At 69.7% G+C, this 55822-nt stretch carries 55 protein-coding genes, 2 tRNA genes and 1 riboswitch (1 of these 58 cut by a window edge); of the genes, 29 read left to right on the forward strand and 28 right to left on the reverse strand.

Going from position 1 to position 55822, the window contains the following annotated elements; translation table 11 throughout:
• Window positions 1–436: 436 nt before the first annotated feature.
• The 6 genes from AB0C16_RS05815 to AB0C16_RS05840 form a co-directional block, all read right to left on the reverse strand.
• Window positions 437–3010 carry a valine--tRNA ligase gene (locus AB0C16_RS05815; protein WP_357679298.1) on the reverse strand — a complete coding sequence of 858 codons (2574 nt, stop codon included), beginning with the start codon at window positions 3008–3010 and terminating at the stop codon, window positions 437–439.
• 70 nt (window positions 3011–3080) lie between these two features.
• Window positions 3081–4364, reverse strand: a complete 1284-nt coding sequence (gene clpX / locus AB0C16_RS05820; protein WP_357679300.1) for an ATP-dependent Clp protease ATP-binding subunit ClpX — start codon at window positions 4362–4364, stop codon at window positions 3081–3083.
• Window positions 4365–4537: 173 nt separating this feature from the next.
• A complete protein-coding gene (locus tag AB0C16_RS05825; RefSeq protein ID WP_357679302.1) occupies window positions 4538–5161 on the reverse strand; it encodes an ATP-dependent Clp protease proteolytic subunit in 624 nt (207 codons plus the stop codon).
• A gap of 11 nt (window positions 5162–5172) precedes the next feature.
• Complete coding sequence (locus AB0C16_RS05830; protein WP_189127655.1) at window positions 5173–5805, reverse strand: ATP-dependent Clp protease proteolytic subunit; 633 nt, start codon at window positions 5803–5805, stop codon at window positions 5173–5175.
• 279 nt (window positions 5806–6084) lie between these two features.
• Entirely contained in the window at window positions 6085–7455 is a 1371-nt protein-coding gene (tig, locus tag AB0C16_RS05835; RefSeq protein ID WP_357679305.1) for a trigger factor, read from the reverse strand.
• Window positions 7456–7624: 169 nt separating this feature from the next.
• Complete coding sequence (locus tag AB0C16_RS05840; RefSeq protein WP_357679307.1) at window positions 7625–8491, reverse strand: helix-turn-helix transcriptional regulator; 867 nt, start codon at window positions 8489–8491, stop codon at window positions 7625–7627.
• A 301-nt stretch (window positions 8492–8792) separates the two neighbouring features.
• Here AB0C16_RS05840 and AB0C16_RS05845 point away from each other — a divergent pair, with 301 nt between their 5' ends.
• Window positions 8793–9200 carry an ATP-binding protein gene (locus AB0C16_RS05845; RefSeq protein WP_357679894.1) on the forward strand — a complete coding sequence of 136 codons (408 nt, stop codon included), beginning with the start codon at window positions 8793–8795 and terminating at the stop codon, window positions 9198–9200.
• Between the two features lie 468 nt (window positions 9201–9668).
• On the opposite strand, the gene AB0C16_RS05850 is transcribed toward AB0C16_RS05845, so the two are convergent.
• The 3 genes from AB0C16_RS05850 to AB0C16_RS05860 all read right to left on the reverse strand — a co-directional run bounded on the left by AB0C16_RS05850 (window position 9669) and on the right by AB0C16_RS05860 (window position 11082).
• On the reverse strand, window positions 9669–10229 hold the full coding sequence (locus AB0C16_RS05850) for a hypothetical protein (protein WP_357679309.1): 561 nt from the start codon (window positions 10227–10229) through the stop codon (window positions 9669–9671).
• Window positions 10230–10375: 146 nt separating this feature from the next.
• A complete protein-coding gene (locus tag AB0C16_RS05855; RefSeq protein ID WP_357679311.1) occupies window positions 10376–10519 on the reverse strand; it encodes a hypothetical protein in 144 nt (47 codons plus the stop codon).
• A gap of 407 nt (window positions 10520–10926) precedes the next feature.
• Window positions 10927–11082, reverse strand: a complete 156-nt coding sequence (locus AB0C16_RS05860) for a hypothetical protein (RefSeq protein WP_357679312.1) — start codon at window positions 11080–11082, stop codon at window positions 10927–10929.
• A gap of 156 nt (window positions 11083–11238) precedes the next feature.
• On the opposite strand from AB0C16_RS05860, the gene AB0C16_RS05865 reads away from it, so the two are divergent.
• Window positions 11239–11910 (forward strand): hypothetical protein, encoded by a 672-nt coding sequence (locus AB0C16_RS05865; RefSeq protein ID WP_357679314.1) that lies wholly within the window; start codon window positions 11239–11241, stop codon window positions 11908–11910.
• Between the two features lie 75 nt (window positions 11911–11985).
• On the opposite strand, the gene AB0C16_RS05870 is transcribed toward AB0C16_RS05865, so the two are convergent.
• A tRNA-Pro gene (locus AB0C16_RS05870) sits at window positions 11986–12062 on the reverse strand.
• 88 nt (window positions 12063–12150) lie between these two features.
• Here AB0C16_RS05870 and AB0C16_RS05875 point away from each other — a divergent pair.
• The 8 genes from AB0C16_RS05875 to AB0C16_RS05910 all read left to right on the forward strand — a co-directional run bounded on the left by AB0C16_RS05875 (window position 12151) and on the right by AB0C16_RS05910 (window position 19896).
• Window positions 12151–12221 (forward strand) — tRNA-Gly (locus AB0C16_RS05875).
• 147 nt (window positions 12222–12368) lie between these two features.
• Window positions 12369–13709, forward strand: coding sequence for a HAMP domain-containing sensor histidine kinase (locus AB0C16_RS05880; protein ID WP_357679316.1), 1341 nt, complete (start codon window positions 12369–12371; stop codon window positions 13707–13709).
• A gap of 26 nt (window positions 13710–13735) precedes the next feature.
• Window positions 13736–14365 carry a uridine kinase gene (locus tag AB0C16_RS05885; RefSeq protein WP_357679318.1) on the forward strand — a complete coding sequence of 210 codons (630 nt, stop codon included), beginning with the start codon at window positions 13736–13738 and terminating at the stop codon, window positions 14363–14365.
• Window positions 14366–14394: 29 nt separating this feature from the next.
• Complete coding sequence (locus AB0C16_RS05890) at window positions 14395–15270, forward strand: LLM class flavin-dependent oxidoreductase (RefSeq protein ID WP_357679320.1); 876 nt, start codon at window positions 14395–14397, stop codon at window positions 15268–15270.
• An 18-nt stretch (window positions 15271–15288) separates the two neighbouring features.
• Window positions 15289–16599, forward strand: coding sequence for a TrpB-like pyridoxal phosphate-dependent enzyme (locus AB0C16_RS05895; protein ID WP_357679322.1), 1311 nt, complete (start codon window positions 15289–15291; stop codon window positions 16597–16599).
• 275 nt (window positions 16600–16874) lie between these two features.
• The gene (locus tag AB0C16_RS05900) at window positions 16875–17654 is read left to right on the forward strand and encodes a DeoR/GlpR family DNA-binding transcription regulator (protein ID WP_357679324.1); all 780 of its coding nucleotides are present in this window, start codon (window positions 16875–16877) and stop codon (window positions 17652–17654) included.
• On the forward strand, window positions 17651–18733 hold the full coding sequence (galT, locus tag AB0C16_RS05905) for a galactose-1-phosphate uridylyltransferase (RefSeq protein WP_357679326.1): 1083 nt from the start codon (window positions 17651–17653) through the stop codon (window positions 18731–18733). The genes AB0C16_RS05900 and galT overlap by 4 nt, the downstream gene beginning before the upstream one ends.
• Before the next feature lie 67 nt (window positions 18734–18800).
• A riboswitch (cyclic di-AMP (ydaO/yuaA leader) is annotated at window positions 18801–18938 on the forward strand.
• 4 nt (window positions 18939–18942) lie between these two features.
• A complete protein-coding gene (locus AB0C16_RS05910; RefSeq protein ID WP_357679328.1) occupies window positions 18943–19896 on the forward strand; it encodes a hypothetical protein in 954 nt (317 codons plus the stop codon).
• Between the two features lie 99 nt (window positions 19897–19995).
• Here the strand turns inward: AB0C16_RS05910 and AB0C16_RS05915 are convergent, their stop codons facing one another.
• Both AB0C16_RS05915 and AB0C16_RS05920 read right to left on the reverse strand, forming a co-directional pair.
• A complete protein-coding gene (locus AB0C16_RS05915; RefSeq protein WP_357679330.1) occupies window positions 19996–21132 on the reverse strand; it encodes an ATP-binding protein in 1137 nt (378 codons plus the stop codon).
• A gap of 1 nt (window position 21133) precedes the next feature.
• On the reverse strand, window positions 21134–21787 hold the full coding sequence (locus AB0C16_RS05920; RefSeq protein WP_357679332.1) for a response regulator transcription factor: 654 nt from the start codon (window positions 21785–21787) through the stop codon (window positions 21134–21136).
• Between the two features lie 191 nt (window positions 21788–21978).
• On the opposite strand from AB0C16_RS05920, the gene AB0C16_RS05925 reads away from it, so the two are divergent.
• Together AB0C16_RS05925 and AB0C16_RS05930 are read left to right on the forward strand one after the other, a co-directional pair.
• A complete protein-coding gene (locus AB0C16_RS05925; protein WP_357679333.1) occupies window positions 21979–22725 on the forward strand; it encodes an ABC transporter ATP-binding protein in 747 nt (248 codons plus the stop codon).
• A gap of 5 nt (window positions 22726–22730) precedes the next feature.
• A complete protein-coding gene (locus AB0C16_RS05930; protein ID WP_357679335.1) occupies window positions 22731–24566 on the forward strand; it encodes an FtsX-like permease family protein in 1836 nt (611 codons plus the stop codon).
• Between the two features lie 133 nt (window positions 24567–24699).
• On the opposite strand, the gene AB0C16_RS05935 is transcribed toward AB0C16_RS05930, so the two are convergent.
• Both AB0C16_RS05935 and AB0C16_RS05940 read right to left on the reverse strand, forming a co-directional pair.
• Window positions 24700–25398 carry a response regulator transcription factor gene (locus AB0C16_RS05935; RefSeq protein WP_357679337.1) on the reverse strand — a complete coding sequence of 233 codons (699 nt, stop codon included), beginning with the start codon at window positions 25396–25398 and terminating at the stop codon, window positions 24700–24702.
• 38 nt (window positions 25399–25436) lie between these two features.
• Window positions 25437–26636: a sensor histidine kinase gene (locus AB0C16_RS05940; protein ID WP_357679339.1), complete on the reverse strand. Its 1200-nt coding sequence runs from the start codon at window positions 26634–26636 to the stop codon at window positions 25437–25439.
• Window positions 26637–26781: 145 nt separating this feature from the next.
• Between AB0C16_RS05940 and AB0C16_RS05945 the strand changes: the two genes are divergently transcribed.
• The gene (locus AB0C16_RS05945) at window positions 26782–27669 is read left to right on the forward strand and encodes a hypothetical protein (protein ID WP_357679341.1); all 888 of its coding nucleotides are present in this window, start codon (window positions 26782–26784) and stop codon (window positions 27667–27669) included.
• A gap of 16 nt (window positions 27670–27685) precedes the next feature.
• Here the strand turns inward: AB0C16_RS05945 and AB0C16_RS05950 are convergent, their stop codons facing one another.
• Both AB0C16_RS05950 and AB0C16_RS05955 read right to left on the reverse strand, forming a co-directional pair.
• Entirely contained in the window at window positions 27686–28045 is a 360-nt protein-coding gene (locus AB0C16_RS05950) for an MmcQ/YjbR family DNA-binding protein (protein ID WP_357679342.1), read from the reverse strand.
• Between the two features lie 22 nt (window positions 28046–28067).
• A complete protein-coding gene (locus tag AB0C16_RS05955) occupies window positions 28068–29372 on the reverse strand; it encodes a site-2 protease family protein (RefSeq protein WP_357679344.1) in 1305 nt (434 codons plus the stop codon).
• Between the two features lie 155 nt (window positions 29373–29527).
• On the opposite strand from AB0C16_RS05955, the gene AB0C16_RS05960 reads away from it, so the two are divergent.
• Window positions 29528–30133, forward strand: coding sequence for a response regulator transcription factor (locus AB0C16_RS05960; protein WP_357679346.1), 606 nt, complete (start codon window positions 29528–29530; stop codon window positions 30131–30133).
• A gap of 256 nt (window positions 30134–30389) precedes the next feature.
• Here the strand turns inward: AB0C16_RS05960 and AB0C16_RS05965 are convergent, their stop codons facing one another.
• Window positions 30390–31505 (reverse strand): PP2C family protein-serine/threonine phosphatase, encoded by a 1116-nt coding sequence (locus tag AB0C16_RS05965; RefSeq protein WP_357679348.1) that lies wholly within the window; start codon window positions 31503–31505, stop codon window positions 30390–30392.
• 117 nt (window positions 31506–31622) lie between these two features.
• Between AB0C16_RS05965 and AB0C16_RS05970 the strand changes: the two genes are divergently transcribed.
• Complete coding sequence (locus AB0C16_RS05970; protein WP_357679350.1) at window positions 31623–32852, forward strand: GNAT family N-acetyltransferase; 1230 nt, start codon at window positions 31623–31625, stop codon at window positions 32850–32852.
• A gap of 15 nt (window positions 32853–32867) precedes the next feature.
• The gene (locus AB0C16_RS05975; protein WP_357679352.1) at window positions 32868–33017 is read left to right on the forward strand and encodes a hypothetical protein; all 150 of its coding nucleotides are present in this window, start codon (window positions 32868–32870) and stop codon (window positions 33015–33017) included.
• Here AB0C16_RS05975 and AB0C16_RS05980 read toward each other — a convergent pair.
• Window positions 33014–33481, reverse strand: a complete 468-nt coding sequence (locus AB0C16_RS05980) for a ribose-5-phosphate isomerase (RefSeq protein ID WP_357679354.1) — start codon at window positions 33479–33481, stop codon at window positions 33014–33016. The genes AB0C16_RS05975 and AB0C16_RS05980 overlap by 4 nt on opposite strands.
• A 104-nt stretch (window positions 33482–33585) precedes the next feature.
• Here AB0C16_RS05980 and def point away from each other — a divergent pair, with 104 nt between their 5' ends.
• Together def and AB0C16_RS05990 are read left to right on the forward strand one after the other, a co-directional pair.
• Complete coding sequence (def, locus tag AB0C16_RS05985) at window positions 33586–34071, forward strand: peptide deformylase (protein WP_357679356.1); 486 nt, start codon at window positions 33586–33588, stop codon at window positions 34069–34071.
• A gap of 9 nt (window positions 34072–34080) precedes the next feature.
• Window positions 34081–34809: an SDR family oxidoreductase gene (locus AB0C16_RS05990; RefSeq protein WP_357679358.1), complete on the forward strand. Its 729-nt coding sequence runs from the start codon at window positions 34081–34083 to the stop codon at window positions 34807–34809.
• Window positions 34810–34877: 68 nt separating this feature from the next.
• On the opposite strand, the gene AB0C16_RS05995 is transcribed toward AB0C16_RS05990, so the two are convergent.
• Window positions 34878–36281, reverse strand: a complete 1404-nt coding sequence (locus AB0C16_RS05995; RefSeq protein ID WP_357679360.1) for an aldehyde dehydrogenase family protein — start codon at window positions 36279–36281, stop codon at window positions 34878–34880.
• Window positions 36282–36419: 138 nt separating this feature from the next.
• On the reverse strand, window positions 36420–36920 hold the full coding sequence (locus AB0C16_RS06000; protein ID WP_357679362.1) for a disulfide bond formation protein DsbA: 501 nt from the start codon (window positions 36918–36920) through the stop codon (window positions 36420–36422).
• Window positions 36921–37130: 210 nt separating this feature from the next.
• Between AB0C16_RS06000 and pepN the strand changes: the two genes are divergently transcribed.
• The 3 genes from pepN to AB0C16_RS06015 all read left to right on the forward strand — a co-directional run bounded on the left by pepN (window position 37131) and on the right by AB0C16_RS06015 (window position 42229).
• Window positions 37131–39692 (forward strand): aminopeptidase N, encoded by a 2562-nt coding sequence (pepN, locus tag AB0C16_RS06005; protein WP_357679364.1) that lies wholly within the window; start codon window positions 37131–37133, stop codon window positions 39690–39692.
• A 143-nt stretch (window positions 39693–39835) separates the two neighbouring features.
• Window positions 39836–41236 carry a protein kinase gene (locus AB0C16_RS06010; RefSeq protein WP_357679366.1) on the forward strand — a complete coding sequence of 467 codons (1401 nt, stop codon included), beginning with the start codon at window positions 39836–39838 and terminating at the stop codon, window positions 41234–41236.
• 45 nt (window positions 41237–41281) lie between these two features.
• Complete coding sequence (locus AB0C16_RS06015) at window positions 41282–42229, forward strand: hypothetical protein (RefSeq protein WP_357679368.1); 948 nt, start codon at window positions 41282–41284, stop codon at window positions 42227–42229.
• Between the two features lie 172 nt (window positions 42230–42401).
• Here the strand turns inward: AB0C16_RS06015 and AB0C16_RS06020 are convergent, their stop codons facing one another.
• Genes AB0C16_RS06020 through AB0C16_RS06030 form a run of 3 tightly spaced genes read right to left on the reverse strand, consistent with a single transcriptional unit; the run spans window position 42402 to window position 44523 of the window.
• Window positions 42402–42764, reverse strand: coding sequence for a DUF5130 family protein (locus AB0C16_RS06020; protein ID WP_357679370.1), 363 nt, complete (start codon window positions 42762–42764; stop codon window positions 42402–42404).
• A gap of 6 nt (window positions 42765–42770) precedes the next feature.
• The gene (locus tag AB0C16_RS06025; RefSeq protein WP_357679372.1) at window positions 42771–43061 is read right to left on the reverse strand and encodes a hypothetical protein; all 291 of its coding nucleotides are present in this window, start codon (window positions 43059–43061) and stop codon (window positions 42771–42773) included.
• Window positions 43062–43116: 55 nt separating this feature from the next.
• On the reverse strand, window positions 43117–44523 hold the full coding sequence (locus AB0C16_RS06030) for an amidase (RefSeq protein WP_357679375.1): 1407 nt from the start codon (window positions 44521–44523) through the stop codon (window positions 43117–43119).
• A gap of 140 nt (window positions 44524–44663) precedes the next feature.
• Between AB0C16_RS06030 and AB0C16_RS06035 the strand changes: the two genes are divergently transcribed.
• Window positions 44664–45488, forward strand: a complete 825-nt coding sequence (locus tag AB0C16_RS06035; RefSeq protein ID WP_357679377.1) for a nuclease-related domain-containing protein — start codon at window positions 44664–44666, stop codon at window positions 45486–45488.
• Here AB0C16_RS06035 and AB0C16_RS06040 read toward each other — a convergent pair.
• Entirely contained in the window at window positions 45485–46180 is a 696-nt protein-coding gene (locus AB0C16_RS06040) for a TetR/AcrR family transcriptional regulator (protein WP_357679380.1), read from the reverse strand. The two genes, AB0C16_RS06035 and AB0C16_RS06040, sit on opposite strands and share 4 nt — an antisense overlap.
• A 90-nt stretch (window positions 46181–46270) precedes the next feature.
• Here AB0C16_RS06040 and AB0C16_RS06045 point away from each other — a divergent pair, with 90 nt between their 5' ends.
• The 3 genes from AB0C16_RS06045 (at window position 46271) to AB0C16_RS06055 (ending at window position 49600) form a co-directional block, all read left to right on the forward strand.
• Window positions 46271–47050, forward strand: coding sequence for a thioesterase family protein (locus tag AB0C16_RS06045; protein WP_357679382.1), 780 nt, complete (start codon window positions 46271–46273; stop codon window positions 47048–47050).
• A gap of 92 nt (window positions 47051–47142) precedes the next feature.
• Window positions 47143–48981 (forward strand): dihydroxy-acid dehydratase, encoded by a 1839-nt coding sequence (gene ilvD / locus AB0C16_RS06050; protein WP_357679384.1) that lies wholly within the window; start codon window positions 47143–47145, stop codon window positions 48979–48981.
• Window positions 48982–49090: 109 nt separating this feature from the next.
• Window positions 49091–49600: a WYL domain-containing protein gene (locus tag AB0C16_RS06055; RefSeq protein WP_357679386.1), complete on the forward strand. Its 510-nt coding sequence runs from the start codon at window positions 49091–49093 to the stop codon at window positions 49598–49600.
• 91 nt (window positions 49601–49691) lie between these two features.
• Here AB0C16_RS06055 and AB0C16_RS06060 read toward each other — a convergent pair whose 3' ends face one another.
• The 3 genes from AB0C16_RS06060 to AB0C16_RS06070 all read right to left on the reverse strand — a co-directional run bounded on the left by AB0C16_RS06060 (window position 49692) and on the right by AB0C16_RS06070 (window position 50647).
• Window positions 49692–49904 (reverse strand): zinc ribbon domain-containing protein, encoded by a 213-nt coding sequence (locus AB0C16_RS06060; protein ID WP_357679387.1) that lies wholly within the window; start codon window positions 49902–49904, stop codon window positions 49692–49694.
• A 14-nt stretch (window positions 49905–49918) separates the two neighbouring features.
• On the reverse strand, window positions 49919–50062 hold the full coding sequence (locus AB0C16_RS06065; protein ID WP_357679389.1) for a hypothetical protein: 144 nt from the start codon (window positions 50060–50062) through the stop codon (window positions 49919–49921).
• Window positions 50063–50140: 78 nt separating this feature from the next.
• Window positions 50141–50647 (reverse strand): HNH endonuclease, encoded by a 507-nt coding sequence (locus tag AB0C16_RS06070; protein WP_357679896.1) that lies wholly within the window; start codon window positions 50645–50647, stop codon window positions 50141–50143.
• Between the two features lie 283 nt (window positions 50648–50930).
• On the opposite strand from AB0C16_RS06070, the gene AB0C16_RS06075 reads away from it, so the two are divergent.
• From AB0C16_RS06075 to AB0C16_RS06085, 3 genes are read left to right on the forward strand one after another with little or no spacing between them, the layout of a single operon-like run.
• Window positions 50931–52985, forward strand: coding sequence for a prolyl oligopeptidase family serine peptidase (locus tag AB0C16_RS06075; protein ID WP_357679391.1), 2055 nt, complete (start codon window positions 50931–50933; stop codon window positions 52983–52985).
• A gap of 8 nt (window positions 52986–52993) precedes the next feature.
• Window positions 52994–53785, forward strand: a complete 792-nt coding sequence (locus AB0C16_RS06080; RefSeq protein ID WP_357679394.1) for a helix-turn-helix transcriptional regulator — start codon at window positions 52994–52996, stop codon at window positions 53783–53785.
• Window positions 53786–53789: 4 nt separating this feature from the next.
• Entirely contained in the window at window positions 53790–54140 is a 351-nt protein-coding gene (locus AB0C16_RS06085) for a VOC family protein (protein ID WP_357679396.1), read from the forward strand.
• Between the two features lie 17 nt (window positions 54141–54157).
• Here AB0C16_RS06085 and purU read toward each other — a convergent pair whose 3' ends face one another.
• The gene (gene purU / locus AB0C16_RS06090; protein WP_357679399.1) at window positions 54158–55009 is read right to left on the reverse strand and encodes a formyltetrahydrofolate deformylase; all 852 of its coding nucleotides are present in this window, start codon (window positions 55007–55009) and stop codon (window positions 54158–54160) included.
• A gap of 121 nt (window positions 55010–55130) precedes the next feature.
• Between purU and AB0C16_RS06095 the strand changes: the two genes are divergently transcribed.
• Window positions 55131–55822 carry the 5' portion of an inorganic phosphate transporter gene (locus AB0C16_RS06095; RefSeq protein WP_357679401.1) on the forward strand. The gene runs 289 nt beyond the window's last position, so 692 of the gene's 981 nt are visible here — the first part of the coding sequence; its start codon is at window positions 55131–55133; its stop codon lies off the right edge, out of view.

Below are 55822 nucleotides of genomic sequence, written 5' to 3' on the forward strand. Positions count from 1 at the left end.
AACTCTCCAAACAATGCCTGGAAAACAATCCTGGCCAACATCCACTCATGAATGTCAACCAAAGGAATCCGTCACCAAAATGACGGGGTTGTGCATCATGCACTGGCTTTTAACACACTGTTGAGTTCTCAAGAAACGGACGCGTACTCCTAAACTTCAGGAGGCCATACTTCCGTGTGTCCACACTAGCAGATCTGGACGATTCTTGTCAAACCGCCCGATCCGGCAGCTTCCGGACCATCCTCGCTTCGAGGCAACCCTACGAACTTACCCGAACATTTGGCTCATGTCCAACAGATGCTGGTGCATGCCCCACGCCCGGGATTGATCAGAGGGAAGTCAGGGCCAACTGCCCTGCCTTGAAAACTTTACCAGCCTCGACGGAGTCCAAGGTCCAACTTCGGTAACGAATGAGTCTTCCCCTCGTGCGGATAGCTCAAACGCCCAAGGCGGCCAGTTGGGCCTCGAGCCTCGCGATGTCGGCGGTTGCCGCCTCCGCACGCCCTCTGACCTTGGCCACCACGTCGTCGGGCGCCTTGGACATGAACTGCTCGTTGCCCAGCTTGGCCGCCGACTGCGCGGCCTCCTTGCGGGCGGCCGCCAGGTCCTTCTCCAGCCGCTTGCGCTCCGCAACGACGTCGATGGCGCCCACGGTGTCGATCTCCACGGTCACACCGCCCACGCTGAACCGCGCCGTGGCGGTGAACGCCTCGGTCGGCTCCGTCAGGCGCAGCAGCGCGCGAACGGCGCCCTCCTGGGCCGCGAGCGGTGAGCCGGCGAGTCCGAGCCGGGCGGCCACCTTCTGGCCGGGCTTCAGCCCCTGATCGGAGCGGAACCTGCGCACCTCGGTCACGAGCTCCTGGAGCGCATCGATCTCGGCCTCGGCGGCGGGGTCGGCGTAGCGGGGATCGGGTGCCGGCCACGGGGCCACCACGATGGAGTCGCCACCCGTGACCGCTCGCCACAGCTCCTCGGTGACGAAAGGCACCAGCGGGTGCATGAGACGCAGCAGCGCGTCGAGCACGTGCCCGAGAACGAGCCGGGTGTGCTCCAGCCCATCGGCGAGCTGGATCTTGGCCAGTTCGAGATACCAGTCGCAGACCTCGTCCCACGCGAAGTGGTAGAGCAGGTCGGAAGCCTTCGCGAACTCGAACTCCTCGAAGGCGGCGTCAGTGGAGGAGATCACGCTCTGCAGCCGCGACAGGATCCACCGGTCGGCCGCCGTCAGGTCGAGCCCGTCGAGGGGGCCGACCGCCGCGCCGTTCATCAGCGCGAACCTGGTGGCGTTCCAGATCTTGTTGCAGAAGTTGCGCGACCCCGCCGCCCACTCCTCGCTGACCGCGACGTCGGCGCCGGGATTGGCGCCACGGAGCAGCGTGAAACGGGTGGCGTCGGCGCCGAAGCGCTCGATCCAGTCGAGCGGGTCGACCACGTTGCCGAACGACTTGGACATCTTCTTGCCGTACTGGTCGCGGACCATGCCGTGCAGGGCGACCACGCGGAACGGCGGCTCGCCGTCCATGGCGTACAGACCGAACATCATCATCCGGGCGACCCAGAAGAAGAGGATGTCGTAGCCCGTGACCAGGACGGAGGTCGGGTAGAAACGCGCCAGCTCGGGCGTCTCGTCGGGCCAGCCCAGAGTCGAGAACGGCCACAGACCCGAGGAGAACCAGGTGTCGAGCACGTCAGGGTCCTGCACGTAGCCGGCCGGAGGCGTCTCGTCGGGGGCCACGCAGACGACCTCGCCGTCGGGGCCGTACCAGACCGGAATCCGGTGCCCCCACCACAGCTGGCGCGAGATGCACCAGTCGTGCATGTCGTCGACCCAGTCGAAGTAGCGCTTGGCCAGCTCGGGCGGGTGGATGCGGGTGCGGCCGTCGCGCACGGCGTCGCCCGCGGCCTTGGCCAGGGGCGAGACGTTGACGAACCACTGCAGCGACAGCCGCGGCTCGACCACGGTCTTGCAGCGGGAGCAGTGGCCGACCGAGTGGAGGTAAGGGCGCTTCTCCGCGACGATCCGGCCTTCGGCGCGCAGCGCCGCGACGACCGCCGGCCTCGCCTCGAACCGGTCGAGCCCTTGGAAGGGGCCGTGCGCGGTGATGACGCCGCGCTCGTCCATGACCGTGATCGACGGCAGCGAGTGGCGCCGCCCGATCTCGAAGTCGTTGGGGTCGTGAGCCGGAGTCACCTTGACCGCGCCGGTGCCGAACGCGGGATCGACGTGCTCATCGGCGACCACCGGGATCATGCGCCCGGTCAGCGGCAGCTCGACGAGGGTGCCGATCAGGTGCGCGTAGCGCTCGTCGGAGGGGTGGACGGCCACGGCGGTGTCACCGAGCATCGTCTCGGCCCGGGTGGTGGCCACCACGATCTCGTCGGAGTAGCGGATCGAGACCAGCTCGCCCTCGTCCTCGCTGTGCTCCACCTCGATGTCGGACAACGCGGTCAGGCAGCGCGGGCACCAGTTGATGATGCGCTCGGCACGGTAGACCAGCCCGTCGTCGAAGAGCTTCTTGAAGATCGTGTGGACGGCCCGCGAAAGGCCCTCGTCCATGGTGAAGCGCTCGCGCTCCCAGTCGACGCTGTCGCCGAGCTTGCGCATCTGGCCGAGGATCCGGCCACCGGACTCCTCCTTCCACTCCCAGACCCTCTCCACGAACGCCTCACGGCCGAGGTCGTGGCGGGACAGGCCCTGGCGGGCCAGCTCGCGCTCCACGACGTTCTGGGTGGCGATGCCGGCGTGGTCCATGCCGGGCAGCCAGAGCGTCTCGTGGCCCCGCATGCGGGCGCGGCGGCTCAGGGCGTCTTGGATCGAGTGGTCGAGCGCGTGGCCGATGTGGAGCACGCCCGTCACGTTGGGCGGCGGCAGGACGATGCTGAACGGCTCGCGCGAGCTGCCCGGGTCGGCGTGGAAGTAGCCGGCGGACACCCAGCGGTCGTAGCTCCGGGTCTCGACGTCGGCCGGGGTGTATTGGGTGGGCAGCTCTGGCGTTGTCACAGTGACCAATTCTAGGGAAGGGCGAAAGCGAAACGCCCCATGGTGGGAGTCCATGGGGCGCCTGCGTCGCGGCGAGGGATCAGGCGGACTTCTCACGTGGCGTGCGCTGCTGCTTCGCAGCCAGCTGGTCACGTGGCACGAGCGTGGGGATCGCGTGTTCGAGCACGGACTCGCGGGTGATGACCACGCGGGCCACGTCCTTGCGGGAGGGCACCTCGTACATGACCGACTGGAGCACCTCCTCCAGGATGGCGCGCAGCCCGCGGGCGCCGGTGCCGCGCAGGATTGCCTGGTCGGCGATGGCTTCGAGCGCGCCGTCGGTGAACTCCAGCTCCACGCCGTCGAGCTCCAGGAGCTTGCGGTACTGCTTCACCAGCGCGTTGCGGGGCTCGGTGAGGATCTGGATGAGGGCCTCGCGGTCGAGGTTGTGCACCGAGGTGATGACCGGCAGGCGGCCGACGAACTCGGGGATCATGCCGAACTTCAGCAGGTCCTCGGGCATCACGTCGCCGAAGATGTCGGCCGTGTCGACCTCGTCCTTCGACCGGATGATGGCGTTGAAGCCGATGCCCTTCTTGCCGATGCGCGACTCGATGATCTTCTCGAGGCCGGCGAAGGCGCCGCCGCAGATGAACAGCACGTTGGTGGTGTCGATCTGGATGAACTCCTGGTGGGGATGCTTGCGGCCGCCCTGCGGGGGCACGCTCGCGGTGGTGCCCTCCAGGATCTTCAGCAGCGCCTGCTGCACGCCCTCGCCGGAGACGTCACGCGTGATCGACGGGTTTTCGCTCTTGCGGGCGATCTTGTCGACCTCGTCGATGTAGATGATGCCGGTCTCGGCCTTCTTGACGTCGTAGTCGGCGGCCTGGATCAGCTTGAGCAGGATGTTCTCGACGTCCTCGCCGACGTATCCCGCCTCGGTCAGCGCGGTCGCGTCGGCGATGGCGAAGGGCACGTTGAGCATCTTCGCCAGCGTCTGCGCGAGCAGCGTCTTGCCCGAGCCCGTGGGGCCGAGCAGCAGAATGTTGCTCTTGGACAGCTCGAGGCCGTCGTCTCTGCCCCGGTCGCCGGACTGCACCCGCTTGTAGTGGTTGTAGACCGCCACCGAGAGCGCCTTCTTCGCCTTGTCCTGACCGATGACGTAGGCGTCGAGGAACTCGTAGATCTCTCTCGGCTTAGGCAGGTTGTCCCACTTGAGCTCGGAGGACTCGGAGAGCTCCTCCTCGATGATCTCGTTGCAGAGATCGATGCACTCATCGCAGATGTAGACGCCTGGACCGGCAATGAGCTTCTTGACTTGCTTCTGGCTCTTTCCGCAGAACGAGCACTTCAGCAGGTCTCCCCCGTCGCCGATGCGTGCCACCCCAGATACTCCTTTGCGTGGGACCGCCCTGCTCCGCGATCCGTATCCTCCGGACCCGGTCCGAACCGCTCAGGTTTCGACGTTACCGTCTTCTGGGCCCTCAGTGAGCCCCCTGGCGGCGAGTCGCACCGGAACGTGCCCAATTAGGCAGCGCTCCGGTGCGTCACATCTCGTCAGGAAGCAACCGCCTGAGCTCGCTTCTTCCGCGACGGGATGATGTCGTCGATCAGACCATACGCCTTTGCCTCGTCCGCGTTGAGAATTTTGTCGCGTTCGATGTCCTTCCGGACTTCCGCGGCGCTCTTTCCCGAGTGCTTCGCCACGATCTCCTCGAGGAGGGAGCGCATGCGGAGTATCTCGCGGGCCTGGATCTCGATGTCGCTTCCCTGGCCGCCCCCCTCGGTGGAGGGCTGGTGGATCAGCATCCGGGCGTTGGGAAGCGCGAACCGCTTGCCCGGGGTGCCACCTGCCAGCAGCACGGCCGCGGCGGAGGCTGCCTGGCCCAGGCAGACGGTCTGGATCTCCGGCCGGACGAACTGCATCGTGTCGTAGATCGCCGTCATGGCGGTGAAGGATCCACCCGGCGAGTTGATGTAGATGCTGATGTCACGGTCGGGATCGAGCGACTCCAGCGTCAGCAGCTGGGCCATCACGTCGTTGGCCGACGCGTCGTCGATCTGCACTCCGAGGAAGATGATGCGGTCCTCGAAGAGCTTGTTGTACGGGTTCATCTCCTTCACGCCATATGACGTGCGCTCGACGAAGGAGGGGAGAACGTAACGGCTCTGGATGTTCACTTCAACTCCCCCTAAGAGACAGGACCCTGCGAGGGCACCTGCCGCGCGCTGCGCACGACGTGGTCGATGAAGCCGTAGTCCTTGGCCTCGTCGGCCGTGAACCAGCGGTCGCGGTCGGAATCTGCCTCGATCTGATCGAGAGGCTGGCCGGTGTGGTAAGCGATGCGCTCGGCCAGCGTCTTCTTCACGTAAAGCATCTGCTCCGCCTGGATGGCGATGTCGGCGGCGGTGCCACCGATGCCTCCGGACGGCTGGTGCATCATGACCCGCGCGTGCGGCAGCCCGTAGCGCTTGCCCCGGGTACCGGCGGTGAGCAGGAACTGCCCCATCGAGGCCGCCATGCCCATCACAACCGTGGAGACGTCATTCGGCACGTACTCCATCATGTCGTAAATAGCCATGCCCGCACTCACCGAACCCCCCGGCGAGTTGATGTAGAGCGTGATGTCGCGCTCGGGATCGTCGGCCGCGAGCAGCAGCAGCTCCGCGCAGATGCGGTTGGCGATCTCGTCGTTCACCTCCTGACCGAGCACGATGATGCGCTCGCGCAGCAGGCGCTGGTAAAGCTGGTCCTCAAGCCGGAAGGACGAGCCGTTCTCACGGCCTCGCGACTCAGGCTGATAGAAGGTCGGCGGGCTGGTCACAGCGTCACCTTCCGATGCGTCGTAATCGATTGGCTTTGCTTGTGACCTTAACGCGCGGCGCCCCCAGCTCATGCCCGGTCCATGGACTGTTCGCTGACGGCGCAGGTGTCGGTAAGGCTTCGGATGGAACCCCCGGAGGCCCTGGAACGTCGCGCTCGCGGCCGAGTCCGCGCAGCGTGCCTGGGCGGGTGCCGTCGCGGGCTCGGCGACCGCTCCGGACATGCCTGAGGCCTCCGAACCGGCGGGTTCGAAGGCCTCGGGATGACGCCTGGGACGTGACTACGCCTCGGACTTGTCCTCGGCCGGCTCCTCGGTGACCTCTTCGCCGTTGATCTCGGCGTAGATGGCTTTGAGGTCGACGTCGTTGCCCTCGGTGTCGACGACCTTGGCGGCGTCACCGACGACGGACTTGGCCTTGTCACGAACGATCTCGACCATGGCCAGCGTGAGCTGGTCGTTGTCGGCCAGGTGCTGGGCCAGCTGGTTGGGCTGGACGCCCATCTCCATGGCGCGGCGGACGACGAAGTTGGTCAGCTCCTGCTCGGAGACGCCCAGCTCCTCGGACTTGACGATCTTGTCAAGCACGAAGCCGACCTTGATGGCCTTGACGGAGCCGGACTCGAAGTCGGCGAACCGCTCCTCCTCCGTCGTCTGGTAGAGACGGAAGAAAGCGTCACGGCTCAGACCGCTCTCGGCGACCTGGTGGTCGAGGTTGTGCTTGCGGGCGTCGATCTCGGCCTTGAGCGCGCTCTCGGGGATCGGGATGTCGACCTTCTCGAGCAGCGTGTCGAGGGCCTTCTCGCGGGCCTGGACGACCTGGTCGATCAGCTTGTTGCGGCGGGACTGCTCGCGGATGCTCTCCTTGAGCTCGTCGAGCGTGTCGAACTCGCTCGCCATCTGCGCGAACTCGTCGTCGAGCTCGGGCAGGACCTTCTCCTTGACCGTCTTGACGGTGATGATCACGTCGGCTTCCTCGCCGGCGTTCTCACCACCGACGAGCTCGGTCCTGAAGCTCTTCTCCTCGCCCGCGGACATGCCCTCGAGGGCGTCGTCGAGGCCCTGGAGCACCGAGCCGGCGCCGACCTCGTAGGAGACCTCGCTGGCCTGCTGCTCCTCGATGTTCTTGCCGTCGATCTCGGCCCGCAGGTCCATGACCACGAAGTCGCCGGCGGAGGCCGCGCGCTCGACGCCGGTCAGCGTGGCGAAGCGCTGGCGCAGCGCGTCGAGCTGAGCGTCGACGTCGGCGTCGGAGACCTCGGCGGAGTCGACGGTGATCTCGACGCCCTGGTAGTCGGGGACATCGAAGTTGGGCCGGATGTCGACTTCGGCGGTGAACTCGATCTGCTCACCGTCGTCGATCTTCGTGACCTCGATGTCGGGCTGGCTGACCGGGAACACGTCGACCTCGTCGACGGCCTGGCCGTAGAGCTTGGGCACCGCGTCGTTGAGGGTCTCCTCCAGCACCACCGCCCGGCCGAACCGCTGCTCGATGATGCGGGCCGGGACCTTGCCAGGACGGAACCCGGGGACGCGCACCTGCTGCGCGACCTTCTTGTATGCCGCATCCATGCTCGGGCGCAGTTCGTCGAACGGCACCTCGACAGTGAGCTTCACCCGGGTCGGGCTGAGCTCCTCGACAGCGGTCTTCACGGGGTGGTCTCCTTGATCAAGCTTCGAGTGATCGCGGGCGCGTCCATTCGGTACGGCTCACGCGCCGCGCCCACATGAGCGGCACTGGGGCATGCTCCGCGTTGGCGGGATCCGAAGCGCCGTCCGCCAGTCTAGGGTAGACGCCTACCCGACAGCGACGCGACGAGCGTCAGAACTCTCCGGCGATCATCCGCAGCAACTCGACCGTTTCGTCCGGCGTGGTGCTGACGGCGCAGAGCCGCTCCATCACCTCAGTGTACTTGTCGACGTCCTCGCGCTTGTCGAGGTAGAGGGCGCTGGCGAGCTGCTCGACGTAGACCACGTCGGGCAGGTCGTGGTCGGGGAAGCGCAGGATGCTGAACGCGCCGCCCTCGGCGCTGTGGCCACCGAAACTGAACGGCATGATCTGGATCGTGATGGCCGGCTGGCGCATCAGCTCCAGGAGGTGCTCGATCTGGGCCCGCATCACCTCGGTGCCGCCGATCGGACGGCGCAGCGCGGCCTCGTCGATGACCGCCCAGAAGATCGGCCCGTCGGGCCTGTCGAACACGCGCTGGCGTTCCAGCCGGAGGTCGACCCTGCGGGCGATCTCCTCGGCGCCGATGCCCGCCGCTCCCGCCGTGACGACCGCCCTGGCGTACTCCTTGGTCTGCAGCAGGCCGGGGACGAACTGGACTTCGTACGTCCTGATCCGCGCCGCGGCCTCCTCGAGACCCACGTAGGCCTGGAACCACGTCGGCAGGACGTCGTTGAACCTGTGCCACCACCCCGGCTCGTTGGCCGTGGCGACCAGATCGAGCACCGCCGAGCGCGCCTGCTTGTCGACGACCCCGTAGAGCGTCAACAGGTCTGCCACGTCGCGCTCCTTGAACCCGACACGGCCGAGCTCCATGCGACTGATCTTGGATTCGGACCCCCTGATCAGGTGGCCCGCCTCTTCGCGACTTACGCCCTTACCCTCTCTCAGCTTGCGCAGCTGAGAGCCCAGCAGGATACGCAGCGCCGTAGGGCCGGAACCCGGCGGGTTCTGCGTCACTCTGCCTCCTATCAAGGTCCGCACACACACTGACACCTCTTCGGCGCGTATGACAAGGTCTCAACCTGGTGTCCGATTCGGTTATCTACCCCACTGAACGCGCATGCTTCTGCACATTGCACCTGCACGTGCATTTGGGTCTTGCAGCGACCCGGAACCGTGATCCATGATGGTCTAGTGCATATTGGCCAAACATGCACGGATTCGATAGCTATCGGGAGGTATCGGCGGGATGGTGGAGGACCCCTTGGCCACTGCCGACTGCCTGCAGATAACCCGTGAAGTGGGCTTCGAAACCCTGCTGACGGCGCGGAAGCCGTACACAGCCTCGTGCCCGTTACCCTTCCAGGCCGATTCCGTGAAGACCGCCCGGGATGTGACCCGCTCGACACTGCGCGACTGGGGCCTGCCCGAGCTGGGCGACGACGCCGCGCTGGTCGTGTCGGAGCTGGTGACCAACGCCGTCAGGTACGCGATGTACGCGCGCGGCCGTCGCGAGATCCAGCTGCTGCTGATGCGGGTGAGCCCGCACGTCCTGCTCGCCGTGGCCGACCCGAGCGACGAGGTGCCGCGGCCGAAGGAGCCCGACTTCGTCTCCGAAAACGGGCGTGGCCTTTACATCGTCGAAACCTACAGCCAGTGCTGGGGCTGGGACGCGCTCGATCGCGGCGGCAAGGCCGTGTGGGCGCTCTTTCACACGGACTCCTGAGCCGGCCGCCGTTCCTCGATCATCCGATGCCAACCGGTCAGAGCCGGGCTTGATACCCCGGGAAGGGTCGGCGAAGCGAGGCGGCTCGTCACCGCGATTCCCTGCCTGCGTCCGGACGCCCGAAGCCGCCTACGCCAAGGCCGAGGCGGCCCTCCGATAGGCGCGCTCACTCTGAACCACTCGGCCAGGACCTGTTCCATGGGAGAAGGCGGGCCGCGGAGAGGGACAGCCGTGCATCTGGTCACACAGAAGGCCACTCGCGTTTTCCGGTGAGTGGCCTTAGTGCTGATCGGGCAAGTCGGGGCGACAGGATTCTGCGACTTCTTGCTCCCAAGTCAGATCGAACGCCCATTCCTACGGGAGTGTGGCCAGGTCACGGGGCTCGAGACGTCTACTGACGTTCGAGATCATCCACTGCGATTGTCAAGCAGAACGACAAGCAGGCGGGGAGCCGCTACCAGCTCGAAGTCAGCCCTTGATCTTGATACAGGTATGTTCGCGCGCCAGCCACTGCTCATCCATGGGCGCGCCCATGATGGCCTCCGCCGTCATCAGAGACGCCGTGCCGTAATTGGTCTGCCACGCCTCCAGCCCACCAGAGGTGGTGCTCATCCACCCTTCCACCGTCTCCTGATCGGGTGTGGCGTCGTACTCCCACGCGATGCCGTCGAAGGTCACCACGACGTGCCCCTTCTCCATGTAGGTGATCATCGCTGGGCCGAAGTCACTCCAGCCGACGTCCAGGCACACGCCTGCCTGGGAGAGGCGGACTCGCTCGGCGTCGTCCACGCAAGGCAGCCCCGGTTCCATGAGGACGACCCCATGGCCGAGCGCACCGGCGAAGAGGAACGGAATTCCTAGATGGAGATGATCGGACGCGGCCAGGTCGGTCTCGTCGAACGTGGCGGCCGTCACCAGGTTCCGGCCTCCGCCATAGACCGCGAGGACGTCGTCCAGGGTGGCGCCCGTACACCAGGTGATCCAGGTGGTGTTCTCTAAGGCGTCGGCCACCCGTTCGTAGTCAGTCACGGCGTGATCCTGCCGTTCACTACCAAGGCCATCAAGAGCTGGACGCTTCGCTGAGGGACACCTGGGACAGGCATCAATTCGTCCTGTCCCTCGCGAGTGCTTGCGTTCGTACTGGCCGCATTCGTCGCAGATGTGAGTTCCGCCACTCAGGTTCCGCTGCGCCCGATCAGAGCCGTCTGGCACGACAGGGCCAAGGCGAGCGCGGCGCCGTCCCGCTGGCGGACCGTCCTGACCACGCCGAGCAGCGCCATCTCCTGGGAGGCCGGCCCGCGCCACGCGGGCTCACTCACGCCACCGCGTGCGAGCCCCTTCCCAGGGGGAGACCAGGCCATCGCCCGATGACTGGAACGCAACCCCGGTGCCCGCACGGTCGTCATCGACGTCTTCGCCAAGATCCGGGGCACCACTCCGCCCGGCCTATCCGCCTACGACGCCGACTACACCGCCATGGGCCGGGGCCAATATTCCCGGACACTCAAGATGAGGATGAACGCGACGTCCAAGGCGAGGATGTGGCGAAATGAGAAGATCCCGGCAGCGTGAGGCTGACGAGGTCTTGGTGTGCGGGTTGGCGGTTTGAAATGCGTCTTGTCGCTTGGGCTCCTCGTTCAGAGGGTTTCTTCAAAGCCATGGACTCTGAATTACGATCGCGGACTTGCAGGCAGGGACTCCTCCGTAATCGCGGCTGGTCGGGGGTTTACCCGTCCTGCGGGGATTCCGGCCAATACGGGGCCGCCTGCTGGGCGGCAGCGATGGCCGCGCCATCGAGTTCGACGATGCTCAGCTCGATACCGCCGACGGGCCACTCCATGGCGAATTCGAAGCTGTCTCGGGGGGCGAGGGCCAAAGCCATAGCCCAATGCGGGCGGCCGCTTCGCCGCGTGCGGCACTGTCCACGTGGGGACGGGGTCAACTGATTGCAGTTGACTCACCCCAAGCTCCTCCAGCGATGTCTACGCTTGGTTGTCACCACGGCGTGGCGGCGATGCTGCGGTCGAGGAGGGCACCGATGGCGGACAGTACAGCAGACGGCGGCAACGGTGGAGAGCTCCCACCCATCAGGTTCGAAGCCTCCGGCCAGGTGTTTCAGGTCGGTGGAGATCAACACGTCTATTACGGTTCGGAGCCGCGGCCTTCGGCAGAGTCTGAGCTTGCCAAACAGCGCCAATCCTTCTTTTTTGAGTTCCTCCGACAAGCCTTGAAGCAGGCTGAAGCCACGTTTCGTCTCAGTGTGATCTTCATGTCCGCTGGCGCGGCGATCCTGCTCACAGGTGGGGTTTTGGCCCTTATTAACGCGGGGAACCCCGACTGGAGTTATCTCCCCCTACTCACGAGCCTGAGCGGTCTGCTCATCACCACCTGCGGTGGCGCATTCGCCCTCCACGCGAACCGTGCCCGGAAGCACCTGACCGTGCAAGCGGAGCGCATCCATGAGAACATCCAGGCCGATAGTGCCCTTGCTCAGGCTCTTGAGCTGATCGATCGAGTGGACGACCCCGTGCTGCGTGATCGGCTTAAGTCCTTCACTGCCATGCGTGTCCTCAATCTTCAACCCGAGCCCAGCCAGGTAGCGGATCAGTTGTTTTCTGTCCAGCAGCAAAACTCGCCTGAGATCGAACGGCCCGCCTCCGAGCGTAGAGCCCAGCCGAAGCGAGACTGCCCGTCCCGTGACGGCACCTAAACGTGTGCGCCCTGAGCGCGTAGTCAGCGGTTGGACAAGCAGAGGCCCCCTCCACGTCGGAGGGGGCCTCTGGGCTGGTCGGGGCGACAGGATTTGAACCTGCGACTTCTTGCTCCCAAAGCAAGCGCGCTGCCAAGCTGCGCCACGCCCCGTCGCGCCGGTTGCGCACGCGCTCCGCTACTCCGGTACGCTTACGCCCTGACGCCGGATGAAGTCTAGACCAGACTTCGACCGGTTCGCGCGGACGTAGCTCAATGGTAGAGCCCTAGTCTTCCAAACTAGCTACGCGGGTTCGATTCCCGTCGTCCGCTCTCGCGGTTAAGGGCCAGGTCAATCCGTCCGGGATGACCTGGCCTTCGTGATCTCCGGTGGTCCGGGCGCGCCGCGTGGGCGATCGTTGACCAAGCTTTCCTGACGCGCGACTCAGCACGTGCATCACCATGAGTAATGTCGATGGTGTGTTCCGTGTCCGGACGCGCTCGCTGCGCGGACGCGTCACACTCCTCGCCGTGATCGTCGCGGCGTTGGTGCTGATCCCCGTGGGGATCGGCGTGGTCATCCTGACCAAGTCCGTGATCCTCACCAACGCCACCAACGACACGCAGCAGGTCGCCGAGCGCGTCGCGGCTCAGGTGGGGGAGGGGCTGCTGCCGCGCGGCACGACGGTGCCTTCACCTGAGTACCCCGTCAACCTGATCCAGATCGTCGCGCCCGACGGGCGGATACTGGCCACCAGCCAGGAGGCCCGAGCGCTGCCGCGGCTGAGCGATCTGGTGCCGACTCCGGAGACTCACGTTCTCAACGGCCAGACCTGCCTGCGCGACAGGTGCGTCGTGCTGACCGCCGTCCGGGCGTCGATCGCCCCCGACTCCCCCGTCGTCTATGCCGGACGCGTCACGCCCGCGGTGCTGGTCTCGAACGGCACCGACGTGGCGGTGCTGATCGAGACCCTGGTGCTCATCGCGATCGCGGGAGTGTCGGCGTGGCTGATCATGGGCAGGGCCCTGCGACCGGTCGCGCTCATGGGAGCGGAGCTGGACCGGGTCAACGCCAGCGACCTGAGCTCCCGGGTGACGCGACCGCCGGGCGAGGACGAGCTGAGCGTCCTCGCCGACCGGATCAACGGCACGCTGTCCAGGCTGGAGCACTCCGCCGAGCAGCAGCGCCGCTTCGTCTCCGACGCCTCTCACGAGCTGCGCACTCCCATAGCCGCGCTGCGCGCGGAGCTGGAGAGTGCCGAGCTCTATCCGGATGACACCGAGTTGGACGAGCTGGTGAAGAACGCGCTGCGAGACACCGACCGCCTTGAATCGATCGTGACGGATCTGCTGTTCCTGGCCAGGACCGGCTCACGGGTGGACGTGGTCAAGGAGCGGCTGGATCTCGCGGAGCTGGTCCGGGAAGTGCTGTCCAGTCGCGAGGACAGGGTTCCGGTCCAGCAGGAGCTTGCCGAGGGGGTGACGGTCGACGGCGTGAAGGTGCAGTTGGTGAGGGCGTTGACCGATCTGCTGGACAACGCCGAGCGCTATGCCGAGCGGTACGTCCGCGTCCAGGTGAGCCGCAAGAACGGCCAGGCGGTGCTCGCCGTGGAGAACGACGGAGTGGAGATCCCCGAGGCGGACCGCGAGCGTGTCTTCGAGCGCTTCGCCCGGCTGGACACGGCACGCAGCCGCGAGGCGGGCGGCACGGGGCTGGGCCTGCCCATCGTGAAGGGCGTGGCGCTCGCGCACGCCGGCGACGTCAGGGTCGACGACTTCACCGGTGGCGCGAGGTTCGTCATGTGCCTGCCCGCGGTGTGAGATCCACGCCGGGTAGGGTCCCCTGGGTGCGTGCGCGACCGATCTCGCCTGACGCTCTGGCGCGGGAGCTGGCCGAGCGGATCGCCGGGCATCCCCGAGGGTCACGGGTGCGGGTGGTCGTCGACGGGGCTCCGCCCGCTCATCCCGAGCTGTTGGCCGACGCGCTGGTGGCGCCGCTCAGGCTGCGCGGCCGTCCGGTGCTGCGGGTCTCGGCCGCCGACTTCCTGCGGCCCGCCTCTCTCCGGCTCGAGTTCGGCCGGACGGATCCCGACGTCTTCTACGACGACTGGCTGGACACCGGGGCGCTGCTCCGTGAGGTGCTCGAACCCCTGGGGCCGCACGGGTCGGGCAGGGCGCTTCCGGCGTTGTGGGACAGCCGGGCCGACCGGGCCTACCGTCTGCCGTATCAGACCCTGCCGGAGGACGGCGTGCTGCTGCTCGACGGGACCCTGCTGCTGGGCAGGGGCCTGCCGGTGGAGCTGAGCGTGCACCTGTGGCTGTCGGAGGCGGCGCTGGCGCGCGGGACCGCGACCGGGGAACGGTGGCGTCTGCCCGCCTACGCGCGTTACGAGCGCGAGGCGCGGCCCCTGGAGAGCGCCGACGTGGTGATCAGGGCCGACCGTCCGGGCCGACCCGCGCTCCAGGTTGACGGCTGAATCCGGTGAGGCGGCCTAGGTTGGTCGGTATGACTCTCCAGTTCGGCTACTTCCTGGTGCCCAACGCCGACGACCCGGTGGTGGAGTACGCGCGGCTCGCCGACGAGCTCGGCCTGGACCTGATCGGCGTGCAGGACCATCCCTACCAGCGTCGATACGTCGACACCTGGACGCTGCTCAGCGTGATCGCGGCCTCGACCTCGCGGGTCCGGGTCTTCCCCGACGTGGCCTGCCTGCCGCTGCGGCCGCCCGCGGTGCTCGCCAAGGCCGCGGCCAGCCTCGACGTGCTCAGCGGCGGCCGGGTGGAGCTCGGGCTGGGCGCCGGCGCGTTCTGGGACGCCATCGAGGCGTACGGCGGGACGCGGCGTACGCCCAAGGAGGCCATCGGCTCGCTCGAGGAGGCGATCGCCGTGATCAGGGCCGTATGGAGCGGCGAGCGCAACCTGCGCTTCACGGGAGAGCACTACCACCTGAGCGGCGCCCAGTCCGGGCCCGTGCCGGCGCACGCGATGGAGATCTGGCTCGGCGTGGGCGGGCCCAGGGCGCTGGCCCTGACCGGGCGGCTGGCCGACGGCTGGCTGCCCTCGTCCGGCTGGGCGGCGCCCGAGCGGCTGCGCGAGCTCGGCGCCCGGATCGACGAGGCCGCCTTGGAGGCGGGCAGGCGACCGGGCGACATCCGCAGGCTCTACAACGTCAACGGGACGATCACCGGCGGCGCCTCCGAGGGCTTCCTGAAGGGACCGGCCGGGCAGTGGGTGGACGAGCTGACCGATCTGGCGCTCGGCCACGGCATGGACGGTTTCGTGTTCTGGCCGGAGGGCGACCAGAGGCGGCAGCTCACGATCTTCGCCGAGGAGGTCGTGCCGGAGGTTCGCCGTCAGGTGGCCCTGGAACACGAGGGGTAACCGAGGCAGACTGGTGCGGTGATCCCGAACCACTGGTACAACATCGTCCCAGACCTTCCCTCCCCGCCACCGCCGCCGCTGCATCCGGGCACCCGGGAGCCGGTCGGGCCGGACGATCTGGCACCGCTCTTCCCCATGGAGCTGATCGCCCAGGAGGTGAGCACCGAGCGGTTCGTCGCCATCCCGCAGGAGGTGCTCGACGTCTACCGGCTGTGGCGGCCGACGCCGCTGCTGCGGGCGCGCAGGCTGGAGAAGGCGCTGGGCACTCCCGCCCGGATCTACTACAAGTACGAGGGCGGCTCCCCCGCCGGCTCGCACAAGCCCAACACCGCGGTGCCGCAGGCCTACTACAACGCCCGCGAGGGCGTTCGCAAGCTGACCACCGAGACGGGCGCCGGGCAGTGGGGCAGCTCGCTGGCCTTCGCGTGCGCGCAGTTCGGCCTGGAGTGCGAGGTCTGGATGGTGCGGGCCTCCTATGACCAGAAGCCCTACCGCCGCTCGCTCATGCAGGTGTACGGCGCCACGGTGCACGCCAGCCCGTCACCCGTGACGAGTTCGGGCGCCAAGGTCCTGGCCGACGACCCCGGCTCGACCGGCAGCCTCGGCATCGCGATCAGCGAGGCGGTCGAGGTGGCGGCCGCGGGCGATGACGTCCGCTACGCGCTCGGCTCCGTGCTCAACCACGTGCTCATGCACCAGACCGTGATCGGTGAGGAGGCGCTCCAGCAGTTGGAGGAGATGCCCGATCTGATCATCGGCTGCACCGGAGGCGGTTCCAACTTCGGCGGGCTCGTCTTCCCCTTCCTGCGCGAGAAGCTGGCCGGGAAGATCAATCCGACGATCCGCGCGGTGGAGCCCGACGCCTGCCCGTCGTTCACCCGGGGCGTCTACGCCTACGACTTCGGCGACACCGCCGGGTTCACCCCGCTGCTGAAGATGCACACCCTGGGCCACGACTTCGTGCCGGACCCGATCCACGCGGGCGGGCTGCGCTATCACGGGATGTCGCCGCTGCTGTCTCACATGTACGAGCTGGGCATGTTCGAGGCGGTCAGCAGGTCGCAGAGCGAGTGCTTCGAGGCGGGTGTCCGCTTCGCCCGCACCGAGGGCATCGTGCCGGCGCCCGAGCCGACGCACGCGCTGGCCGAGACCATCGCCGAGGCGCTGCGCTGCAAGGAGACCGGCGAGGAGAAGGTGATCCTGACGGCGCTGTGCGGCCACGGCCACTTCGACCTGGCCGCCTATGACCGCTACCTGTCGGGGGCGATGGAAGACTTCTCGCTCCCCCAGGAGCGCATCGACACGGCCCTCATGGGGCTTCCGGGCTAGCCGGCACCCCGGCGGTGCCGCCCGTGGCGAGCAACGTCTCGCCACGGGCGACCTGCCGTCAACGCGCCGTCGGGCGCTTGCCGTGGTTGGCCTTCTTCTTCTTGCGAGCCTTGCCCTTGCGAGCGCGCCTGGCCATGGCCTCTCCTCGGTGATCGAGCGGGATGCGATCTCCAAAGTCTCGCGCCTCCGGCCCGGGCACAAGCCGTCCGCCGGACCTAACATTCTTCAACATATTCATGTCATAATTTGGTGGAATCTGTTGGAAGGAGTGGGGCGTGCTCGCACAGCAGCGGCAGCAGACCATCCTCGAACGCGTGCGCAGCAGCGGCGGCGTCCGGGTGGCCGACCTCGTGCGCGAGCTCGGCGTCTCCGACATGACGATCCGCCGCGACCTTGAGGTGCTGGCCGAGCGCGGCCTGCTCGAGAAGGTGCACGGCGGCGCCACGGCCCTCGGCCCCGGCTCCACCGAGGAGCCGGGCTTCACCGCCAAGTCGGCCCGCCAGCAGCAGGAGAAGGACGCCATCGCGCGCCGTGCCGCCCAGTTGGTGCGGCCGGGCACGGCCGTGGCGCTCTCGGCGGGCACCACCATCTGGGCGCTGGCCCATCATCTGATCGGCGTGCCCGAGCTCACGGTCATCACGAACTCGATCCCGGTCGCCGAGGTCTTCCACCGCAACCCGCGGGCCGACCGTACGGTCGTGCTCACCGGCGGCGTCCGCACCCCCTCCGACGCGCTGGTCGGGCCCGTGGCGGTGGCCGCGATCCGCCGCCTGCACGTGGACACGCTCTTCCTCGGGGTGCACGGGATGGGGGTGCGCGCCGGGTTCACCACGCCCAACCTGCTCGAGTCGGAGACCGACCGGGAGCTGGTGGCGGCGGCGCACCGGCTGGTCGTCCCCGCCGACCACACGAAGTGGAACACGGTCGGGATCAGCACGATCGCCGAGCTGACCGAGGCCGACGTGGTCATAAGCGACGTGGCCCTCCCCGGAGATGCGCGTCTCGAGCTGGCCGAACGGGTCGGCGAGCTGATCATCGCAGAGGATTCGCCGTGAAACGGACCATCACCCACCTGGCCGATGGGCGCGAGCTGATCTACTTCGACCGGCGCGACGACGCCGACCGGAGCGCGATCGACCGGCGACCGCTCGATCCCCGGCCGGTGGCGTCGGAGCTGCGTTACGACCCGCTGACCGAGGAGTGGATCGCGGTGGCGGGGCACCGGCAGACCCGGACGTTCCTGCCTCCGGCTGACGAATGCCCGTTGTGCCCGTCGTCCGACACGCGAGCCTCGGAGATCCCGGCACACGACTACGACGTGGTGGTGTTCGAGAACCGCTTCCCCTCCTTTTCCGGAAATTTCGGTGTTTACGAGGATGCAGGGGGGCTGACCGAGGTCCGTCCGGGGGTGGGGCGATGCGAGGTGATGTGTTTCACCTCCGATCACTCCTCGTCGTTCTCCCGGCTGTCTCCCGCGCGGGTCGAGCTCGTGATGGACGCCTGGGCGGACCGTACGGCCGAGTTGTCCGCCCTGGAGGGCGTGGAGCAGGTGTTCTGCTTCGAGAACAGGGGCGAGGAGATCGGCATCACCCTGACGCACCCGCACGGGCAGATCTACGCCTACCCGTACGTCACTCCCCGGACGAAGCTGCAGCTCGGCGCCGCCTCCCGCTACGCGGCCGGGCACGGGGGCGCCAACCTGTTCGCCGACGTGCTGGCGGCCGAGCGCGCCGCGGGAACCCGGGTGGTCGCCTCCAACGAGCTGTGGACCGCCTTCGTGCCGGCCGCCGCCCGCTGGCCGTTCGAGGTGCACGTGTATCCGCACCGGCGGACACCCGACCTGGCGGCGCTGTCGGAGGAGGAGCGGGCCGCCTTCGCCCCGCTCTACACCTCGGTGCTGCGGGCGCTCGACGGGCTGTTCGACGTCGCCATGCCGTACATCTCGGCCTGGCACCAGGCACCCGTACGACAGGACCGCGAGCTGGCGTACCTGCACCTGGAGCTGTTCAGCATCAGGAGGGCCCCCGGGAAGCTGAAGTATCTGGCAGGGTCGGAGTCGGCCATGGGCGCGTTTGTCAACGATGTGCTGCCCGAGGAGGCCGCCCGGATGCTTAAATCACAGGTAGATCACTAATTGGTTTCCGGTTGGAGTCGCATGACTTCAGTTTTACTACTAATATCCCTTCTGCACCGGCCACAACTGCCGTTGCAGGCCTAATCCCGGGTGCGTCACCCGGGAGCCGGGGACCCACCGCATCTGGGGTGTATCCACTTCGGTGGTAAGGCAACTCCCTTGCCCGAACCCGTCAGCTAACCCGGTCGGCAGAGGGAGAGGACACTCACGTGGCGGCTGCGTTCCCCACGCGTCTTGCCATCGGCCTCATCGCCGCCGCGGCACTGGCCTTCGGCTCAGCGCCCGCGTCGGCAGCGCCGAAACCAAGCGAATCCCAGCTCCGGGCCGAGCTGAAGGGCCTGAACAAGAAGGTCGACAAGCTCATCGAGGCCTACAACCTCAAACGGGTCGAGCTGGCCAAGGCCCAGCGGGACGCGGCGACCGCCAAGGAACGGCTGGCGAGCTCCGAAGAGGCGCTGACGACGGCCGAGAGGCGGGTCGCCGAGATCGCCCGGTTGCGCTACCAGAACGCCGAACTCTCCCTGCCGAGCGTGCTGCCTCCCACCAGCGGCGGCAGCGCCGCGGTGCTCGAACAGCTGACCGCCGAACAGCAGGCCGTTGTCAAGGGCGTGGTCGACGCCCGCGACGAGAAGAAGAAGGCCGCCGAGGCCGCCGCCGCGCTCGCCGCCAAGGTCAGCTCCGACACGACCGAGGTCGCCAAGCAGCGCGACGAGGCCGAGGACGTCATCAAGGACATCGAGAAGAAACTCCGGGACCTCATCCCGGTCAGCACCGGCCGCCGCTCCAACGGCACCTGGGCGCCCGAACTACCGTCCGGCTCGGACAACATCACCGCCCGTACCCGCGCGATCCGGGCGCTGATCCAGAAGAACTTCGCGCTGCAGTACAGCGTGGGCTGCTTCCGCTCGGGTTCGAGCGGCGAGCACCCGCTGGGACGCGCCTGCGACTTCATGATGAGCACGGGCGGATCCATGCCGAGCGCCGGCAACCAGGCGCTGGGCGACCGCATCGCCGAGTGGGCCGTGCAGAACAGGGCCAAGCTCGGGGTCAAGTACGTGATCTGGAGGCAGCGCATCAACCACGGGTCGGGCTGGAGCGGCATGTCCAACCGGGGCAGCATCACCGAGAACCACTTCGACCACGTCCACATCTCGATGCACTGAAAAGGACGAACAGCAAGGGAGCGACAGCCTCTGGTCCGTGGCCCGGCGACGGCCGGTTCCCGCCTGGAAAGAGGGTCGGGTCGGCCGAGGTGGCCGGCTTCACGGGCCCGGTGTGATCGTGGGGAACGCGATGTCGACGGCGAGGCCACCGTCGGGGCGGGCGACGGCGGTGAGATTCGCCTTGTGGGCTCGCGCGATCGCGCGCACGATCGACAGCCCGAGACCGTGATGGCCGTCGTCGGCAGTACGATGCAGCCGCTGGAACGGCTCGAACAGCCGGTCGACCTGATCGGGCGGGATGACCTGGCCGGTGTTCGCCACGGACAGGACGACCCGCCCGGCCTCGCGGCGTACGCCGATCTCGACAGTGCCGCCGGGCACGTTGTAATGGATCGCGTTGTCGCAGAGGTTGGCCAGCAGATGGGCGAGCAACACCTGGTCACCCGAGATCCGCACCGGCCGGAGCGCGCTCTGCACCCGCAGGCCGCGCCGCTTCACGTCCGGCGCCCGGTCTTGGAGTGTCTTCTCGATCAGGCCGGTGAGGTCCACCGGCTCGTCCCGGCTGTGGGCGTCCTCGCTGCCTGACAGGGTGAGCAGCGACTCCAGCAACCGTCCCCGCTGGTCGGTGATGGCCAGCAGCCGCTCGAAGTTGGCCCGGAACGATTCCAAGCTGGCCGCGGGGTCGATCAGCGGCTCCTCCAGCAGCGCGCGTTCGACGGTCAACGGCGTCCGCAGTTCGTGGGCGGCGTTGGCGACGAACCGCTTGTGCGCGTCGAGAGCGGTCTCCAACCGGCCGAGCAGCCCGTCCACCGTGTCTGCGAGGTCTGTCAGCTCGTTGCGAGGGCCAGGCAGGGACAGCCGCTCGTGCACGTTGCGTTCGGAGATCTGGTGCAGGCGTTCGGTCATGGTCAGCACCGGACGCAGCATGCGGCCGGCGATCAGCCAGCCCAGCAGTAGCGAGAACACCGCCATGATCGCCAGCGCGACGCCGGGCAAAACCAGCATCTCTGCGGAGAGAGCGCGGACGTGGGGTGCGGTCCCGCCGTCGCCCGCCCCAGGCGGGCCCGGGTATGGCAACGGGCGTGCGGGCGGCCCGCTCAGCGGCCGCACCAGGCCCAGGTTCAGGCTGCTGGCCAGGGCGTACATGATGACCAGCAGAACGGCGCTGGAGACCACCGAAACCAGGCAGTACAGCAGTGTCAGCCGGAGTCGGAGACGGCGCCGACCGAACTGCACGTCAGATCCGGTAGCCGGCTCGGGGGACGGTCTCGATGACCGGTGGGTCGCCGAGCTTGGCACGCAGCCGGTTCATCGTGGCTTTCACCGTGGTGGTGAACGGATCGGCGGCCTCGTCCCAGACCCGGTCGAGCAGTTCCTCCGCCGACACCACCCGACTGCCGCAGCTCAGCAGGTGCTCCAGAACGGCGAACTCCTTCGGGCTCAACGACAGGCGGCCCCCGGCCCGGGTAGCGGTCCGCTGTGCCGGGTCCAGCCGCAGGTCGCCGTGGACCAGGACAGGTGGCGCGGCGGGCCGGGAGCGTCGGCTCACCGCCCGGATCCGGGCCACCAGTTCGGCGTAGGCGAACGGCTTGGGCAGGTAGTCGTCGGCCCCCAGACTCAGCCCTTCCACCCGCTCGGCCAGCGTGCCCGAGGCGGTCAGCATGAGCACCCGGGTCAGCGTTCCGCGGTTGATCAGGGCCCGGCACACGTCGTCACCGTGCACCACGGGAAGGTCCCGGTCCAGGACGATGACGTCGTACTCGACCACCGTGGCCCGATCCAGCGCTGACCCGCCGTCGTAGGCGACGTCGACGGCCATCCCTTCCCGCCGCAGCACCCGGGCCACCGAGTTCGCCAGGTCGGGTTGGTCTTCAACCACGAGTACCCGCATCACCGCACCTCCCCGTGAACGTCGGCTGCCGGTCCGACACTAACCGCGCGCCCGTCACAGCCCGGTCACAGCGGCGCGGACTGTGCCGTGACCGGCCGCCGCGTAGAACTTGTCCGGTGACAGCGCATGTCGACGAGGGCGGGAGGACGCCCAGCCATGTGAGAAGAACTGGATCACCGAAGGAGTGGATCGTGAGCAATGCCGCCGACACGCCCTTGCTGAGCGCCCGCGGGTTACGGAAGGAGTACGGCAAAGGGGAAGGGCTGGTACGCGCCGTCGACGGGGTCGATCTCGACGTCAGCGCGGGAGAGACGGTGGCGATCATGGGGCCCAGCGGCTGCGGTAAGTCCACGCTGCTGCACCTGCTCGGCGGGCTGGACCGGCCCTCGGGCGGCGAGGTGTCGCTGAAAAACCGGCGCATCGACAACATCAGCGAGAAGGCCCTGGCCAGGATGCGGCGGACCGACGTCAGCTACGTCTTCCAGTCCTTCCACCTGATGGAGGAGCTCACCGCCGTCGAGAACGTCGAGCTGCCGGCGCTGCTCGCCGGACGCTCGCCGCGGGTCGCCCGGCGGCGCGCGGAGGAGCTGCTGGATCAGCTCGGGCTCGCCGGCCGGTCGCGCTCCCTGCCCTCCGCGCTCTCCGGCGGCCAGCGGCAGCGGGTCGCGGTCGCCCGGGCGCTGAGCAACGAGCCGCTGGTCGTCCTCGCCGACGAACCGACCGGAAACCTGGACAGCTCCGCCACCCTGGACGTCCTCCAGCTCTTCAAGGACCTGCACGAGTACGGGCAGACGCTGGTCATCGTCACCCACGACTCGCGGATCGCGGCCACCGCGGACCGGAAGTTCTCGATGCGCGACGGCACGCTCGTGGACGAGACCCGGCTGACCGGCGGCACCACCGGGCAGCTCGGCGCGCTCGTCGGGCTGGAGGACTGACCGGAATGGGCCGCATCCTCCTCGTGATCCGTCTCGCCCTGCGAGACCTCCGGCGGCGCCGCACCGAGGCCGCGCTACTGCTGATCGCCATCCTGGCCGCCACCACGACGCTGACGCTCGGGCTCGTCCTGCGCGATGCGGCCAGCGACCCGTACGAGAGCACCCGGGCGGCGACCAAGGGACCCGACGTGGTCGCCAACGTCGGCCAGGCCGCCGACCTCGCCGGCCTCGCGGAGCTCGGGAAACTGGCCACCGCCTCCGGCGTCACCGAGCACAGCGGACCGTACCCCGTCATCGCGGGGAGGCTCGAGGCGTCCGGCCGGACGTCGGACGTGCAGGTCGAAGGGCGCGACGCCACTATCGCGGCGGTCGATCAGCCCGAGGTGACGCGGGGCGGTTGGGTCAGCGACGGCGGCGTGGTGCTCGAGGCCGCCTTCGCCAACTCGCTCGATGTGGGCGTCGGTGACTCGGTCACCCTGGGCGGTAGGTCGTTCAAGGTCGTCGGCGTCGCGGTCACCGCCGCCATGCCGCCCTATCCCGGGGCGTCCTGCATCGTCGCCGCCGGCTGCATCAACGGCGCCATCCCCGACGACCGGGACCTGCCGGCGGGGTTGCTGCGCAATCCCGGGCTGGTCTGGCTCACCCAGGCGGATGTGCGGAGCCTCGCCTCGGACCGAAGCTCCCTGTCCTACGTGATGAACCTGAAGCTGGCCGCCCCGGACGAAGCCCAGGCATTCGTCGACCGGAACGGCGGCGATCATGGCGGCGCCATGCCGATGCGGACCTGGGAGAGCATTCTCGCCGACGCCACCGACCTGGCCCGGGACTCCCAGATCCTGCTGATGATCGGCGCCTGGCTGCTCGGCCTGCTCGCCGTGGCCAGTCTCTCGGTGCTGGTCGGCGGCCGGATGGCCGATCAGACCCGACGAGTCGGACTCCTCAAGGCAGTTGGCGGCACCCCGAGCCTGGTCGCTGCCGTGCTGCTCGCGCAGTATCTCCTCGTGGCCGTCGTCGCGGCCGCGGCCGGGCTGACGATCGGAGCGCTGACCGCTCCGTTGCTCACCGAGTCCAGTGCCGGCCTCGTCGGCAGCGCGGACACGCCGTCGTTGACCTGGTCCACGATCGGTCTGGTGACCGCCGTGGCACTCGGAGTCACGGTGGTGGCGACCGCTGTTCCGGCCGTGCGCGCGGCCCGCGCCAGCACCGTCAGCGCACTGGCCGACGCGGCACGCCCACCCCGCCGCACCGGTTGGCTGATCACTCTCTCGGCGCGACTGCCCGTCCCGCTGCTTCTCGCTCTGCGGGTCGCCGCCCGCCGGCCGCGACGAGTCGTGCTGGGTATGGTCAGCATCGCGATCACCGTCAGCGGGATCTACGTCCTGGTGGTGCTCAACGCCTTCCTCGCCATCCAGCCGGACGCCGGCGGATATGACGAGAATCAGGTGGAGACGCTGCGGCACGTGCTCCTGGTCTGGACGGTCATCCTGCTCTCCCTGGCAGCGGTCAACGCCATCGTCATCACCTGGGCGACGGTGCTCGACAACCGGCATGCGTCGGCGCTGGCACGCGCCCTCGGCGCCACCCCGCAGGAAATGACCGTCGCCCTGGCGGCCGCGCAGGTGCTGCCCGCGCTCGTCGGCGCCGTCCTGGGTGCCTTCCCGGGAGGTTGGGCGCTGTTCGCCGCCATCAACACGATCACCGGCGGCGACAGCGAGAAGGCCACGCTTCCCGTGCCCTGGCAGCTGATCGCCATGGTGCTGGCAACCGTGCTCGTGGTGGCGGCGCTCACCTCTGTTCCCGCCCACCTTGGCGGTCGCCGTCCCGTGACCGCGACTCTTTGAGCCGTGTCCAAATGATTCCAAAGGGTCTGCCAGAGCTTGTCGGTCGGCGACCTCCGCGAGGGACGATTCACGCGGAGGCAGGCCGCCGGGGTAAGGAAGGCTTGACCGCGGCTGGGCCCGGCGAGCTTGGTGATCATTGCGGCGACGGGTGGACGAGCCCGCCTTCGTAGGCGGCGATGACGAGTTGGGCCCGATCGCGGGCGTGCAGTTTGGCCAGGAGCCGGCCGATGTGGGTCTTGACCGTGCCGACGGTGAGGTGAAGGTGCTCGGCGATCTCGGAGTTGGACATTCCCTTGCCGATGAGGGTGAGCACCTCGCGCTCACGCTGGGTGATGTGGTTGAGGTCTCGCACGACCGGGGCGAGGTGAGGGCCTCGCAGGAATTCGGCGATGAGCCGGCGGGTGACGGTGGGCGCCAGCAGTGCTTCGCCGGAGGCGACGACCCGGATGGCGGCCAGCAACTCGGTCGCGGTGGCGTGCTTGAGGAGGAAGCCGCTCGCACCTGCCCGTAGCGACGCGTAGACGTATTCGTCCTGATCGAACGTGGTGAGGATCAGTACGCGCACGCCGGGACTGGCCGGGTCGGCGCAGATCCGCCTGGTCGCCTCGATGCCGTCCATGTCTGGCATGCGCACGTCCATGAGGACGACGTCGGGTCGCCGCCGGCGGGCCAGGAGCACGGCTTCGGCGCCGGTGCCCGCCTCGCCCACGGTGGCCAGCCCCGGTGTGGTGTCGATGAGGACCTTGAGGCTGTCGCGTACCAAGACCTGGTCCTCGGCGAGCAGCACCCGGATGGGCGGGGACGGATTGTGCGGGGCGGCGTCGATGCTCATGTCACGACGCTCATGTCACAGCGCTCATGTCACAGCGCTCATGTCACGGTGCCGTTCGGGTCGTAGGGCAGTCGAGCCGCCACGCGAAAGCCTCCTTCGGGCCGGGATTCCGCGCTGAACGTGCCTCCGTACATCTTGGCCCGTTCGCGCATGCCGATGAGGCCGTGTCCGCCGTGGCCCGGTCGCGGCGGCCGGCCGTGGCGGGGGCCGTCGTCGACGACCTCGATCACGGCTTCCCGTCCGTCGATGTCCACGGTGACCGAGCAGCGGGTGGGCCCCGCGTGGGTGATGACGTTGGTCAGGGCCTGTTGCACGATCCTGTACACCGACACCGCGACCGCGGGAGGTATCGCAGTTTCTTCGCGGACGGTCAGGTCCACCTCGACCCCGGCCGAGCGGGCGTGAGCGGCCAGCTCGGGCAGACCCGCCATGCCGGGGACGGGCAGATGGGCCTGCTGGGGATCGCCGTCGGATCGCAGGAGGTCGAGCACTCGGTGGATCTCGGTGAGCGTGCTTCGGCTGGTCTGCTCGATGACGGCCAGCGCGGCGCGTACCTCCTGCGGGCGGGCGTCGGCGACATGGTTGGCGACGGTGGCCTTGACGGCGATCAGGCTCATGCTGTGGCCGATGACGTCATGCAGTTCCCGGGCGATGCGCCGGCGTTCGTCGGTCACCGCGGCCTCGGCGAGGTGGCGAACGAGGCGAGCGGTCGTGTCCCGCTTCCAGCGCACGACCGTTCCGACGGCCCATCCGGCGGCCAGCAGTACACCGATCACCCCGATCTCGATCGGCCAGTACGGTGGCAGCTCGCTGGGCGAGGCCGCGGGCGGGAGGCCGGGGAGCACCTGGGCGTAGAAGATCAGGACCGCGGTCACCGCGGCGGACAGGCAGACCGCCAAGCCCGCCACCGACCATGCGGCCGAGGTGGTGGTGGCCACCAGGTACAGCACGAGCACGGTCGGCACGAAAGACACCCAGATCACGCCCGCGGCGACGGCACCGGCCACGGTCGCCAGCACGCCCGCGGCGCACGCGAGACCGAGCATGGCCCGCGGCCAGCGCCGCCGGACCGCGACCGGAAAGCTCACAACCGCCGCTACCGGCCAAGCCGACCAAGCGGGCCACCACGACGACGGTCCCGGCGGATCGACGATGGCGTATCCGACGAACAGCGCCACGATGACCGCCACCGCCGCGTCGGCAACGCCCCTTCCGCCGAGCCGCCGAGCCCACTCCATGACGAGAAGTTATCGCCTCACCAGATCGCCCGGCATCTGCCCACGGTCAGACACCCGCATCCGTCTGGGGTCGTACCCCCGGCTCGTGCCTGCCCGCCAAGATGCGACCTGAGCCAGACGCGCCCCCACCGCACCGCCCATCACCATGCTGGTGCGCCCGGCATACCGAGCCGGGACGCGCCGGCACCGACAAGATGGGCAGGAAGCCATGAATGTTGATCTCAGCGGGCGAATCACCCGATGGCGAGGGGCCGGCGCGGACCGGCGCGCCGCCAACGCCACGGCCAACCTGGGCCGGCAACCCCCGTTTCCCGGACGATGGGTGAGCGCCGTCGCGCTGATCTGCGGCCCCGCCCTGGTCATGGCCGGGATTCTCCTACGCTCCCGGTTCCACTTCTTCTTCCCTGATCAGCTCGCCGCCTACACCCGGCACCCCGCCCTCATCACCGCCGCCTACGCCTGCTTCGCCTGCGGGACCATCCTGCTGTGGCCGGCGGTCATGACGCTGGCGCAAAGGATCGCCGCCACCAGCCCGCTATGGGGACTGTGGGGCGGCTGCCTGGTGATCGTCGGCCTGTTCACCCGAACCTTCCAGTTCGGCACCGATCACCTGGCCTTTCACCTGACCGACAGCCTTGGCCTGCAAGCAATGATCAACGGCATCGGCGACTACTACGTGGCATGGCGGGATACGCGCTGGCATCCGTTCAGGACACTGTCCGGACCAGCCTTCATCGGCTGGATCGTGCTGGCCATCGGCGCCTACCGCTCCGGCGCCCTGGGGCTGGGCCGCTCGATCGCGCTCGGCCTGATGTCGGTGCTCGCGCTCGGGACGCTCAAAGGCACCCAGATCCCGCAGTCCATCATCGCCGCAGGCGGACTCTGCGCCGCGTTCGTCCCCCTGGGCATCTCCCTGCTACGCAGCGGCCCCCCGCCGAGCAAACGCGCCATGCTGTGGCTCATCGTCCTCGTCGGATGGCTCGCCTTCGGAGCAGCCTTCGGCTCCACCTTGGCACCGTTCATGCGAGGCTGAGGACGGCCCGGCCGCGTCAGGGCATGCGGGCCACGAGGGACTTGGGTGCGATCACGCGGTAGGCGTCGGCGACGATCTCCGCGATCTCCGCGATCTCCGCCCAGTCCACCTCGACGTCGAGGTAGACGCCGAGCCAGCCCCGGTGGCCGACGTACGGCGGGCGGAAGAACCGGGCGGGGTCCTCGGCCACCAGTTCCTCCTGCACCCCGGGAGGGGCCGCGCACCAGAAGCCCAGGCGGTCGTCGTGGTGATGGTCGGCGTAGGTGACGAACGTCTTCCTGTCCCTGACGAACCAGGTCGGCTCGCCGTGGCTGAGTCGTTCGGTGGTCTCGGGCAGGGCCAGGCAGAGCCTGCGCAACTCGTCCAGCGGATCCATGGTCAGACGGTACGCCCGAGGGTCAGCCGGTGAGCCTGAGCGGGTTGAACAGGTCGGCGTAGACGAGCAGGCCGGCCATGATGATCATCACGAAGGCCAGCGCGTAGGTGAGCGGCAGCACCTTGGCGATGTCGACGTAGGCGGGCTCGGGCCGCCGCATGATCCGGGCGTAGGCGCGCTTGATGCCCTCCCAGAGCCCGCCGGCGATGTGGCCGCCGTCGAGCGGCAGCAGCGGGATGAGGTTGAACATGCCGATCGCCAGGTTGAAGCCGGCCAGCAGGTTGACGAAGATGGCGAACTTCTGCGTGCCGGTCATGTCGGAGGCGAGGATCTCGCCGCCCAGGCGTCCGGCGCCCACGACGCCGACCGGGCCCTCGGGGTCGCGCTTCTCGCCCGAGAAGGCGGCGTGCCACACGCCGACCATCTTCTCCGGCAGCTTGACCAGCGAGACGGCCACCCTGCCGGTCAGCTCGCCCATGTAGCCGACGACCTGGCCCATGCTCTGCTTCTGCATGACCTCGGTGGGCATGACGCCGAGGAAGCCGACGTTCTTCTCAATCGTCGCGGGGTCGTCGGGCTTCGGCCGGTCCTGGGCGATGAGCGTGACGTCGAGCGTCATGGGCTTGCCCCCACGCAGGATGCCGACTTCGGCGGCGCCGGCGCCGTGTGAGCGGATCAGGCGGGTGGCGTCGTCCCAGGAGGTGACGGGCCGGCCGTTGAAAGAGACGATCTCGTCGCCGGCCTTCATGCCGGCCTTGGCGGCGGGGGTGGGCTCGTCGGTGGATTTGCACTCGGTGCGCTTCTCGGTGGCCGGGATCACGCACGTGTGGGTCTGCGGAGACACGATCGGGGCGTAGCCCGGCAGGCCGATGCCGACCAGCAGGATCGAGAAGAACACGAACGCCAGCACGAAGTTCATCGCCGGGCCGCCGGACATGATGATGACCTTCTGCCACCACTTCTTCCGGTAGAAGACGCGGTTCTCATCGCCGGGCCGGACCTCTTCCAGGGCCACCTCGCGGGCGGTCTCGATGAGGCTCTGGAACGGGCCCGTCGAACTGCCCCTGAGCTTGGCGGGGTCGTCGCCCGGCCGCGGCGGCAGCATGCCGATCATGCGGATGTAACCGCCGAGCGGCAGCCACTTGATGCCGTATTCCGTCTCGCCCTTCCTGCGTGACCAGGCCGTCGGCCCGAAGCCGACCATGTACTGGGGCACCCTGACGCCGAAGATCTTGGCCGGCACGAGGTGGCCGATCTCGTGCAGTGCGATGGACGCCATCAGCCCGATGAAGAAGATGACGATCCCCGCGAGGAAGAGCCAGTCCATATACGCGCGCTCCAGGCCGGCGGAAGGTCTTGACAGGCACAGACTAGTCGAACTCTCCACACCTGGATGGCTTGCACACGCTTTGCGGAATCGACAGACTGCGTTGACAGTGCGCGATCAGACGATCACTCTGGGACGTGACGAAGGGAGGCGCCTTGATCCGGATTTTGGTCGCCGAGCACCTGCCGCTGGTGCGGCGGGGCCTGGTCGCCTCCCTCGACGCCGAGCCCGACCTGCACGTCGTCGCCGAGGTGGGCAGCGCCGAGGACGTCCTGCCCGCGGCGCTCACCTACGAGCCCGACACGGCGGTCATCGACCTGGATCTGCCCGGTTCGGGTGGTGTGCCCGCCGTCGCGCGGCTGCACGAGAAGGCGCCCGGCTGCCGGGCGCTCGTCCTGTCGGCCCAGCCGACGCCCGGCCAGGTGCGCAGGGCCTTCGCCGCGCACGCGCTCGGCTTCATGAGCCTCGACGTCGCTCCCGAGCAGCTTGCGGAGGGTCTGCGGCAGGTCGCGGCGGGCCGCCGGGCGGTCGACTCGGAGCTGGCGATCGCCGCCCTGCAGGCCGCCGCCAACCCACTGACCCGGCGGGAGCTCGACGTGCTGCGCATCGCCGCCGGAGGCGCCCGGTCCGCGGAGATCGCCGACCAGCTGTTCCTGTCGGTCGGCACCGTACGCAACCACCTGTCGCGGATCATGTGCAAGACCGGCGCGCGCAACCGCCTCGACGCCGTACGCATCGCCAGCGACGCCGGCTGGCTCTGACCGGCGCGAGGCCCGTCACAAGGGCCGCCACAAGGGCCGCCACGAGAACGTCACCAGGAGCGGTGTGAGAACCGCCGCGAGCGGGCCGAACCCCGGACGGAGCCGCGCCGCTCCCCCGGGGCTCGGGCTCATGGGCAGAGCATTACGAGAATCCCAGGACTCCTGGGCACCGGCCAGTGACCGCGATCATCGTTGGGGCATGCGTTCGGTCACGGTGCGACCCGTGTCGTTCGTCACTACCCGTCACCGCGCGTCACTACGGACGCCAGATGAGCACCAGCGCGCAGTCGTCGTTGTGCCCCGACGACATCACGTTGACCAGCGCCCGCGCGCCGTCGCGGAACCCCGACGGCAGCAGCCGCTCCGCCTCGCCGAGCAGTTTGTCGAGACCGGCGTCGATGTCGCGCCCGGGCTCCTCGATCAGCCCGTCGGTGTAGAGCAGCAACGCGTCGCCCTTGCGCAGGGTGCCGCTGTCGGGCTCGCAGTGCAGGTCGGGCACCACGCCGAGCACCACGCCCTTGGCCGTGGCCACCTGCCAGTTGCCCGTGCCGGCGTCGAACTTCACCACCGGCGGATGGCCGGCCGAGGTGATCGTGTAGGCGCCCGTCGCCAGGTCGAGCCGGACGTGCACGGCGGTCACGAACCCCTCGTCGCCGCGCTGGCGGTGGAGGTAGGCGTTGCAGGCCGGCAGGAAGTCGTCGACCGAGCCGAGCAGCCCGCCAAAGGTGCCCGACAACAGCAGCGCCCTGGTGCCCGCGTCGACGCCCTTGCCCGACACGTCGACCAAGGCGATCTCCACCTTGTCGTCGTCGCGCATGGAGACCAGGAAGTCGCCGCCGAAGGAGGACCCGCCCGCCTGTTTGAGCACGACCTTGGCGCCCCAGTCCTTGGGCAGCGCGGGCAGCTCACCCTGGCTCTTGAGCCGGTCGCGCAACTCCAGCAGCATCGCGTCGCCGCGCAGCCCCTGCACTCCGAGCTTGCCGCGGGTGCGGGCCATGAGCACGGCCAGGACCGTGGTGAAGCCGATCGTCACCATGAGCCCGAGCCCGATCCTGCCCACGCCGAGGGTGATGGCGATGTAGCCGAGCGCGACGGCGACGGCCACGAGCAGCTTGGCCAGGCTGGCCAGCCGAAGCTGCAGCCCGCCCAGCAGGGTGATGAGGATGAGCAGCGAGGGTGAGAACCACTCGGTCGAGACCCGGGCGGCCAGCAGGCCCACCAGGAGCGTCAGCACGGTGAGCGTGACCAGCAGGTTGCGGTCACGGGCCAGCGGCCCCCTCCTGAGGAACCGTACGGCGGCCACCAGGAACGGCACCCGTACGAGGAGCGCACGGAGCCATGGCGGGATCAGCGGCGCCGGACGGGAACTCATGATGCGCCTGACTGTAGCGGTCTGGCCCGGCTTTGGGCAGCCCACTTGACCAACGCCTTGATCATCGTGCCTGGATAATCGGTGGCTCTCGCCTCTGGGGGCTCATACGGTGGACGGATGACGTATCCGATCCGTCCGGTTGACGAGGCCGAGTGGCCGGCGTTCGCCGAGGTGCTCTCCGAGGGGTTCGGCTGGACGCCCCATCCTCAGCAGTTCGCACGACACAAGGCGCAGAGCGAGTTCGACCGCACTCTGGCGGCGTTCGACGGCGAGGTCATCGCGGGCGTCACTGCCGTCTTCAGCCTCACGATGACCGTGCCGGGCGGTCAGATCCCGGTCGGCGGCGTGACGGCCGTCAGCGTGCTCCCTTCACACCGCCGCCGGGGCGTGCTGTCCGCGCTGATGCGCCGGCAGCTGCACGACATCCGCGAGCGGGGCGAGTCCGTCGCCGCCCTGTACGCCTCCGAGGCGGCGATCTACGGCAGGTTCGGCTACGGCCGGGCGGCCGGCGAGCTGTCGTTCCGGATCCACAAGCACGGCTCGGCCTTCGTCCGGGACACTCCCGGAGATCCGTCGCTCCGGATCAGGGTGGCGAAGCCGGCCGAGGCGAGGGCCGACTTCGAGCGGCTGTTCGCCTCGATCGCGTCCCGGCGCCCGGGGCGCTACCTGCGCAACGAGCACTTCTGGACGGGCCTGCTGGCCGACGAGGAGTTCGACCAGCACGGGCAGGGCATGCTGCGCTCGGTGATCGCCGAGGACGACCAGGGGGTGCGCGGCTACGCGATCTTCCGGATCAAGGCGAGCTGGGACTCCAACGGGGTGCCCGACGGCGAGCTGAAGCTGTACGAGCTGGAGGCGGCCGATCCCGCGGCCTACGCGCTGCTGTGGCGCAGCGTGCTCGACCGTGACCTGGTGTCGCGGGTGGACGCGGCCGGCAGGCCGGTCGACGACCCGATCATCGCCCTGCTCGCCGACCCGCGGCAGTTGCGCGCGTCGTGGTCGGACGAGCTCTGGGTCCGGCTGGTCGAGGTCGACCGGGCGCTGACCGCGCGCTCCTACGCCGCGGCGGTCGACGTGGTGATCGAGGTCGAGGACGAGGTGTGCCCGTGGAACGCGCGCCGCTGGCGGCTGAGCGCCGACCCGACGGGCGCCGAGTGCAAGCCGGTCGAGGACGAGCCCGACGTGTCGCTGCCGATCTCCTCGCTCGGCTCGGGCTACCTGGGCGACGGGCTGCTCACCACGCAGCTCGACGCCGGTCTGCTGCGCGAGCACTCCCCCGGCGCGGTGCGGGCGCTGGCCACGGCGATGTCGTGGAGCCCCAGGCCATGGGCGGGGCTGACCTTCTGACGTAGGCTCCGAGTCATGGCGCTGCAGAGTTTGCAGATCACGACGGTCACCGCGATGCGCGCACGCGACGTGTCGAAACCGTCGAAGGAGCAGCAGGAGGCCGCCGACCGGCGGCCCCTGCGTGACGAGATGCCGAGGCGCGACCCCAAGCGCCGCGGAGGTTAGGGCAGCGAGGGCAGCTGGCCGATGGTCTCGTAGGTCTCCACCTGGGCGATGCGACGGCTGTGGCGCTCGGCACCGGAGAAGGGCGTCGACAGGAAGACCTCGACGAACCTGGTGGCGTCTTCGGTGGAGTGCATCCGGGCGCCCACGCTGACCACGTTGGCGTTGTTGTGCTCGCGGGCGAGCCGGGCCGTCTCCTCGCTCCAGGCCAGGGCGGCGCGGATGCCGCGCACCTTGTTGGCGGAGATCTGCTCACCGTTGCCGGACCCGCCGATGACCACGCCCAGGCTGCCGGGGTCGTCGGCCACGCCCTCGGCCGCCCGGAGGCAGAACACCGGGTAGTCGTCCTCGGCGTCGTAGACGAAGGGACCGCAGTCGGTCACCTCGTGGCCGTGGTCCTTCAGCCAGGACACGAGATGGTTCTTGAACTCATAGCCGGCATGGTCGGCACCGATGTAGACGCGCACGGCACCAGTCTTCCACAGCGGCGTCCCTCGGACTCCCGACGCCTGCGTTCTGGCTAGAGTAAGGGGCCCTGTGGCTGTCCAGTCCTTACGGAGGTAGAGCATCCATGCGTGAGATCCGCGTGATCGGCGACCCGGTCCTGCGCACGCCCGCGGAGCCCGTGCAGGGCTTCGACCGCGAGCTGCGCCGGCTGATCGACGAGATGTTCCAGGCGATGTACGCGGTGGACGGGGTCGGCCTGGCCGGGCCGCAGATCGGCGTCTCCCGGAGGCTGTTCGTCTACGACATCAGCGGCCGCAAGGGGCACGTGGTCAACCCCGTGCTGACCGTGGACGACCCGGAGGAGGTCGTCGACGAGGAGGGCTGCCTGTCCGTCCCCGACCGGCAGGCAGGCCGGCCGTCCTACGCGCCGGTCGCGCGGGCCGCCGGGGTGACGGTCGAGGGCTTCGACCGGCTGGGCCGTCCCGTACGGGCGAAGGCGCGCGGCTCGCTGGCCCGGTGCTTCCAGCACGAGACCGAACACCTCGACGGCAGGCTGTACATCGACCGGCTGCCCAAGAGCGAGGCGCGCAAGATCATGCTCAAGGCGTAGGTTGGCGGCATGAGCTCACTTTCGAGCAAGGGCGCGCTGGTGACGGGAGGCTCGCGCGGCATCGGCCGGGCCATCGTGGAGCGGCTGACCGCGGACGGGGCCGACGTGGTGTTCAGTTACCACACCAACGCCGAGGCGGCCGAGCAGGTGGCCGAGCGGACGGGAGCGCTGGCCGTACGCGCCGACCAGGGCAGCGAGGAGGATCTCGAGCGGCTGTTCGCCGCGGCCGAGAGACGGCTGCCCGGCATCGACGTCGTCGTCAACAACGCGGCCGAGGGCGGGCAGGGTCCCATCGCCGACGTGACGCGGGAGACCTACGACCGGGTGTTCGCGGTCAACGCCCGCGCGACGTTCCTGGCCATCCAGTGGGCGGGCAGGGTGATGCGCGACGGCGGCCGGATCATCAACATCTCCACCCTCAACACCGCGGTGCCCGCGCCCGGCATCGCCCTCTACGCGGCGAGCAAGGCCGCGGTCGAGCAGTTCGCCAAGGTGGCGGCGCGCGAGCTGGGCGGGCGCGGGATCACCGTCAACGTCGTCTCACCCGGCGCCACCGACACCGAGATGCTGCGCTCCAGCAACCCGCCGGAGGCGCTGGAGCAGGCCCCGGTGTTCACCGCGTTGAGGCGGCTGGGACAGCCCGACGACATCGCGGCCGTAGTCGCCTTCCTCGCCGGGCCCGACGGGCGGTGGATCACCGGGCAGAACCTCCGGGCCACCGGCGGAATGCTCCTCTAGCCTTCACGGCCCTTACCGGGCCGTGGAGGCCGAGGCTCTCGCCGGCCCGCCCGCGCCGGCCTCCCGCTTCACAGCTGCAGGGACTTGATCTCGAGATACTCGTCGAGGCCGTGCTCACCCAGCTCGCGGCCCACGCCCGACTGCTTGTAGCCGCCGAACGGCGCCATCGGGTTGAACTTGCCGCCGTTGATCATCACCTGGCCGGTGCGGAGCTGCCGGGCCACCGCCACGGCCCGCTCCTCGGTGCCGGCCCAGACCGCTCCGGACAGGCCGTACCGGGTGCCGTCGGCGATCCGCACCGCCTGGTCCTCGGAGGTGTAGGGGATGATCGACAGCACCGGGCCGAAGATCTCCTCCTGCTCGATCGTCATGCCGGGCTCGACCGCCGCGAAGATCGTCGGCTCGACGTAGAAGCCGCGGGCCAGGGGCGGCTCGGTGCCGCCGGTGACCAGCCGGGCGCCCTCTTCCTGGCCCCTGTTGATGTAGCGGACCACGCGCTCGCGCTGGGTGGCGGAGACGAGCGGGCCGATCCTGGTCGCCTCGTCGAACGGGTCGCCCACCGTGTACTTGCGCGCCGCCTCGACGGCCAGGCCGACGGCCTCGTCGTACTGGTCACGGTGGACGATCATGCGGGTCCACGCCGAGCAGGTCTGGCCCGCGTTGACGAAGCAGTTGGCGACGCTCACCTTGACGGCCACGTCGAGATCGGCGTCGGGCAGGATGACGCTGGCGGACTTGCCGCCCAGCTCCAGGGCGACGCGCTTGACCGTCTCGGCCGCCAGCGAGGCCACCCTGCGCCCCGCGCCCGTCGAGCCGGTGAAGGAGATCATGTCGACCTCGGGGTGCGCGGCCATGGCCTCGCCCACCACCGGCCCACGCCCGCTGACCAGGTTGAACACGCCGGGCGGCAGGCCGACCTCGTGGAAGACGGCGGCCAGCGCGTAGGCGGCGAGCGGCGCCACCTCGCTCGGCTTGAGCACGACCGTGCAGCCCGCGGCCAGCGCCGGGGCCACCTTGCAGATGATCTGATGCAGCGGGTAGTTCCACGGCGTGATCGCCGCGACCACGCCGACCGGCTCCTTGACCACGAGCGAGTTGCCGACGCGTGACTCGCGCGGGTGGCTCTCGGCCAGCCGGGCGTACGCGCCGAGCACGCCGGCGGGCATCAGGGTCTGCACCTTGAGGGCGAAGCCGAGCGGGGATCCCATGTCGCTCGCGATCGTCCTCGCGATGTCGTCGGCGCGCTCGGTCAGCAGCTCGGCGGCGGCGGCCAGGAGCTTGCCCCGCTCGGCCGGCGCGGTGGCCGACCAGGAGGGGAAGGCTCTTCGCGCGGCCAGAACCGCGCTCTCCACGTCGTCAGGGGCGCCCGCGGGCACCCGGTCGATGATCTCCTCCGTGGCCGGATTGACGACGTCGATCGCCTCACCCGAGGCCGAAGCGGTCCAGGCACCGCCGATGTACAGCTGACGCATAGCCCCCATCCTCGCGCGCCTGCCGTCACAAAGCGAGGGCAGGCGCTTGACGCACCCTTTCCAGCAGCGTAAGGCCATGCGCCCGGGATTGAGGGGGTTGTGGCGAACTCAGGCGAACTCAGGCGAACTCAGTCGAACTCAGTCGAATGTCGGCGGGCGCGTACGGGACCGCTTGAGCTCGAAGAAGTCCTCGAAGGCGGTCACCAGGAGGACACCGTCCCAGAGGCGGCCGGCTTCGTCGCCGCGCAGGACGCGGGTGATGACGGGGCCGAAGAAGGCGTTGGCGCCGACGCGGATGACGGGGGTGCCGACCTCCTGGCCGACCAGGTCGATGCCGGTGTTGTGCGACTCTCGGACGGCGGCGTCGAACTCCTCGGACTCCGCGGTCGCGGCGAGCTCGGTGTCGAGCCCGACGGCGGCCAGCGACTCCTCGAGGGTCTCGCGCAGCAGGTCGAGCCGCTTGTTGCGGCCCTCGTTGTGCAGCCGGGTGCCGATCTCGGTGTAGAGGGGGCCGATCACGGGCTCGCCGTACTTGGCCGCGGCGGCGGCGATGACCCTGACCGGCTCCATGGCCTTGCCGATCTGCTCACGGTAGGCCTCGCTGACGTCCTTGTCCTCGTTGAGCACGGTGAGGCTCATGATGTGCCACCGGATCTCGATGGGCCGAACCTTCTCTACTTCGAGAAGCCATCGTGACGTGACCCAGGCGAATGGGCAGAAAGGATCGAACCAGAGATCCACAGGAGTCTTGACAGTCATGTCTGGCCATAACCTATGGGAGTCCGTGTCCTATTCCCAGCGTGGCAGGATACCGGCATACCCCAACGAAGTGGTGCAAAGGAGCGCAACTTGGCAGGCAATCTGACCCGGGACGAGGCTCGCGAGCGTGCTCGGCTGCTGAATGTCGAGTCGTACGAGGTCGCGCTCGATCTGACAGAGGGGGACGAACGCTTCGAAAGCGTCACGACGGTCCGTTTCACCAGTGAGCGGCCCGGCGCGTCCACCTTCATCGACCTGCACGGCGCCAACGTCAGGCAGGTCGCGCTCAACGGCGTAGAGCTCGACGTCTCCGCCTATGACGCCGAGAAGGGCCGCTTCCCGCTCCCCTCGCTGGCCGAGTCCAACCTGCTGCGCATCGACGCCGACTGCGCCTACCTGCGCAGCGGCGAGGGTTTGCACCGCTTCGTCGACCCCGTCGACCAGAAGGTCTACCTGCACAGCCAGTTCGAGACGGCCGACGCGCACCGCATGTACGCCTGCTTCGACCAGCCCGACCTCAAGGCCGCCTTCCAGCTGACCGTGCTGGCCCCGGGCGACTGGGAGGTCGTCTCCAACGCCGCCGCCGAATCCGTCGAGGACCTGCCCGGCGAGGGTGGCAGGCACGGGGGCGTGCAGGCGGCCAGGCGGTGGCGGTTCCCGGCCACGCCGATCATGTCCACGTACATCACCGCGCTGGTCGCCGGGCCCTACCACAAGGTGACCTCCGAGCACGACGGCATCCCGCTGGGCGTCTACTGCCGCGCCTCCCTCGCCGAGCACCTCGACGCCGACAACATCCTGGAGGTCACCCGGCAGGGGTTCGACTTCTTCCACCGGGTGTTCGGCGTGCGCTACCCGTTCGGCAAGTACGACCAGCTGTTCGTGCCCGAGTTCAACGCGGGCGCGATGGAGAACGCCGGCTGCGTGACCTATCTCGAGGACTACGTCTTCCGCTCCCGCGTCACCGACGCCGTGGTCGAGCGGCGGGCCGAGACGATCCTGCACGAGATGGCCCACATGTGGTTCGGCGACCTCGTCACCATGCGCTGGTGGGACGACCTGTGGCTCAACGAGTCGTTCGCCACCTACATGTCCGTGCTGGCCCAGGCCGAGGCCACCCGCTGGGGCAAGGGCGCGTGGACCACGTTCGCGAACGTGGAGAAGTCCTGGGCCTACCGCCAGGACCAGCTGCCCTCGACGCACCCGATCGCCGCCGACATCCCCGACATGCAGGCCGTCGAGGTCAACTTCGACGGCATCACCTACGCCAAGGGCGCCTCGGTGCTCAAGCAACTGGTCGCCTACGTCGGGCTGGACAACTTCCTGGCCGGCGTGCGCGACTACTTCACCGAGCACGCCTGGGGCAACACCGAGCTGAAGGACCTGCTCGGCGCGCTCGAGCGCACCTCGGGCCGCGACCTGTCGTCGTGGTCCAAGGAGTGGCTGGAGACCGCCTGGGTCAACACGCTCCGCCCGTCGTTCACCGTGTCGCCCGACGGCCGCTTCGAGCGCTTCGAGGTGCTCCAGGAGGCGCCCGTCGACTATCCGACGCTGCGCTCACACCGCGTCGCGATCGGCCTCTACTCGCTGGCCGACGGCGTGCTCACCCGGACCAAGCGGGTCGAGCTGGACGTCGTGGGCGCCCGCACGGTCGTGCCCGAGCTGGCCGGCGAGGTGCAGCCCGACCTGGTGCTGATCAACGACGACGACCTGACCTACGCCAAGATCCGCCTGGACGAGCAGTCGCTCGGCACGCTGGTCGCGGGCGGCATCGCCGGCTTCACCGAGTCGCTGCCCAGGGCCCTGTGCTGGTCGGCGGCCTGGGACATGACGCGCGACGGCGAGATGTCCACCCGCGACTACGTCAAGCTGGTCATCTCGGGCATCGGCACGGTCAAGGACATCACGGTCCTGCAGGCGGTGCTCCGGCAGGCGCGGATGGCGGTGCAGCAGTACGCCGACCCGGCGTGGCGGCCGGAGGGCATGGCCGTGCTCGCCGCCGAGCTCAGGTCGCTCCTGGCCACCGCCGAGCCAGGCTCCGACCACCAGCTGGCCTACCTGCAGGCCTACGCGCCGGTGGCCACCTCGCCCGACGACCTGGCCCTGCTGCGCGGCATCCTGGACGGCTCGGCCGTCCCCGAGGGGCTGAGCGTCGACACCGACCTGCGCTGGACCCTCGTCCACGCGCTGGTCTCGGGCGGCGAGCTGGGCGAGGCGGACATCGCCGCCGAGCTGGAGCGCGACCCCACCGCCACCGGCGAGCGGTCCGCGGCGCTGTGCCGCGCGGCCGTCCCGACGGCCGAGGCCAAGGCCGCCGCCTGGGAGCGGATCGTGGGCGGCGAGCTGGCCAACCACATCGCCCGCACCACGATCAGCGGCTTCCAGGACCCGCACCACCCCGAGCTGGTGGAGCCCTACCGGAAGAAGTACTTCGCCGAGGTCGGCCGGATCTACCAGGAGTGGACGTTCGACCAGGCGCAGACGTTCGCGGTGGGATGCTTCCCGTCGCTGCTGATCGAGCCCGAGACGGTCGCGGCGGCCCAGGACTACCTGGTCACGGCCAAGCCGCCGCAGGCACTGCGCCGCCTGATCCTCGAAGGCGCCGACGGCGTGAGCCGTGCCCTGCGCAACCGGGCCAAGGACGCGTCCTAAGGCCCTCACCGGACCCCGGCCGCGCCCTGCGGCCGGGGCACCGCCCGTTTCGCCCGGTACGGCGGCCGGAAGCGCGGTCGCCCGTCTCCCGCGGCCTCCGGAAACGGCGATCGTACCGAAGACGCGGTGTTAGCCTCGGAAACGTGTTCGGCTCCGGGACCACGCTCAACGATCGCTACGTGCTGACCAGCCGCCTCGGCGGCGGGGGCATGGGCGAGGTGTGGCGTGCCGACGACACGGTGCTCGGCCGCACCGTCGCCGTCAAGGTGATGATGCCCGCGCTGGCCGAGAATCCCGCGTTCGCCCAGCGCTTCCAGAACGAAGCCAGAGCCATGGCCACGCTCCGGCATCCCGGCGTGGTCGACGTCTACGACTACGGCGCCTGCGAGGTCGACCAGCGCCGGGTGAGCTTCCTGGTGATGGAGCTCGTCCACGGCGAGTCGCTCGACCACGTGCTGCGCCGGGGCCCGCTCGGCCCGGCCGCCACCATGCGCCTGGTCGCCGAGGTGGCCGACGCGCTGGCCGCCGCCCACGCGCAGGGCATCGTGCACCGCGACGTCAAGCCGGCCAACCTGATGATCAGGTCCGACGGCCGCGTCGCGCTCACCGACTTCGGCATCGCCCACTCCGTCTCGGCGGGCCAGCTCACGGCGACCGGCACGATGCTCGGCTCGGCCGCCTACTGCGCTCCCGAGATGGCCACGGCCAGCGACGTGACGCCCGCCGTGGATCTCTACTCTCTGGGCGTGGTGGCCTACGAGTGCCTGACCGGGCGGCTGCCGTTCCAGGGTGACACTCCCGTACAGATCATCTACAAGCACCTGCACGCGCCCGTCCCGGAGCTGCCCGGCGAGGTGCCGCCCGGGCCCCGCCGGCTGGTCGCCAGGGCGCTGGAGAAGACGCCCGAGAGGCGCTGGGCCTCGGCCAACGAAGTGGCCCTGGCCGCGCGCCAGGCCATGGCCTCGCCCGCCTCGCCTGCCTCACCGATCTCGCCCGCCTCATCCGCGTTCGTGCCCGCCACGGCGCCGACCCTGCCTGCTGCCCCGTCGCCCGGAGCACCGTCCGCGACGCCGCTGTCCTCGGCGTTCGACTCGCCAGGGGGGCGGTCCGGCTCGCGCCGCCGCGTGCTGACCGTGGCCCTGTCGATCATCACCGCGCTCGCGGCCACCGTGGCCGTGGCGGGTTCGGTCTGGATGCGTCCCGACAGCGCCGCCGAGCAGGTCACCGTGCCCCCGCCGGTGACGACGAGCCGGGCTCCGTCCCCGATCGAGACCCCCACCGGCAGGCAGCCGGCGCAGCAGCAGGCGCCGCCGACCAAGGGCGCCTCGGCCCCCGCCGTGACGGCCACCACCACGCCCACGACGACGCCGAGCGCCACTCCCACGACCACGCCCGAGCCGACCGAGAAGCCCACCACCTCGCCTCCGCAGGAGCCCGACCCGACCGAGGAGCCCACGTCGCCCGGTCCGCAGGAGCCCGAGCCGACCGCCGAGGAGCCCAAACCGACCGGCGACATCCAGTGCATCAGGGAGCCCTGCCCCTGACGGCGGCGCATCTCGGGCTCTTCGGGGCCGTGAGAGAGTGATCAGGTGAACTCGACTCGCGACCTGTTCATCGCATTGGCCCGCCGTTACGCGTTCGCCGATCTCGGAGCACTGGCCCCCGATCCCGAGATCGCCGACGTGTGCGACTTCGGGCAGCGGCTCCTCTCCCTCGACGCCGAGGACTTCGCCGTCGAGGCGCGATCCGTGCCGGCCGATCTGAGGCGGCGCGCTCGAGCGTGTCACATGCCGCAGACCGCGCGCGAGCAGCCGCGCGGCGCGCTCGAGTCGCTGCGGCCCGCCTACGGGCTGCTGCTCGAGGTGATCGCCGTCCGCTGGCACCGGCGCGAGCTGAGCCCCATGATCGCCGCCGTGCACATCGCCGGCGAATACCTTCCGCTGCTGGCGTTCGAGGCGCAGCTCGGCCACGCGGGCGACCCCGCGCGATGGCCTGACGGGCTGAGCGCCCCGGGCAGCAGGTTCGGCGTGATCGGCGACCGTGACTGCGACCACACCAAATCAGAGCAGTCCGCCACCAACCGGACGCTCCGGGTGTCGGCCGAGCCGCCGGAGGGCTGGCGCGCCTACTTCGACCGGCAGCACAGCCAGGTCGCGGGCGCGGTGGCCGTCTGCGTCGCCACCTGCCGCAAGCCGTGCACGGCGATGCACTGGATCGATCCGGAGCAACGCGCCGACCTGGGCCTTCGCGCCCGCACCGCGCTGGCCTTCGCCGAGACCCCCCTGGTACGGCTACGCCACGCGGCACCCGTCGGCCACGGCTTCGGCGTGCCCTCACCGCAGGAGGTGCTCGACGCCTGGGAGCGCAGCCGGGCCGCGCTCGACAAGAACGAGGTCGGGGCGGCGGCCGTCAAGGACGACGACTTCCCACTGCCCGGCCTGCCCGCGCTCTTCTCGGCCATCGCCGGCGCGCCCATCACGCCCGCCACGCTGCTCGACGGCGTCAGCCGCCACGTCGTCGGCCTGCTCGAACGCTAGATCCGGCCGGCCATCGCCACCGGCCGGCCGTGGCCGGCCCTGTCACCGCCTGACCGCGGCCCGCCGCTGTCACCGTCTTGCTGTGGTCCACCGCTGTCCCGGGAGCTGTGGCCCACCGGTGTCACCGTCTTGCCGTGTCCACCGCTGTCCCGGGAGCTGTGGCCCACCGGTGTCACCGTCTGGCCGTGGCCTGTTCGCCCAGTGCGCCGATGCCGTACAGCAGGCCGCCCACCAGGTCGCCGACGCTGAACGCGGTGGCCATCGACATCGCGGTCAGCCGGCAGGCCGAGTCGGGCAGCCGGCGCCTGGTGTTGGCCCCGGTCACGATCTCCAGGGCCCGCCCGGCGACGTCGACCAGGATGACGACGGCGTCGTCGGCCTCGTCACCGAGCGCGGCGTGCAGCCGCTCGGCGAAGTGCCGCCGCGCGCCCTCCGGCCGGCCGAGGAAGAGGCCGAACCGCAGGCCACTGCGCCGTTCGGCGACCAGAAGCGCCTTCCTGACATCGTCGGCCTGCGCCGTGCTCAGTATGCGCATCGCCCATCACCACCCCGCCGAGGCTCCGCCGGTGCGGCCGCCGGGCTCGGCCGTCCGGGCCGTGTCGATCCAGTCGGACTCGGGGACCGGCGCCCAGCGTGGCAACTGGTCGGCCAGCACCAGCCCCGAGGTGCTCACGCCACGCTCGCCGCGGCCTGGGCCGCCGAGCCACACCGGGCCGGCTTCGGCCCTGTGTGCCGGGCTCCTGCCGGGGACCAGCACCAACAGGCTGATCAGCACGAACAGTCCCAGTGACATCCCGATGAGGAGGACCAGAGTCTCCTGCGCGCCGTTCACACCAAGAACGTAATCCCGCTTCGCCCGTCCGGCCAGACCTCTTCGCCCGGGGGACCTACCAGACCGGTGGCCGCCGATCGCCCCAGAAACCGCCTCTGGCGGCCTCCACCTGGGCCGACAGCGAGATCAGCGTGCCCTCGTCACCGACCCGGCCGGCCAGCATGACACCGATCGGCAGCCCTTCACCGGTCCAGTGCAGCGGCAGGTTGACCGCGGGCTGGCCGGTGATGTTGTAGACGGCCGTGAACGTGGCGAATCTGCTCATCCGCTCCAGCGTCTCCTCGACGCCGGCCACGTCCTCGAACCAGCCCACCGGCCGGGGTGGCTGGGTGACGGTCGGGGTGAGCACCGCGTCGTAGCCGTCGGTCACCGCGACCCCTGCCCGGCAGGCCAGCTGGAGCGCGGCCTGGGCCTGCAGGAAGGCCGGGGCGGGGGTGGCGAACCCGCGCTCGCGCAGCCAGGCGGTGATCGGCCGCAGCAGGCCCGTCTGGTGCTCGGCGACGGGATGCATGCAGGCGAACGAGCACCACATGGTAATGAAATGCGGCACCATGTCCGGTCCGTACGGCCGGGCGATCTCGACGACGTCGTGGCCCAGCGCGGCGAGCGTGTCGGTGGCCTCGTCGTAAGCGGCCAGCACGTCGGGATCGACCTCGGCCCCCGGCACCACGGGGTCGGCGTACCGGGCGATGCGCAGCCGTCCCGGGTCCCGGCCGGCCCGCTCCAGGAACGTGCCCTCGTGGCGGGGCGCGAGGAACACGTCGCCGGGGCTGTTGTGGGCCATCACGTCGAGCAGCGCCGCCGCGTCGGCGACGGTGCGCGTGATCGGGCCGTTGGTGGACAGGCCGGCGAGGTCGGGGATGATCGGCGCGAAGCTGATCCGGCCCCGGGTGGGCTTGATGCCGTACAGGCCGCACACCGAGGCAGGGATGCGGATCGAGCCGGCGCCGTCGCTGCCCTGGGCGGCGGGAGCCAGCCCGGCCGCCACCGCGGCCGCCGCGCCACCGCTCGACCCGCCGGCGGACCGGCTGGTGTCCCACGGCGAGCGGGCGGGTGGCGACAGGTCGGTCTCGGTGTAGCAGGGCAGCCCGAACTCGGGCGTCGCGGTCTTGCCCAGCATGACGGTGCCGGCCTCGCGCAGCCGCTCCACCACCGTGTCGTCCACGGGCGCGACGAACTCCCGGTATGTCGACGAGCCGAACATGATCGGCACGTCCTTCACCAGGTTAAGATCCTTGATCGGGATCGGCACTCCGGCGAGCGGACCGTCTGGTAGCTCCTTCTCCAGGCGGCGAGCCTGCTCGAGGGCCCTCTCGGCGGTCACGGTCACGTACGCGCCCACGCGCGGGTCGATGCGCTCGATCCGGTCGAGGTAGTGCTGGGTGAGCTCGACCGGTGAGATCTCCTGGTCGCGGACGGCCTGCGCCTGCTCGAGAGCCGAAAGCTCGTGAAGGTCTCGCACGCTGCCTCACCTTAGGGATCTCTAGCGAGGAAGGTAATAGATACCCGGAAAACGGGCGTGGAACACGATGAGCTGGGCCATAAAACTATGGACAGGGCAAGACTAGGAAACGACGAGAACCACGGGCTACGGTGATCTACGTGGACTCCGACCACCAGCGAGAAGACGGTCCCAGCACCTCACCCATCTGGGTGAGCGATCGACGCGAAGAGGACCAGCCCACCGCGAAGCCGGCGGCGCCCACGTCGACCTATGCGCCCGTGGAGCGCGCCTCACTGCGCGGCCTGCTGCGGCAATCACGCTTCCGGCATCTGCGCAACCGCGCGCTGCTGGCGATCGGGGTCGGCCTGGTCGTGGGCTTCCTCGCGCTCGACTGGCGCGTGGGCGTGAGCGCGGGCGTGGTCGCGGCCATCCTCGACACGGTCTACCGCGCGCGGTCCCACTCGACCGTGCCGGCCTGGCGCCGTGCCTCCATCGCCGAGCGCCGCACCGAGGCGCAGCTCCGCAAGCTGGAGCGCAGCGGCTACCGCACCCTCCACGCCAGGGCGATCCCGGGCAGCGACGCCCAGATCGACCACCTGGTCGTGGGCCCGACCGGTGTGTACGCGGTCGACTCCGAGAAGTGGGACAAGCGGCTGCCGGTACGCGTGCAGATGGGCAAGAAGCTCTTCCACGGGCCCTTCGACATGAAGCCCCGCCTCACCGAGGCGAAGTGGGAGGCGACCCAGGCCAGCGAGCTGATCAGCAAGGCGTACGGGCGTGAGATCTCGGTCGTGCCGTCGCTGGCCATCTACGGGCCCCAGGTGCCGTGGAAGATCATGACGATCCGCGGCGTCGACGTCTACGAGGGCGCCCGCGCCCGCAAGTGGATCACCAAGCGCGAGCGGGCCCTCACCGACGCCGAGATCGAGCGGCTCCACGAGATCGCGGCCCAGGTGCTGCCCGCGAGATACGGCGAGGGTTAGGCCGGCGGCTCGGCCCGCGCGGCGAGCCGTACACCGAGGTCGTCCAGCTCTCCGGCCAGTTCCGCGCTGGGCGGGAGCCGCCGCGGCAGGCGCCCGTGGAGCGCGCTGCCGAATCCGGCGACCCGCACGATGTGGTCGATCAGCGCCTCCCTGTCGCCGGGCCACGGGAACGACGGCTGGGCGAGGAACAAGGAGGCGCAGCCGTGCACGGCCGACCACAGGCCCAGTGCCAGCGTCTCGGGGTCGCCACGTAGCGCGCCGGTCTCGACGCAGGCGGAGACCACGCCGACCATGTGGCCGAAGCAGGTCGCGGCGGCCGGGTGCACGCCTTCGGACGACGACGGGCGCATCATGAGCACCCGATACTGCACCGGGTGGTCGAGCGCGAAACGGGCGTAGGCGCGTCCGCACCTGCCGAGCGCGAGGAAGGGGTCGCCGCCGGAGTTCTCGGCGAAGATCCTGCCGAGCCCGTCCCAGACCCGCAGGCACACGGCCTCGACGAGCGCTTCCTTGTCGGCGAAGTGCAGGTATACCGACGGCGTGGACACGCCGGTCCGCTCGGCCACCGCGCGGATCGTGAGCGACTCCTCCGTGCCGGTCTCGTCCAGCAGGGCCTCGGCGGCGCGCAGGATCTCCTCGCGCAGCCGCGCGCCCTCTCCACGCCTGGCGCGCACGCGTCTCGTCGTGGTCATGGGTCTTAGCTTGACGCCATCAAGTTAACGATGTCAATCTGACCTTCTGCGGAAGGGGTATCAATGGGGACATTTCACGAAGCGACTGCTGTGACTGCCCGGGGCGAGGGCGAGTTCGGCGCGGTGCTCGACGCGCAGTGGAGCGTCGGCGCCCGGCTGCACGGCGGCTACCTGCTCGCGGTGCTCGGCCGGGCGGCCTGCGAGAGCGCGGGATCCGGCCACCCGCACGTGACCACGGTGAGCGGATCCTTCGTCGAGCCGCCCGAACCGGGCGCCGCCGACGTCCAGGTGCGGACACTGCGCGTCGGCAGGAGCGTCGCGCAGGTCAGCGCGACCCTGGCGCAGCAGGGCAGGCCGCGGGTGGAGGCGCTGATCACGCTGGGGTCGCTCGACGACGCCGGCCCGTGGTGGTCGAGCGTCGAGCCGGTGGAACTCCCGCCCAGGCAGGAGTGCTTCCTGGTGCCCGCCGACTCTCAGGGAGCCGGCTTCCCCATACCGCTGATGGACGTGGTCGAGCAGCACCTTCATCCCGGCCACCTGGCCTTCGCGTTCGGCGAGCCCGCCCGGCGGGGTGTGGTCGCGACCTGGCAGCGCCTGGCGGACGGCACCGACTGGGATCCGCTCAGCCTGCTCGTGGCCCTCGACCCGGTGCCCCCTGCCTCCTACGACCTGGGCCTGCCGGGATGGGCGCCCACCATCCAGTTCTCCGCCTATCTCCGGCGGCTGCCCGCTCCCGGCCCGATCCGGGTGCTGCTGCGGGCCACGGACGTCGGCGGCGACCGGATGGACGAGACGGCCCTGGTCTGGGACGACAAGGGCCGCCTGGTGGCCCAGGCCACCCAGCTCGCGGCGGTGCGCCTGCCCGCCTAGCCGCGATCTCGTGTCCACGCCGTGGACGACCGTCTCAGCAACCGGGCGGTGGCCGTACCATGGGAAGACTCGCTAGCGATGGGAGAAGCCCAATGCCCGCCCTCAGGTCACGTACGGTCACCCACGGCAGGAACATGGTCGGTGCCCGGGCCCTGCTCCGGGCGACCGGTGTGGCCGGAAGCGACTTCGGCAAGCCCATCATCGCGGTGGCCAACAGCTTCACCCAGTTCGTCCCCGGCCACGTGCACCTGCGCGAGGTCGGCGACGTGGTGTCGGCCGCGATCCGCGAGGCGGGGGCCATCCCGCGTGAGTTCAACACGATCGCCGTCGACGACGGCATCGCGATGGGCCACGGCGGCATGCTCTACTCACTGCCGTCGCGCGAGCTGATCGCCGACGCCGTCGAATACATGGTCAACGCCCACTGCGCCGACGCGCTGATCTGCGTCTCCAACTGCGACAAGATCACGCCCGGCATGCTGCTGGCCGCGCTCCGGCTGAACATCCCCACGATCTTCGTCTCCGGCGGCCCGATGGAGGCCGGCAAGACCCCGGGCCGCAAGCTCGACCTGATCGACCCGATGATCGCCGCGGCCGACGAGTCGGTGTCCGACGCCGACCTGCTGGAGATGGAGGAGAACGCCTGCCCGACCTGCGGGTCGTGCTCCGGCATGTTCACCGCCAACTCCATGAACTGCCTGGCCGAGGCGATCGGCCTGGCCCTGCCGGGCAACGGCACGATCCTGGCCACCCACAAGCGGCGCGAGCGGCTGTTCCAGGACGCCGGCCGCCAGGTGGTGGAGATCACCCGCCGCTACTACGAGGACGACGACGAGTCGGTGCTGCCGCGCTCGATCGCCACCCACGAGGCGTTCGAGAACGCGATGACGCTGGACGTGGCGATGGGCGGCTCCACCAACACGATCCTGCACATCCTGGCCGCGGCCCGCGAGGCGGGCGTCGACTTCGGGCTCAAGGCGATCAACGAGATCTCGCTGCGGGTGCCGTGCCTGTGCAAGGTCGCCCCGGCGACGAACAAGTACCACGTCGAGGACGTCCATCGGGCGGGCGGCATCCCGGCCATCCTGGGCGAGCTCGACCGGGCCGGGCTGCTCCACCGCGACGTGCCGACGGTCAACGGCGGCACGCTCGGCTCCCTGCTCGCCGAGTGGGATCCGCGCTCGCCTTCCGTGCGGCCGGAGGCGGTCGAGCTGTGGCACGCGGCGCCGGGCAACGTCCGCACCGTGAAGCCCTACTCGCAGGACAACCGCTGGGACTCCCTCGACCTCGACCGCGCCGAGGGCTGTGTCCGCGACATCGAGCACGCCTACACGGTCGACGGCGGCCTCGCGGTCCTCTACGGCAACATCGCCCGCGACGGCGCGGTGGTCAAGACGGCCGGCGTGGACGAGTCGATCTGGAAGTTCAGCGGGCCGGCGGTGGTGTTCGAGTCGCAGGAGCAGGCGGTCGAGGGCATCCTCGGTGACCGCGTGCGCGAGGGCGACGTGGTGGTCATCCGCTACGAGGGGCCCAAGGGCGGGCCGGGCATGCAGGAGATGCTCTACCCGACCTCGTTCCTCAAGGGCAGGGGCCTGGGCAAGGCGTGCGCGCTGGTCACCGACGGGCGCTTCTCGGGCGGCACGTCCGGGCTGTCGATCGGCCACGCCTCCCCCGAGGCCGCCGAGGGCGGGACGATCGCCCTGGTCGAGGACGGCGACATCATCGACATCGACATCCCGTCGCGGACACTTGAGCTGCGGGTGCCGGAGCCCGAGCTGGCGGCGCGCCGTGAGCGGTTGCTGGCCGACCTCGGCGGCTACCGTCCGCGCGACCGTCACCGCCCGGTGAGCGTGGCCCTGCAGGCCTACGCGGCCATGACCACGTCCGCCTCCACGGGCGCCTCGCGCGACCTGACGCAGCTCTCCCGCTGACGTCCGCCCTGCGACCCTGCCCTTGCCGACCTGTACGGCGAGGGCAGGGTTGCCTTGCTTGCCGTACAGGTTTTCGAAAAATGTCAGTGGCCATCTCTATTGTTTGGGTATGGCTACAGTCGTGAAGCCCACCACCCGCCCGCTGACGACCGCCGAGATCGCCGCCCTCGCCCTCTCCCTCGCCCATCTGGGATCGGGCCCCCAGGCCGTCACCGCCCGGCGCGGCCTGCAGTACATGTTCGAGCACCTGGAGCTCGACGACGACGTCATCGCCACCACCCTCGCGACGCTCACCGACCCGCTGCCCGTGGAGGTCGCCTCCCGGGCCAGGCTCATCGCCGACGCCATCACCAGCCGGCTCATGATCCGGCTCCACTACCGCGACGCCGCCGGACACGTCACCACCCGTGATGTGGAGCCGGTGACGTGCCTGGTCCACCGCGAATACTGGTATCTGGTGGGAGTGTGCAGGATGCGCCGGGGCATCCGGGCGTTCAGGTTCGACCGGATCATCGCGGTGGAGCCCACGCTGTCTCCCTCGCGCCCCCACCTGGCCGACCGGTTCCTGCCGTTCCAGCGGCGCAGGCGCGGCAGGGCCGCCCTCGAGCCCGCGAGCTGACCGGCGCCTGACCCGCCACGCTCAGACCAGTGACGCTCCGCGGCGTGGCACGGCTCGGCGGTGAAAGACCTCACCGCCGAGCCGGCTCAGGTCAGGAGCAGCATCCACCACCGCAGCAGCCACCGCCACCACCACCGGTGGGCCGGGGCGCGGCGGCTCCGCCGGTCATGGCGACCGTCGTGAGGAGCTTGACCGTGTCGTCGTGGCCCTCCGGGCAGGAGGCCGGGTCGTCGGAGGCCGACATGGGACGAGACACTTCGAACGTGGAGCCGCAGGCGCGGCAGCGGAAGTCGTAACGCGGCATGAGCACAGGTTACGTCAGGACGCGAAGGTCACCTGCGCGTAGTCGGCCACCGGCCGGTAACCGATCGACCGGTAGACGGCGTTGCTCACCGGGTCGGCCGGCAGGAACGGCTCGGCGGCCCTGGCATAGGCCTCGACGTCAGCGGTGAAGCTCCACATGCGTGGATCCTGCCAGCCGGCGGCGCGCGGCGGCGAAACGTTATCGGGCCCGGATCCAGCCGGATCCGGGCCCACGCGTCAGGCTGCCGCTTCGAGGTAGGGCGCCCATTGGGGGTCACCGACGAGTGAGGCGCCGATCAGCCGCCAATGAGCGCCCCGTGGCACCGCCGGGGCGACGCGCAGCGTCCACCCCAGCTCCTCCAGGAACTTGTCGGCCTTGCGGTGGTTGCAGGTGGTGCACGAGGCGACGCAGTTTTCCCAGGTGTGGGGACCACCACGGGACCGGGGCACGACGTGGTCGATGGTCTCGGCCCGCAGGCCGCAGTAGGCGCAGCGATAGTCGTCGCGCCGCATGAGCGCCGCCCGGGTCAGCGGGATGCGTGACCGGTAAGGGATGCGGACGTATCTTCGGAGCCGGATCACCGAGGGGACGTCGAGCGTGCAACTGGCGGAGCGCAGGACCGCGCCCCGGCCGTCGCGGTGCACGACGTCGGCCTTCTCCCGCAGCACGAGCACGATCGCGCGGTGCAGCGAGAGCGTGGTGAGTGGCTCATAGGTGGCGTTCAGCAGCAGGACTTGGCGCATCATCGTGCCTCTTCCCGCTGCGCGCGTATCAAGGGGGACATGCCGCGGCATGTCCCGGCTGTCGGCCCCTCCTGGGGCATGGACGCTTCCGTCACGTGGACCTCCGCCGGACGGTCCAGCGGATGGACACCACGGCACCGTCCTTCTCACCAAGTCTGGCGTTTCCAGCGTGGTCCCCGCCACCCCATAACCTCCAGCCGGAATGACCAGAGGGACGCACGATACGTTTTATGCCCCTATCACCCAGGCTTTACGCGTGTCCGCTGCCAGTAGGGTTCGGGACATGACCCGAGAGCCTTACCCGACCGCACGCCGCGAGGAAACCGTCGAGCTCCTGCACGAGACCCCCGTGCCAGACCCCTACCGGTGGCTGGAGGATCCCGACAGCCCCGAGACGAAGGGGTGGCTGCTCGCGCAGGCCGACCTGTTCCGGCGGGAGAACGGCCCGCAGCGGTTCAAGCAGCGCATCGGCGAGTTGCTCAAGTCGGGCTCGGTGGGTCCCCCGGCCTGGCGCGGCGAACGTCACTTCTTCAGCCGCCGCACTCCGGAGCAGGAGCACGCCGTCTTCTACGTCGTCGATCCCGACGGCGCCGAGCGGGCGCTGATCGACCCGATGGCGATCGACCCGTCGGGCCTGACCACGCTCGACGCCGTGCAGCCCGACAAGGAGGGCAGGCTGCTGGCCTACCAGCTCTCGGTGGGCGGCGACGAGGAGTCGATCCTCTACATCATGGACGTGGCCACCGGGGTCCGGGTCGAGGGGCCGATCGACCGCTGCCGCTACTCCCCCATCGCGTGGCTGCCCGGCGGCGAGGCGTTCTACTACGTGCGCCGGCTGCCCCGCACCGAGGTGCCGGAGAACGAGGCGCAGTTCCACCGCCGCGTCTACCTGCACCGGGTCGGCACGTCCACCGAGGACGACGTGATGATCTTCGGTGACGGCCTGAAGATGACCAACTACTACGGCGTCTCGGTGTCGCGTGACGGCCGCTGGCTGCAGGTCTCCGCCAGCGAGGGCACGGCTCCGCGCAACGACCTGTGGGTGGCCGACCTGGAGGCGTCGCCGGCCGAGAGTCCCGAGCTGCGGGTCGTGCAGGAGGGCGTCGACGCCCAGACCGGGCTCGTGTTCGGCCGCGACGGCAGGCTCTACGTCCACACCGACCGCGACGCGTCGCGGGCCCGGGTCTGCGTCACCGACCCGGCGACGCCCGGCTTCGACACCTGGCGCGACCTGATCCCCGAGGACCCCGAGGCGGTGCTGTCCGACTTCGCCATCCTCGACGACCTGGAGCGGCCGGTCATGCTGGTCGGCTGGACCCGCCACGCCATCAGCGAGATCACCGTCCACGACCTGGCCACCGGCGAGCGGATCGGCGAGGTGCCCACGCCCGGCCTGGGCACCATCGGCGGCATCTCCGAGCGGCCCGAAGGCGGCCACGAGGCGTGGTTCGGCTACACCGACAACGTCACGCCGCCGACGATCCAGCGCTACGACGCGCGAACGGGCGAGACCACGCTCTGGGCCGCCTCGCCGGGCGCCGTCGACGTGCCCGAGGTGCGCACCTCGCAGGTCGTCTACCGGTCCAAGGACGGCACTCCGGTGCGCATGCTGGTGATCGCGCCCGTCGACGCCGAAGGCCCGCGGCCCGCCATCCTGTACGGCTACGGCGGTTTCGGCCTGTCGATGACCCCTGGCTACTCCGCGTCGATCCTGGCCTGGGTGGAGGCGGGCGGCGTCTACGCGATCGCCAACCTGCGCGGCGGCGGCGAGGAGGGCGAGGACTGGCACCGGGCGGGCATGCTGGCGCACAAGCAGAACGTCTTCGACGACTTCCACGCCGCGGCCGAGCACCTCATCGAGACCGGCGTCACCACGCCCGCGCAACTGGGCATCTCCGGCGGTTCCAACGGCGGCCTGCTCGTGGGCGCGGCTCTGACGCAGCGCCCGGAGCTCTACGCCGCCGTCGTCTGCTCGGCGCCGCTGCTCGACATGATCAGGTTCGAGCTGTTCGGGCTGGGCGCCACCTGGAACGTCGAGTACGGCTCCGCCGCCAACCCCGAGCAGTTCGGCTGGCTGCGGGCCTACTCCCCCTACCACCACGTCCGCGAGGGAGTGTCCTACCCCGCGACGCTCTTCACCGTCTTCCAGTCCGACACCCGCGTGCACCCGCTGCACGCGTGGAAGATGTGCGCGGCGCTGCAGCACGCCTCCGCGTCCGACCGGCCGATCCTGCTGCGCAACGAGACGGAGGTGGGCCACGGCGCCCGCTCGGTGAGCCGCACGGTCGACCTGTCGGCCGACACTCTCACCTTCCTGGCCAGGCACACCGGCCTATAGTCCAGGACATGAGCACGCTGGGGCTGGCCATGGTCGAGGCCACCCCCAGCCCTGCCCTGCGGCCCTACGTCACCCGGCTGACCGCCTACCACGAGCACTACGAGCGGCCGGTGACCCGGAGCGAGGCGGCCATGCCGGGCGCGGTGCTCATCCTGGGATTCGGCGCGCCGACCGAGGTGGACGGCCGGCCGGTCACGTCGTTCGCCGGCGGGCTCGGCGACCGCTTCACGCTGACCCGTACGAGCGAGCCGGCCGAGGGCGTGCAGGTGTTCCTCACGCCGTTCGGGGCGCGGCGGCTGTACGACCTGCCGATGCGGCACCTGACCAACGTGGTGGTGCCGGTCGAGGACGTGCTGGGCCCGTGGGCCCGCGCCGCCGTCGCCCGCCTGGCCGAGACGCCGTCGTGGACGGACCGGCTGGCGCTGGCCGATCGGCTGCTGGCCCGGCGGATCCTGACGGGTCCGGAGCTCGGCCCCGAGGTGCCGTGGGCCTGGGCGCGGCTGCTCGGCTCCGGCGGCGCCCTGAGGGTGTCGCGGCTGGCCGACTCGCTCGGCTGGAGCCACCGCCACCTCGTCGCCCGCTTCCACGACCAGGTCGGGCTGACGCCCAAGGCCGCGGCCAGGGTGATCCGGTTCGAGCGGGCGGCCCGCCTGGTGCGGGCGGGAACTCCGATCGCCGAGGTGGCCGCCTCGTGCGGCTTCTACGACCAGGCGCACCTGAACCGCGAGTTCAGGGCGCTGGGCGACCTGACGCCCGGTCAGATTCGTCCAAGACCCGGCAAGCCGCCGCGCGCAGACTGAGGTCATGCAGCGAACCGTCTACGCGCTCGTCCGCTATCAGGACTGCCCGGCCGCGCTCGACTTCCTGACCTCGGCGTTCGGCTTCCGGGCGCACGAGGTGTCGAAGAACGACCAGGGCGTCGTCAACCACGCCGAGCTCCTCGTCGAGAACGACATGATCATGATCGGGGAGGGCGCCCCCGGCGGGCCCGGCGTCTACATCGCCGTAGCCGACCCCGACGCGCACCTGGCCCGGGCCAAGGCCGCGGGGGCCGAGATCACCATGGGTCTCGTCGACCAGCCCTACGGGTCACGGGAGTACGCCTGCAAGGATCCCTTCGGCAACGTCTGGTACTTCGGGACGTACCGGCCCTGAGGGCGGGCCGCCCGACCTCAGCGAGGGAAGACGACGGTCTTGTGGCCGTCGAGCAGCACCCGCTGCTCGCAGTGCCACCTGACCGCCCGGGCCAGCGCCACGCACTCCACGTCGCGCCCGATGGCCGCGAGGTCGTCGGGCGAGTGGCTGTGGTTGACGCGGGCCACCTCCTGCTCGATGATCGGCCCCTCGTCCAGGTGGGACGTGACGTAGTGGGCGGTCGCCCCGATCAGCTTGACGCCCCGGTTGTGGGCCTGGTGGTAGGGCTTGGCCCCCTTGAACGACGGCAGGAACGAGTGGTGGATGTTGATCGCCCTGCCCGCCAGCTTCGCGCAGAGGTCCTCAGACAGCACCTGCATGTAGCGGGCCAGCACCACCAGATCGACCTGATAGTGCTCGACCAGCGCCAGCACCTCGGCCTCCTGCCTGCCCTTGGTCTCGGGGGTGATCGGCAGGTGGTGGTAGTCGATGCCGTACGACTGCGTGAGCGGACGCAGGTCGGGGTGGTTGGAGGCGACGCCGGCGATCTCGATGTCGAGGCTCCCGGAGCGCACCCGGTAGAGCAGGTCGTTGAGGCAGTGGTCGAACTTGCTCACCATGATCAGCACCCGTGGCTTCCTGGCCACGTCGCGCAGCTCGAACTCCATGCCGAACTCCGGCGCGAGCGCGGCGAACGCCGCCCGGAGCTCGTCCTCCGACAGCGGGGACGCGAACTGCACCCGCATGAAGAACCGCTGCTCGACCCGGTCTCCGAACTGCTGACTCTCGATGATGTTGCCGCCGTGCCCGGCGAGCAGCCCGGAGACGGCGGCCACCACACCCGGCCGGTCGGGACAGGACAGGGTCAGGACGTACTCGGCTGAGGTCATGGTTCACTCTCACGGACATGGATCGGAGGGGCGTCGCCCGAGCTGATCCGGGCAGGTTACCTGGCGTCGCCACCGGGCCGCCGGTGAGTACGAGATTACCCGTCACCCAGGTGACTCTGGCGTGGGCCATGATGGGATGGCCGGTCAGGGAGAGGGGGAGCAGGCGCCATTGGACCTCGCCATACTCGTCGCGGTCGCCTCGCTGTTCGCGTTCGTGTCGGGCATGAACGACGGCGGCGCGCTGCTCGCGACCGGGCTCAAGCTCCCCACGGTACGTCCGATGACCGGCATCGCCACGCTGGTCGTGATGGTGGCGCTGATGCCTCTGGTCACCCACGCGGTGGCGCTGACGTTCGTCACCAGGCTGGCCACGTTCGAGGGGCCGGGCGGCAAGACGGCGATGACGGTCGCGGTGCTCTCCTCCCTGGTCGTGGTGACGGCGCTGAGCGCCAGGGGCCGTCCGACCAGCCTCACGCTGGCCATCGTGGGCGGGCTCACCGGGGCCGGGCTGGGCTGGGGGCTGCCCGTGTCCGGCGGCTCCGTCGTGCTGGTGCTGGCCTTCGGGCTGGCCGCGCCCTTCGTCGGCGGGCTGCTGGCCTGGGGGATGACGCGGCTGCTGGTCCAGCTGACCTCGGCCCGCGGGCTGGGGCGCTGGCACTGGGCGGGCTTCCTGCTGCAGACCGTGGCCTACGCCGCCAACGACGGGCAGAAGATGCTGGCCGTCTTCATGATCGCGCTGGGCTTCACCAACGCGCCGCTGCCGTACACGTCGCTGGTGGCGGTCCTGTTCGGCATCGGCACCCTGTACGGCCT

It is taken from the genome of Nonomuraea sp. NPDC048916 (genome assembly GCF_040649575.1).
Classification (GTDB): domain Bacteria; phylum Actinomycetota; class Actinomycetes; order Streptosporangiales; family Streptosporangiaceae; genus Nonomuraea.

What these genes read in the sequence shown, in the direction of transcription:
- AB0C16_RS06075 (WP_357679391.1), top strand. Translation starts at nt 50,931, where the DNA reads ATGACCCGAGAGCCTTACCCGACCGCACGCCGCGAGGAAACCGTCGAG.
- AB0C16_RS05865 (WP_357679314.1), top strand. Translation starts at nt 11,239, where the DNA reads ATGGCGGACAGTACAGCAGACGGCGGCAACGGTGGAGAGCTCCCACCC.
- AB0C16_RS06080 (WP_357679394.1), top strand. Translation starts at nt 52,994, where the DNA reads ATGAGCACGCTGGGGCTGGCCATGGTCGAGGCCACCCCCAGCCCTGCC.
- ilvD (WP_357679384.1), top strand. Translation starts at nt 47,143, where the DNA reads ATGCCCGCCCTCAGGTCACGTACGGTCACCCACGGCAGGAACATGGTC.
- AB0C16_RS05955 (WP_357679344.1), bottom strand. Translation starts at nt 29,372, where the DNA reads ATGGACTGGCTCTTCCTCGCGGGGATCGTCATCTTCTTCATCGGGCTG.
- purU (WP_357679399.1), bottom strand. Translation starts at nt 55,009, where the DNA reads ATGACCTCAGCCGAGTACGTCCTGACCCTGTCCTGTCCCGACCGGCCG.
- AB0C16_RS06085 (WP_357679396.1), top strand. Translation starts at nt 53,790, where the DNA reads ATGCAGCGAACCGTCTACGCGCTCGTCCGCTATCAGGACTGCCCGGCC.
- AB0C16_RS05940 (WP_357679339.1), bottom strand. Translation starts at nt 26,636, where the DNA reads ATGGAGTGGGCTCGGCGGCTCGGCGGAAGGGGCGTTGCCGACGCGGCG.
- AB0C16_RS06020 (WP_357679370.1), bottom strand. Translation starts at nt 42,764, where the DNA reads ATGCGCATACTGAGCACGGCGCAGGCCGACGATGTCAGGAAGGCGCTT.
- AB0C16_RS06040 (WP_357679380.1), bottom strand. Translation starts at nt 46,180, where the DNA reads ATGACCACGACGAGACGCGTGCGCGCCAGGCGTGGAGAGGGCGCGCGG.
- AB0C16_RS05990 (WP_357679358.1), top strand. Translation starts at nt 34,081, where the DNA reads ATGAGCTCACTTTCGAGCAAGGGCGCGCTGGTGACGGGAGGCTCGCGC.
- AB0C16_RS06070 (WP_357679896.1), bottom strand. Translation starts at nt 50,647, where the DNA reads ATGCGCCAAGTCCTGCTGCTGAACGCCACCTATGAGCCACTCACCACG.
- AB0C16_RS06000 (WP_357679362.1), bottom strand. Translation starts at nt 36,920, where the DNA reads ATGAGCCTCACCGTGCTCAACGAGGACAAGGACGTCAGCGAGGCCTAC.
- AB0C16_RS06055 (WP_357679386.1), top strand. Translation starts at nt 49,091, where the DNA reads ATGGCTACAGTCGTGAAGCCCACCACCCGCCCGCTGACGACCGCCGAG.
- AB0C16_RS05935 (WP_357679337.1), bottom strand. Translation starts at nt 25,398, where the DNA reads ATGAGCATCGACGCCGCCCCGCACAATCCGTCCCCGCCCATCCGGGTG.
- AB0C16_RS05970 (WP_357679350.1), top strand. Translation starts at nt 31,623, where the DNA reads ATGACGTATCCGATCCGTCCGGTTGACGAGGCCGAGTGGCCGGCGTTC.
- def (WP_357679356.1), top strand. Translation starts at nt 33,586, where the DNA reads ATGCGTGAGATCCGCGTGATCGGCGACCCGGTCCTGCGCACGCCCGCG.
- AB0C16_RS05930 (WP_357679335.1), top strand. Translation starts at nt 22,731, where the DNA reads ATGGGCCGCATCCTCCTCGTGATCCGTCTCGCCCTGCGAGACCTCCGG.
- AB0C16_RS06060 (WP_357679387.1), bottom strand. Translation starts at nt 49,904, where the DNA reads ATGCCGCGTTACGACTTCCGCTGCCGCGCCTGCGGCTCCACGTTCGAA.
- AB0C16_RS05920 (WP_357679332.1), bottom strand. Translation starts at nt 21,787, where the DNA reads ATGCGGGTACTCGTGGTTGAAGACCAACCCGACCTGGCGAACTCGGTG.
- AB0C16_RS05975 (WP_357679352.1), top strand. Translation starts at nt 32,868, where the DNA reads ATGGCGCTGCAGAGTTTGCAGATCACGACGGTCACCGCGATGCGCGCA.
- AB0C16_RS06065 (WP_357679389.1), bottom strand. Translation starts at nt 50,062, where the DNA reads ATGTGGAGCTTCACCGCTGACGTCGAGGCCTATGCCAGGGCCGCCGAG.
- AB0C16_RS05860 (WP_357679312.1), bottom strand. Translation starts at nt 11,082, where the DNA reads ATGGCTTTGGCCCTCGCCCCCCGAGACAGCTTCGAATTCGCCATGGAG.
- AB0C16_RS05945 (WP_357679341.1), top strand. Translation starts at nt 26,782, where the DNA reads ATGCTGGTGCGCCCGGCATACCGAGCCGGGACGCGCCGGCACCGACAA.
- AB0C16_RS05965 (WP_357679348.1), bottom strand. Translation starts at nt 31,505, where the DNA reads ATGAGTTCCCGTCCGGCGCCGCTGATCCCGCCATGGCTCCGTGCGCTC.
- AB0C16_RS05890 (WP_357679320.1), top strand. Translation starts at nt 14,395, where the DNA reads ATGACTCTCCAGTTCGGCTACTTCCTGGTGCCCAACGCCGACGACCCG.
- AB0C16_RS05995 (WP_357679360.1), bottom strand. Translation starts at nt 36,281, where the DNA reads ATGCGTCAGCTGTACATCGGCGGTGCCTGGACCGCTTCGGCCTCGGGT.
- AB0C16_RS05950 (WP_357679342.1), bottom strand. Translation starts at nt 28,045, where the DNA reads ATGGATCCGCTGGACGAGTTGCGCAGGCTCTGCCTGGCCCTGCCCGAG.